Raw genomic sequence first — 57,671 nt, 5'->3', positions numbered from 1 at the left:
GTGTGCTTGGCAATACCTACAGCCAGTGGCATTGCTGCTTACCCAAGCAATCATACGTTTTAAGGCCGATGTTACCCGACCTTCGTTAGCCATCACCGCTTTATTTAAATTGATAAATGCTTTTGAAATGGCAGGGCGACGTTGCATGGTGAGGACCGAATTTGGGCAAAACCCAAGGGTTTCATTAAAGAATTCGGCCAGCTTTTTGGTTTCTAAATCATGGTCGGCAGATAATGGTGTTACTAATGGCATAATTATATTTTTTAGTGCTATTTTTGAACTTACAAGAAATATCCCTAATACTAAATTTGATTGAAGGCAGCATATTAAATGGATATTACTTGTGTTCGAATTATTAAAAATTTTATTACACAAGAAACAAAAAATAGTTTAGAAATGGCAGATAAAATCACAACACAATGGAAAGGGAATATGGTCTTTGAATCTGATAATCCGAGATGGCCTTCGATAATGATGGATGCTTCAAAAGATTTTGGAGGCACAAATTCAGGTATGGCGCCTAAAGCTATGATGCTGTCTTCATTGGCTGGTTGTTCGGGTTTGGATGTGATTATGGTTTTAAATAAAATGAAGGTGAAAATTGACGATTTTAAAATGATCGTTGAAGGAGAATTAACCGATGAGCATCCAAAATATTACCATACCGTAACGGTCGAATATCATTTTTATGGGGATAATTTAAAAGAAGATAAAATCAAAAAAGCCGTTGATCTCTCCGTAGAAAAATATTGTGGTGTTATGGAAATGTTTCGCAAGTTTGCCAACGTAAAAACATCTATTCATTATCATAATAAGTAATAATGCGCTGGACGCTCAAACCCAACCCAGAAACCCATCGCATTGCGGCTTTAAAAAAGGCGCTTCAAGTTGACGATCTTGTTGCCAAACTGTTGCTCCAACGCGACATAGTCACCTATGATGAAGCCAAAACATTTTTCAGGCCAAATCTAGATGATTTGCATGATCCTTTCTTGATGAAAGATATGGATAAGGCTGTTGAGCGAATTGAATCGGCTCTATCCAATAAAGAAAACATTCTCGTCTTTGGAGATTATGATGTTGATGGTACCACTTCAGTGGCACTGATGTCGTCCTACCTAAAATCACGAACTGATTTAGTGGCAACTTATATTCCAGACCGCTATGATGAAGGTTATGGAGTTTCATATAAAGGCATTGATTTTGCAGAGGATAATGGATTTTCATTAATCATTGCTTTAGATTGTGGTGTAAAGGCTGTTGAAAAAGTAAAATACGCCAAAGAAAAAGGGATAGATTTTATTATATGCGATCACCACAGACCGGGCTCACAATTACCTGATGCGATCGCAGTTTTAGACCCCAAACGCGATGATTGCGAATACCCTTATAAAGAGCTATGCGGTTGTGGCGTTGGGTTTAAATTAATTCAAGCTTTAGCATCGAGAGAAGGGAAGACCATAGAAGATTTAGTAGACTATTTAGATTTGGTAGCCACCGCATTAGGGGCCGATATTGTTCCTATAACTGGTGAAAATAGAACCTTGGCCTATTTTGGACTTCAAGTGATAAATACTAATCCTAGACCAGGCATAAAAGCTATTTTGGCTCAAATAAAAAAAGAAGAATTTACCATTACCGATGTGGTTTTCATTGTAGCACCAAGGATAAACGCAGCAGGGCGAATGAAACATGGAAATCATGCCGTCACTTTATTAACAGAAGCCGACTATAATTTAGCGGCGGCTTATGCACTAGATATTGATCAATTTAATACTGAACGACGTGATGCAGACCAACGAATTACTGAAGAAGCTTTACAGCAAATTGAAGAACAAAAGGAACAGGAACGTTTTACTACTGTTGTTTACAATGAAACTTGGCATAAAGGTGTTATTGGTATTGTGGCTTCTCGATTGACGGAAACCTATTATCGACCTACCATTGTGTTTACAAAAAGTGGTGATAAATTAGCCGCTTCGGCCAGATCGGTAAGTGGCTTTGATGTTTATAATGCGCTGGAAGCCTGCAGTTCCTATATTGAACAATTTGGAGGACATAAATACGCTGCCGGGCTTACTTTGAAAGAAGAAAATTATGAAGCCTTTAAACAAGCTTTTGAAGATGAAGTATCCAATACAATAGATAAATCATTGCTAGTGCCAGAAATCAAAATAGATGCTGAAATAGATTTAAGAGATATTACTCCAAAGTTTTACAGAATTTTAAAGCAGTTTGCGCCATTTGGCCCTGGCAATATGACACCTATTTTTATGTCCCAAAATTTAAAGGATACCGGATACGGAAAATGTGTTGGTGAAGAAGATAAGCATTTGCGAATAACAGTGTCACAAACAGGAACTGACAAATTGGTGTGTATAGGTTTTGGCCTTGGAGACAAATTGAATATTGTTTCTAACCAAAAACCTTTCAAGGCGGTATATTCAATTGATGAAAATGAGTGGAATGGTAATGTTTCACTTCAATTAAAATTACGAGATATTAAAGAATAATCACATGGCAAAAAAAGACCCCTATGCTGCGCTTCGAATAAAAGAATTCAACATTTTTTTAGTATTACGTTTTGCTTTGGTATTGGCTTGGTCCATGCAATTTGTTGTTATAGAATGGCAAGTATATGCTTTAACTAGTGACCCTTTGTCGCTTGGCATTATTGGTCTTTGTGAATTTTTACCAGCGTTCTTATTGGCCCCATTTGCGGGCCATATTGTTGATAAAAAAGAAAAGCGAAACTTGTTTATGCTCTGTATCGCATTGTTTTCATTAATAAGTTTTGGCTTGTTTTGGTTAACATCAGAAACCATTGAATCGTCATGGGATACCAAAACTATTTTATTTAGTATTTACAGCTTGGTGTTTTTTGGGGGTGTATTAAGATCCTTTTTTGGACCAACTATTTTTTCGCTTATTGCCTTATTGGTTCCTAAAAGAGTGTATCCAAACGCTGCAACATGGAGTAGTAGTACATGGAAAGGTGCTAGTGTTTTTGGTGCGTTATTGGGAGGTTTTTTAATTGCTTGGATAGGTGTTCATATTACATTGGGCATCATATTTTTATTGGTACTGTTAGCCTTGTTTTTGGTTTTTCAAATAAAAATGAAGCCAATTTTAAACAAAGAAACGCATGAGTCGGTAAAAGACAGTTTAAAAGCAGGAATACAATTTGTGTTTAACGACAAAGTCATTTTAGGAGCACTAACTTTAGATATGATTGCCGTATTATTTGGTGGTGCTGTTGCCATTTTTGCGGTATTTGCAAAAGATATTTTAGATGCTGGACCTAAAGGATTTGGAATACTGAATGCTGCACTTTCTTCAGGAAGCATCATTACCATGTTGGCTACAACATATATTCCTATTACTAAGAATACAGGAAAAAAATTGCTTACTTCGGTTTTTGGGTTTGGCGTTTGCATGATAATTTTTGGTGCCTCAAAACTCATGTGGTTAAGTGTTTTAGCCTTGTTCTTTTCAGGTGTTTTTGATGGTATTTCTATGGTGGTTCGTCAAACTATTCTGCAACTGAAAACACCTGACAACATGAGAGGCCGCGTAGGAGCTGTTAATTCTATGTTTGTTGGATCGTCTAACGAACTTGGTGCACTAGAAAGTGGTATAGCAGCGAGATTGTTTGGTGCGCCTTTAGCAGTTATGTTAGGAGGCACTGTGACGTTGGTGGTTGTGGCTATAATGGGTTCTAAAAACAAACCATTAAGAGAACTAGACTTGACTAAAGATATTGATGAGCATGAAAAAGAAGATTAATAGCATTAGTTTGAATGTTATTCCATTAAATTGGTCTTCCTTTTAAATTACACAAATCAGAGCTTAATTTCTTTTCAAATAGGATAATTGCAATCAAAATTATCCCAAGAAATATTAAAAATGGGTCTTTTTACTAATATTCCTTCAGCTCAAAATTATCACCATCAAAAACGCCATAGGTATAATGACTTATCCAATCACCTAAATTGATATATCTAGCGTTGTTACCTAAATCGATATCTAATGGGAGATGGCGATGTCCAAACACAAAATAATCGTGGTGTTTTTCTTCGAGTTTTCGTTTAGAATATTGAACAAGCCACTCATTTTCTTCTCCTAGAAATTTAGCATCATCATCACCAGAAATCATTTTGTTTTTAACCGAAAGGTAGTGACCTAATCGCATTCCAAAATCAGGATGAATCAAGCGTTTGAACAACCACTTACAAACAGGATTGGTAAACACTTTTTTCATGCGTTTGTAGCCTTTGTCTCCAGGACCAAGGCCGTCACCATGGCCAATAAAAAAACGAGTGTTATTGAAGGTAAATTCTTGAGGTTTATGATAAACTGGGATATTGAGTTCTTCTTCAAAATAACCATTCATCCAAAGGTCATGATTACCTACAAAATAAAAAATAGGAATACCAGAATCACTAATTTCAGCCAATTTGCCCAATGTTCGAGTAAACCCTTTTGGAATCACTTTCCTGTATTCCATCCAAAAATCAAATAGGTCACCTAAAAGAAAAATGGCAGCCGCATCCTGCTTAATGTGATCCAACCAAGCCACAAATTTTTTCTCCCTAGGCAATGATGCTTCACTTGACGGAGCACCTAAATGATTGTCTGAAGCAAAATAGATTTTTTTTCCTTTTTGGAAGTTTATTTGGTGAGTATTATTCATTATCGCTGGCGTACCATTCGGCAAAACTAGTTTCAGTTTCTTGTAATTTTAGAGAATGCAATTGTATGTTTTCGGGTAAATGTTTTTTAATTTTTCGAGCAAAATCAATAACCATCATTTCACTAGTGGGTTGATAATTAACCAAAAGCACATTATGACCTCTGGTTTCTAATTCCTTGGCAAGTTCAACATGAGGTGTGTTTTTGTTAAATACTGTTGCGTGATCAAAAACATCAACAATTTCACTTTTCACTATTTTTTTAAGATCACTAAAGTCTATGACCATGCCAAATTTAACATTGGAAGTATCCTCTATAGGTTTACCAATGACGGTGACCGAAAGTTTATAACTATGCCCATGTACATTTTTACATTTACCATCGTAGCCATAAAGCGCATGTCCAGTCTCAAAAGAGAATTGTTTTGTAATTCTAATCGTACTCATTACCTATAAATTTCTTCGCAAAGATATTGAATTTGTAAAAGCAATTGGTTTTTAGATTACTTTTGCTCGCTTTTGTTGAAATTGAGCATCAATTTTTAAGTAAATGAATCAACTTTTTGAATCTTTATCTTTCGTTGAAAATCCTTTGTATGAGAGGATTATAGAGGATATTTTGGCTAAGCAGTATAGCGTGGTTGAAGATTTCTTTTTATTAGATGAAGTTGCTGTTTTAAGACAATCATTGCTCGACAAACATGAAGAAGATCGCTTCAAAAAAGCCGCTATTGGCAATCATCTCAACGAAACTATTGTTAAATCTATTAGAGGCGATGTGATTTTGTGGATTGACGAAAACAAGGCAAATTCTTCTGAAATGCTGTTTTTCAGCAAGATTAACAATTTGGTCGACTACCTTAACAAAACCTGTTTTTTAGGAATAATGCATAAAGAATTTCATTATGCGGTTTACCCGACAGGGACATTTTATAAGCGGCATATTGACACGTTTCAAAATGATGATAGACGTAAACTTTCGTTCGTCTGTTATTTAAATGATGAAGATTGGCAAGTTGAGAATGGCGGAGAATTGGTACTTTATTTGAATACTAATGGCCAATACGAAGAAAAAGTAATCTATCCATTTCCTGGTCGTGTGGTGATTTTTGAAAGCCAAATTATTGAACACGAAGTTAAGCCAGTAAATACTGAACGCTTAAGTATTACAGGTTGGCTAAAAACCAGATAATTTAACGCTTTTTATACTTATTATAAAAGTAGATGATTATTAATACTATCGCTAAAATTAGAAACAGCCTATTCATAATTATTGAATTTTAGTACTATAAAGTTACTCTTTTTGAGAAAGAGGAATGAATTTTTTTCTGAAAATTATAATTAAGGGGAAGCCTCTAGCGATTATCCAAAAGGTTAATGCAATAAAAATGGCATATAATTTATAATTTAAGTGATCTAGCCATAAAAGCAAAGGTATGAAAACTAGAAATGTAGAAACTAGAAGAAGATTTCTTAAGGTTTTCATTTTTCCTAATCCTTTAAAAACACCATCAAAAATAAAGGCTAAAGCGCACAATGGTTGCATGGCCAAAATCACCCAAAACACCTTGTAGAATTGGTTTAAGACTTCCTCATCTTGAGAAAACAACCTTCCGAGAGGGTAATAAATTAAGCCACCTAATAGCCCTAAACAGAAACCTATTACAATGCCGTAAGTGATTAGCTTATTGCTTAATTCAATTAATGATTTGTAGTCTTTTGCTCCAAACAATTTTCCGGACAAAATATTCCCAGCACTGGCATAGCCGTCGATAAAAAAAGCTCCAAAAAACCAAAGGTTGATTCCAATAGTATAAGCAGCTATATAGGCTGCCCCATAACTAGTAGCATAACTAGTAGCAAAGTACAGTGTAATATTTAGAGCTAATGTTCGTACAAATAAGTTAAGAATCATTACCGTGAATTTGCCAATTTCTTTATTAAATGGAAGCTGAAATTTTAAAGAGATGTCGGTTTTACTTAAAAGATAATAGGCAGATAAAATGGCCATTAAAAATTGTGCAATAACACTCGCATAAGCCGCGCCCTGGATATGCATTGCTGGGATGTAATTCTCTATTCCATAAACCAGAACTACATCCAAAACAATATTTGAAAGCGCCCCAACAATAGCAATAATCATCGGGTAATAAGTGTTTTGCAAACCTCTAAATGTTCCAAAAATTGCGATAGTAAATAAGGTAAATGGAAAGCCAAACACCCGTATTTTGTAGTAATCAACGCTGTAATCAAGTATGAGTTCTGATGCGTTGTAAAGTTTAAAAATGGATTCAGCAAAAGGGTAGGTTGCCAAAATTATTAGCAAGCTTAAAGAAGTAATCAAAAAAATAGCTTGAGCAGGTAAATTTTTAACTTCTTCAAGTTTATTTGCCCCTAGATATTGTGAAACGATGGAAGAAATTGCACTGCGGGTTTGACCTAGAATCCAGATGAGCATCGATAAAAATGTGGTTACAATCCCCACAGCAGCTAAAGACTCAGTTGGATTCAATTCAACATTTCCAACAATTGCAGCATCGGTTAAAGACAAAATAGGCTCTGATACCCCAGAAATTAATGCTGGGATGGCAAGTTTATTAATATGTTTAAAGCTTAGACTTGGATTCACAATACGAGTTCGTAGCAGTAAAAAGGATGTTCACTTTGTTTTGGGAAATAGATGTCTTCCAAACGTTGATAGCCTCTACATTCATAAAATTTTTGATTTCTTGGGTTTTTAGAAAAAGTATCTAAACGAATTGAAACAAACTTGTTTTTTCGTCCAAATTCTTCAGAAAAACTAATTAATTGTTGTGCGTAGCCTCGACCTTGAACGTCAGGATGAACCGCCAATCGATGTATATAAAGATTATTTTTATTAGGAGTTAACCAAGCAACTGGTTTATAAATATCATCCATATAGGTTGAAACTACTATACAAGCAACTACTTTGGATTTTTCCTCAAGAACAAATAATTCGCCACGTTTAATATCGGTTTCAAAGGCTGCGGCATTTGGGTAGTGTTCATTCCATTGGAATATATTTTGATTAATCATATGCCTTGCGCAGGCCCTTGTAATCTCTAAAACAGCAGCTACGTCTATAATTGTTGCTTTACGTATCATTAATAATCCTTATTTTTGCCGTAAATTTAGTTTAAAATATTAAACATGAAGAATATATTAGTTCCTGTAGGGTCTTCAAAAAATGCCGAAAGTCACTTGCAATACGCTGTTGACTTTGCAAGGAGTTTTGGCGCTAGATTATATGTTGTACAAATCTATAATGTGTATACCAAGGCAGGAACCATGGTTAAAGTAGATCATATTTTAGAACGTGAGAGTTTGGCCTTTTTAAAATCACATGTTGAGAAGGTAGACACTACTGGTGTTGATGTTGTTGTGAAAACTTTTAAAGGGAAATTGGTTGATACGATAGAGCTCGTTTGTCGAAGCCTAGATATAGATTTAATTGTATTAGAACCTAGAACAAATTCTATAAGAGACGAAGTGTATTTGGGTAAAACTTCTGGTAAGATTGTAAAGCAAACCAATATTCCTGCCCTAATAGTACCTGAAGGGTATGCCTATAGACCAATTAAAGGAATTTTGGTAGCCTTAAAATCGGCCATTATTAAGAAGGATAATGTGCTTAATCCATTAAAGGATATTAAGTCTCATTTTAATGCAGCCGTAAATTTATTATTGGTGAAAACACCGTTTTATAAGGAAGGTGATTTTAATGTTAATGAAGAACTTTCTCAATTGATAAAAAACACTATTTTTGCTGAAAGTGCAACTACCTTTCAAGGTGTTTTGGAGCATTACAAAGAAAACAATCCTGACCTATTGTGTGTGGTCAGACGCAAGAGAGGTTTCTTTACCAAACTTTGGGAAAAGAACACCATTCTTAAAAAAGATTTTAATAGCTCTAAATTACCTGTTTTGGTATTGAGTGAACTTAAATAAAATATTGGGGATGTAGCTCAGTTGGCTAGAGCGTTTGGCTGGCAGCCAAAAGGTCGTCGGTTCGAGCCCGATCTTCTCCACTCAAAAGCAATGCGAAAGCGTTGCTTTTTGTTTTTTGAAAAGGGCGAAAAGTTTATCCTGAGCGTAGTCGAAGGGAGCCCGATCTTCTCCACTTAAAAGCAACGTTTTCACGTTGCTTTTTTTATTGGCTAAATCTTTTGAGACAATTGTTGCTTTAAGTCTTCAAAATTCTTCACAGGAACAAGGTCTCGAATATCAATTTCGTAAAGGTCAGCAAAGGTTACAAATGTACTTTGGTCAGACCGAGTTCTGGTGCTTCCTTTGGGATAATATCGGCGTTTTAAGATAAATTCGGGTTTTGAAATCCATCCACAAACTGTCAATTCATTTTTGATTTTATGATAGCTGCAAAAAATGTAGATATCAGTTTTAAAATGATCTTGTAATTTAAGGAAGTTGTTCGTATAACTACGTTTCACATCGGTAGTTCTACCCATTGTTTTAACGTCTATGGCCTTGTTTTTATAAATTATATCAATACCCTTATCACAACCAGTAGCGCCATTTACATAACCAAGACCAAAAAGAGTTGAAATTACTGATTGACCAATCACGCCAGTTAACTGTTGCTCTTTGGTACCGTTTGCCGTGTGGCGTTGTCCAAAATTATACGATTCAATCAATGCCTCACAATGTTTTATGAGATCATTTTCAACAGGAACTGTAAACATATAATAAAAATGAAAAGATAATGATTTTTCATTTTCAATTTTAAACTACTCTAAAAATTACTTATCTGTAAAATTTATAATGGCTTTTCCACAAATGGAATATTAGGATTACAAAGCTCTAGTATTAGAGTTTTTAGCTGAATAAAAAAGGCGTCCAAAGTGTCCTGATTTATCAATTGATCTTTAGTTCGGCCACGAATAGATTCTTTTTTACCAAATTTTAAAAAGTATTCACCCTGTAGGTTTTTAAATGAAATGATTCCGCCTTCAACAGGAAGACAATTTGGATTTTGTTGATGAAGCATATATGCATAACTTAATACCTGAAAACTTTTGCTGTATTTAGTGTAATCCGTAAGTATGTCTTCCCAATTCACTATTTCAATTTGCCCTTGAATGACTTTACCAGATTTGTAATCAATAATTCGCGTTACACCATTAAATTCATCAACGCGATCAACGGTTCCATTTAAACGAACAGGAAAGCCTAATTCAGGAAGATTGAGATCAGTAGAGTATGAGGCTTCTAGATCAATAATTTTTATAGTATTGCCGGCATTTATAGATTCTAATTCTTTCTCTAAAAAATTGAACACATAGCGTTTGGCGATTTCAAAAACGATAAGGTTTTTGCCTTTGGAAAAATCACCATCTTTAAATAGATTCTTAAAATGTTCCTTTACGGTAGATGAAATTAAAGGCTTTAGGGATGTAATATAGTCTTTGGTTAAAAATTGGTTTTTAATTGGCGTATAAAGTGTTTCCAAAGAATGATGAATAACGCTACCTAATGTATTCGCTGCAATAGTTTCTTCAAGTTCTTCAAAAGGTTTTATACCGAGTATTTTCTCGTAATAAAAATCAATAGGATTTCTTATATAATTGGTTAATGATGAAGGCGAAAACCCTTCTGAAGCGACTGTTTTTAGACGTTCCATTATGGCATCAGTTTTTTCAATTTGCTTTAAGGAGCTTACTGTTGCCTTAACATTTGGGCCAATCACCACTGACTTTATATCATGGATGTTTTCGATTTCTAGCTGACTAATAAATCTGCTTTTTTCTCCTCCTTTTAATACATCAGGCTCTGTATTGTAAAGTATATAAACTCGTTTGGCCCGTTGCAATAATCTGTAAAAATGATTGGTATAAACCGCATCCTTTTCTTTGTAAGTGGGTAATCCATGCTCAAGTTTAACATCAAAAGGGATAAATGAATTTATACTTTTTCCAGCGGGCAAAATGCCTTCGTTTACCGAAGAAATAATTATGGTTTCAAAATCTAGAACTCTAGTTTCTAACATCCCCATAATTTGTAAACCTTGTAAAGGTTCGCCTTTAAAGTCTAAAGTTTCATTAGCGATAATTTCTTTATAAAGCCCAAAAAGCGCGTTAATAGAGTTAATATGTGGATAGGTTGTGTTTAAATTTTGAAGTTCTGTGAATACGACATTAAATCGATATAAATATTCCATGTCGATTACGCTCTTTGTCGCTTGCTTTTGTAGATGCTCCTTAATTAATAAAATAAGCTGGGTACAGTTGTGAATTGCAGTTTGGGCAGTGTTATTCCAACTCCCAAATAGTATAGTAAATAATTCTGAATGAGATGGGCTAAATAAATTTAATGTTGACAAACTCAAATAAGCAATATTGTTTTCTTGAATATGGCTTATTAAGGCATCGGCATAATTTTTAGAGCCTTCAGAAAACAAAGGTTTTATATATGAATTGGACAGGATAGCTGTAACATCTTTGTAGTAGATATTTGGCTTTGCATTTTTATGGATTTTAAAAAGAGATTCAAACAAGAACGCCATTGGGATAGAACGTAAAGGCAATCCCATGGTAACATTTACTGTGTCAATTTGTTCGGGAATAGAGTTTAACAATGGAATTAAAAGGTGCTCATTGCCCAAGATTACCGCTGTATTAGAAAGGCTTTTCTTGCTCTCCTGTAATTGATTGAGCAATGCTCCAATTTGCTTTACTTGACCAACTTGTTTAGGAACACCTATAACTTCTATGGTTTTTGGTGTTGCATAGTTTTTAGTTATCCAAGTAAAAGGTTGTTTTTTAAAGTAAGGCCAATTATTTTTATAGTGTCTAGTGAATAACCCGGCGTCATGTTGGAGGTTATTTATAAAAGTTTCGTCAATGTCCCAATATATTTTAGCCAAGTCTTGTTGTAGCAACTCTTGAATTATGATTTCTTCAGCCTTATTTAAGGCATTAAAACCAACAAAAACATATCGAACTTTAGGTTTTGTTGCAATATATTGCTCAAGGTTTGTAGCGGCTTCTCTATAGACGAGTCCTTGATAGCCTTTTCTTTTCTCTAATAGCATATTTTTAAACGTGCTATAAAGAATTGGAAGCCTTTTCCAGAATGAAATATAATTTTTTACATAAGAGGTTTGTTCCTGATTTAAGGACCAATGGTTAATCTCTTTGATGGCTCCTAAATAATTAAAAATTGAGTCAGGGGAAATTAAAAACCGATCTATTTCATTAAAATCCTGAAGTAAGAGTTGTGCCCATTTAGTGAAGGCCTCAAAGGGCTCTATATTATCTTTCTCTGTTATAGATAAATAGGCTTCATAAAACTCAAATAATAATTCAGTGTTGGTAGCATAGGTAATATCGGCAACAGTTTCAACAAAGGATTCTATTGATAAAATTTCTGGAGCAAAGTTGGTTTTGGTCGTACGTTGAGCAATATGATTTTTTAAAAAAAAGCCAGCACGCTTGCTCGGTAAAATGAAGGTTATTTCAGAAATATCAAGGGCTTGATTCTGTAGGTCTACTATAACATCTTCTAAAAAACTTGTCATAGTATAAAAATAAAAAACGCCCCGATATACGGGGCGTTTTTAAAATTATATTTTAATAACTTTTTATTTAAGAGTTACTTCAACTCGTCTGTTATTTTTTCTGCCAAATGCAGTTGCATTAGTATCAATTGGTTTTTCTTCACCATGACCAACAGCAGTTAATCTCTCTCCATCTATACCGTTTGCAATTAACCAATCTCTTACAGCGTTAGCTCTTCTTTCAGATAATAATTGGTTAGAAGATTTTGATCCAACACTATCAGTATGACCTGCGATAGTAAAATCAGCACGTGGGTATTCTTTGAAGATAGCTTGCATAGAAGCTAAAGTTTGTAAAGACTCTTGTTTGAAAGATGATTTACCAGTATCAAATAAGATAGTTCTAGCATACTCATTTAAAGTTTTCATAACTTCTGGAGTTGGCTGAATTTCTGGACAACCATTGTTAGCTACAGTACCTGCCTCGTTAGGACACTTATCGTCTTTATCTAAAACACCATCGCCATCAGTATCTGGCCAAGGGCAACCATTGTTAGCAGCAGGACCAGCAACATTAGGACAGTTGTCTTTGTTGTCAGCAACACCATCACCGTCAGCATCTGGGCAACCGTTTAAAGCTTTAAGACCAGCAACTGTTGGACAATCATCATTTTTGTCAGCAACACCGTCACCGTCAGTATCAGGACATCCGTTGAATTCAGCTAAACCAGCTTCGTTAGGACAATCATCTTTAGAATCTTCAATACCATCACCATCAGTGTCAGGACAACCGTTGAATGCTTCTAAACCAGGAACATCTGGACAAGCGTCATCTTTGTCATAAATACCATCACCATCGGTATCTTTTCCGCCGAATTTAATAACTAAACCAGCAGTATGTTGAAAGTGTGAAGATAAGTAATCTTCAAAAGCATGTTTGTAGCTAGTTTGAATGTTTAAGCCAATATTTTCAGAAAACCATAGGTTGAATCCTAAAGTACCATTTAAAGTACCAGCACCTATGTCATCAACCCAAGTGTATCCACCACCAACACCTAAATAAGGGTCAAATGTTGAAGCTTTAAGAAAGTTGTATTTAATGGTTCCATCTAATCCGTAGTAAGAAAGATCACTTACAGATGCATCACCGAAATTTTCTATTTTGTTAATCGTTCCTGCAGCTGTTAATGTAAATCCGTCACTTAAGTATCTCGATACTGAAATAGACGATAAAGATGGTAATACATTATAGTGATCACCAAAGTTAAAAAATTCGTCAAAATACTCTCCAAGCGGAGCATTCTCCCCGGTAGGATAAAAGTCAACTGCGTTTACGCCAATTCCAATAGCCCAAGGATTGTTACTATCTTGTGCATTAGCGTTGAAGCTCAATAAAAGCAACATAGCGAAAAATAATCTGCTAAGATTTTTCATATTCTAAAATTTAATTTTTAAGTGTTAATTGTAAGCAAAAGTAAGTTGTTAAATTTTATTAACAAAGACAAATATATAAAAATATTGAATAATTCTACTAAAATAGGGGACTTTGGAATGATTTTAAATAATATTCAAAGTACGACCAACACTTATAAAAGCATCAATTGCTTTATCCAAATGTTCTTTTTCGTGTGCAGCAGAAAGTTGAACCCTAATTCTTGCTTTTTCTTTAGGAACCACCGGGAAAAAGAATCCAATAACATAAATCCCTTTTTCAAGCAACATATTGGCCATCGTTTGGGATAATTTAGCATCATAAAGCATGACAGGCACAATTGCAGAATCACCATCAATAATATCAAAACCAGCTTTTTTCATGCCGTTTTTAAAGTATTGTGTATTCCATTCTAGTTTATCACGTAGAGACGTGTCATTGGCTAACATATCAAATACTTTTATCGAAGCTCCAACAATGGTAGGTGCTAAAGAATTTGAAAATAAATAAGGTCTTGATCGTTGACGTAAAATTTCTATGATTTCCTTTTTGCCTGTAGTGTAACCTCCCATAGCACCTCCTAAAGCTTTACCAAGAGTACCTGTAATAATATCGATACGTCCAAGTACGCCTTTTTCTTCAAGTGTTCCACGGCCAGTTTCTCCAATAAAACCTGCGGCATGGCATTCATCAATCATAACCAGCGCATCATATTTATCTGCTAAATTACATATTCTATCAAGTGGAGCAACAAGTCCATCCATCGAGAATACACCATCTGTAACAATTATTTTAAAGCGCGCCTCATTTTTGTTTGCCGCAATGAGTTGTTGCTCTAAATCGGCCATGTCATTATTCTTGTAGCGATAACGTGCAGCTTTACATAAGCGCACACCGTCAATAATTGAAGCATGGTTAAGAGAATCGGATATAATCGCGTCTTCTGCTCCTAATAATGGTTCAAACACACCGCCATTGGCGTCAAAGGCTGCAGCATACAAAATAGTGTCTTCGGTGCCATAGAAGGATGCAATTTTAGCTTCAAGTTGTTTGTGGATATCTTGAGTCCCACAAATAAAGCGTACGGATGACATTCCAAAGCCATGAGTGTCCAAGGCGTCTTTGGCCGCTTGAACAACTTCAGGATGCGATGATAAACCTAAATAGTTATTGGCGCAAAAATTTAATACCGTTTGCCCTGTATTTAAAGTAATTTCAGCACCTTGAGGTGAAGTAATCACACGTTCGCTTTTAAATAAGCCAGCTTCTTTAATTTCTTTTAGTTCTTTTTGAAGATGTTGTTGTATTGCTCCGTACATAATCATTTTTTAATTTGACACAAATTTAAAATTCTTTTACTTGAATTTCATCATCAATATACACAAGTATTTTTTTTAAGACTTTAAAGCCCATATTTTCAACTACTTCTTTATAATTATCTAGTTGCTTTTCATGCTTTGGATCTAGATGTCCTGTCTTGTAATCAATAATGACAGCTTCTTTTTTCTTATTAAGCACTATCCTATCAGGCCTTATAATTTTTCCGTCTTCAGAAATGATATCTCTTTCGTTATAAATAGTAAGTTCTGAATCAAAATAGGCTTTTAGTTGTTTGTGTTGAATGATGTTCTTTATAAATGGACGTAGTATTTCAGATTGAGAAGAATTTATTTGGCCAGAACTTATAAGTACATCAAATACGAAATCAGCATCGCTGCTCACTTTTATATGGGACATGATAAGATGAATCAGGTTTCCTCTTTCTATAGCTTTTTCCTGCGTGGTATCCCATAAATAGCCTGCACTAGTCACAATATTTAAATTGTGTTGTTGTCTTGAAACTGAAATAAAAGGTGTAAAATGGCTGTTTCCTTCTTTTTCGAATTTTGGATAAAGTTGATTTGGATTTCCAAAACTATAGGTATTCTGATTATTATCCCATAATTCCTGACTTTTTAAATAATGAATTAATAAGCCCGAATAAAGGTTTAGCTTTTCATCTCCTTTGCTAGATAAATCAAGTTCGGAAATTATATACAATTGTTCAGCAGCTCTGGTTAGGGCTACGTACATTAAATTAATACTGTCTAGCTCCAATTGCGCCCGATAGCTTTGATACAAATGGGCGCCTAATTCGCTGTAATTTTCAAGGTCCTTGTTTAAATTTACATAGAGATAATTAAATCCATTAAACTGATGTTCGTTTACGGGAAACCAAACTTTAGGACTCTTATCAAAGTACAAATCTTGATTTGCAAAAGGAAAAATGACTATTGGATATTCTAATCCTTTAGATTTATGAATAGTCATTATGGTTACGGCTCCATTGTTTTCTGGAGAAACCACACTTAATTTTTCTTTTTTGCGTTCCCAAAATTCAAGAAACCCTGCCAAATCAGCATCATTTTTAAGGCTGTAATCTAAAACTTCATCTAAAAAATATTGAATATATGCGTTTGATTCTTGATCGAGATGGAAAGACCTAATAATAACTTCAATGCCTTCATATATGGGAAATGTTATAAATACATCAAGATTAAAATGAAACCCAAATGACTCTAATGTTCTGAAGAATTGCAAACCCTCTAACTCCACTAATTTTTTATAAAAAGAATGGCTATCATCAACATTTAAGTGATGTCTATCTAAATAAGTAAGAAGTTCCATTTTAACCTGCTTGTTAGATGGTTGAGTCACTAATGTCATCAGGTTGACAATGAATGTTACTTCTGGCGAATTTTTCAAGAGTAGTGTTTCTGAAGAGACAATAGCAATGTTTTGAGAACTTAAAAACTCTGCTATTGCAACACCTTCTTTAGCTTTTCTTGTGACTATGCAAATGTCATCCAAGCTAAATCCATTTTTTTGGACACGCTGTATAGTTTCAAATACTTTTTCACAATATAAAAGTTCTACGTCTTCGTTTTTAGTGTCTAAAAAATGAAGTTCCACATAGCCATCTTCATCTTTAGATTGGTTTTGAGTACTTGTCTCAAAGATTTCTTGATGTTCTGGGTTTGAAAACACAAATCCAGAAATATGCTTGAAAAATGAATTGTTGAATAGCACAACTTGTTTTGTGCTTCTATAGTTTTTTGGCAAGTTTTCAACAACTTGATCAATAACCAAGGGGCGGTTTGTTTCATTATATAGGCTAATAAATTGCTCGGCTCTCCCACCACGCCAGCGATAAATAGCTTGCTTGGCATCACCTACCAACATCACTGAACCTCGTTCACCTTTTAAAGACTCACTCGCCAAAGCATTATCAATTAAGGGGACTAAATTTTGCCACTGCAAGACAGAAGTATCTTGAAATTCGTCAATAAAGTAATGTTTAAATTTTTCTCCTATCCTTTCATAAATAAAGGGTGCGGGCTGTTGATTTATCTCACCTGAAATGATAGAATTAAATTCTGAAATGAGAATTTTATTTTCCTCTTCTTTAATCAGCTTAAGCGTTTTGTTAATTTCGTTTAATACTGAAACAGGGGTCAGGTGTTTATAGATATTTTTTAAAAATTTATGCTGAATAATCTCGACTTTGGTTGAAGTGAAGTTTGAAGCAATTTGAGGCTGAATACTATCAATTATAGATTTGATATGCTCTGGGGTGGAGGTTTTTGGATATAATGGGTCTGTTTCTATTTTCTCCATCCAAACTTTATCAAAAGCAACAGAGAAATCGTTCTTAGTTAGTTTTACAAAGTAGCTGGGTATGTAGCCATTTTGGCCAGAAAAATCATTATGCTCTAAACCACATTCTTCAATTAAGGTTAGTGTATTTTGAGCGGTATGTAAAACCTTGGATTCGATGGTTTTCAATCTTTCATTGATGCTAATTTTAAGATGTTTAAAATCTTCAAGCGTTTTATCGGTGATGAGATCAACAAATGGAATTTCGTTCTCATCTACTAAAAGTTTAGCAATAGCATTGAAATCATAAGCCACGTCCCAGCTTCTATCATCATCGGCTTTTTCGAGGGCAAAATCAACCAATACTTTTGTAAGTTCTTTATCTGTTCCTGCTTTATCAATAAGTGAGTCAACAGCCTTGGCAAGCATCTCCTGTGTGTCGAGTTCTACTTCAAAATTCAACGGTAATTTTAGGTCATAAGCAAAAGTTCGTATTAGTCTGTGGTTAAATTTGTCAATAGTTGAAATGTCAAAGGCTGCATAATTGTGTACAATGGAGAGCAATAAGTGTTGTGATTTTTTGTGTAATAAAACAGCATCCATTTCCAACTCTTTAGCTAACTCATGGAACATTGAGTTATCTGAATCTAAAATGGATTCATTTGAAAACGATTTTAATGTCTCAATGATACGTTCTTTCATTTCACCAACAGCTTTATTGGTAAAGGTTAAGGCCAAAATAGTTTTAAAAGGCAGAGCGAGTTTTGATTGAAACAGAATTTTTAAATAATTCTTTACCACGGTATGGGTTTTTCCACTCCCAGCAGAAGCATTATAAATGGTAAAGGCACTAATTTTTGGCATAAATAAAAATTTAATACAAGATAGAAACAATCAATGATTTCATAGCAATTTATTATTTTTAATTGCCGTGTATTATCCGTAAATTTGAAGGAAATAAATATTAACATCAAAACACAAAAAATATGGCTTTCGAATTACCGAAATTAAAATATGCGTATGATGCTTTAGAACCTCATATTGATGCACGCACAATGGAAATACATCATTCTAAACACCATCAAGGTTATACTAATAATCTTAATGCTGCAATTGAAGGCACCGATTTAGAAGGAAAAACCATAGAGAATATTCTTATAAATTTAGATATGGATAATGGTGCCGTTAGAAATAATGGTGGTGGCTTTTATAACCACTCTTTGTTTTGGGACGTGATGAATCCAGATGACAAAGGCAGATTGTCAGGAGAATTAAAAGATGCTATTGAAGCTGCTTATGGAAATTTTGATGCGTTTAAGGATGCGTTTAGTAAGGCAGCGGCAACCCGATTTGGATCTGGTTGGGCATGGCTTTGTGTACACAAAGGTGGAAAAGTAGAAGTGTGTTCATCACCAAATCAGGACAATCCATTAATGCCAGGAGTTGGTTGTGGAGGAACTCCAATTTTAGGGCTTGATGTTTGGGAACATGCTTATTATTTAAATTACCAAAATCGCAGACCAGATTATATAAGTGCATTTTTTAATGTGATAAACTGGAATGAAGTTGAAAGACGATATGCTTTAGCAAAATAGTAAGAAGATAATTAAATTAGAAAGCGAACCTTTAAGGTTCGCTTTTTTTGTTTTTAGGCCCTTCAACATTATATTACATTTGCTAAAAGGCTGAAAATGAAAAAAGGTGAACGAGTGTTCACCTTTTTTGCCCCAAATCTACCATAAACTTAACCTACTTATGTTATGGTGAAACAAATATAAAAGGACTTGTATTTAATTGTTTAATTTTTTAGACAAACGACTTATAAATTGGCTTAAAAGGATAATTAAGTAGATTTTAGTTAAATTCCTTACAAATATTATGAGTGCTGACGACAGTTGTATCGATAATATTAATTAAAATACTATAAATGATTTCAATAAAAAAAGGTGAACGAGTGTTCACCTTTTTTTGCCCCAAATCTACCATGAACTTAACCTACTTATGTTATGGTAGCGCTAATGTATGTGTAATTTAATTATCGATTTATATATATTAGATGAAATGCATTTTTTTCAGATAAAAAGTGTATTTTTATGGATTAACTGTAATAAAATCTGAAAAAGTATTAATAGGCGCGTTCCTTATTACCTTCGAAAAAATTAATAAAAGCCCTGTTAACCACGCGGTTACCTCCATCGGTTGGGTAGTTTCCAGTAAAATACCAATCTCCTAAATTTTTAGGGCATGCCTTATGTAAATTTTCAACTGGTTGGAAAATAGTTTCAACTTTAGCTTTTATACTTTCATCACAGATTAACTCCGAAATTTTAGTTTCAATGTCTTCATCAGTAAAATGATCGTACAATTCTTTAACAAAATTCTTTACATTTTTATCCTCAATGTCAACTTGAGCTTTGCATTTGTGGTAAACTTCTTCAATTAAATGATACTTGTTATTTTCTTTTAATAATTCTAGCATTGCCCTAAATGCTATGAGATCTTCAAGTCTTGCCATGTCAATACCATAACAATCTGGATATCTAATTTGTGGCGCCGACGACACAACGACAATTTTTTTAGGATGTAAACGATCCATCATTTTAATGATACTCTTTTTTAAAGTGGTTCCTCTTACAATACTATCATCAATAATAACAAGATTGTCTTCGGGTTTAATTATTCCATAAGTAACATCATACACATGCGCAACTAAATCATCCCTGCTACTGTCTTCAGTAATAAAGGTTCTTAATTTTACATCCTTAATTGCAACTTTTTCAATTCGTGGACGTTCAGACAATATTTGCTTTACATTATCGGCAGATAATTTACCATTACCATTCAATATGGCTTGTGTTTTTTTCTCATTCAAGTGTTTTTCAACCATTTCAATCATGCCATAAAACGACGTTTCGGCTGTATTAGGGATGTATGAAAAAACTGTGTTTTTAGTGTCATTATCAATTGCTTTTAGAACACGAGGCATTAAAAGTTTTCCCAGTTCTTTACGTTCTTGGTAAATTTCAGCATCACTACCACGAGAAAAATAAATGCGTTCGAATGAACAGGCTTTACGTTCTAAAGGCTCAATGATTTGAGTGATTGAGGTTTTTCCAGATTTTTTTGTAATAATAGCGTGTCCAGGGGCTAGTTCTTTGACATCTTCAAAGTTGACATTAAATACGGTTTGAATCACTGGGCGTTCTGAAGCGACCACTACAATTTCATCATCTTTGTAATAATATGCAGGTCTAATCCCAGCAGGATCTCTAAGTACGAAGGAGTCGCCATGTCCTAATAGTCCCGCCATGGCATAACCGCCATCCCAGTTTTTAGAAGCACGCTTAAGTATTTTAGCTACGTTTAAGCGCTCGGCAATTAGAGGGCTACATTCATTTTTATTGTAACCTTCTTTTTTAAGCTGCTTGTATTTTTTTGCGACCGCATCATCTAAAAAGTGACCAATTTTTTCCATGATAGTAATGGTATCAGCTTTTTCTTTTGGGTGCTGTCCAAGCCTTACTAAGCCATCAAACAATTCATTAACATTGGTCATATTAAAATTTCCTGCCACGATGAGGTTTCTATGCATCCAATTGTTCTGTCTTAAAAATGGATGAACACTTTCAACACTGTTTTTACCAAAGGTACCATAGCGAACATGACCTAAAAGCAATTCACCAACGTAAGGAATATAACGTTTCTGTAATCCAACATCATCAACATACTCGGGGTGTTCTGCAAATTCTTTATTAACACGTTCATTGATTTGAGCAAATATATCCTGAATAGGTTGTTGAGCTATAGAACGTACTCTGCTTATATAGCGTTCACCAGGTCTAGTGTCTAATTTAATACTTGCAAAACCAGCACCGTCTTGCCCTCGATTGTGCTGTTTTTCCATCATGAGATACATTTTGTTAACGCCGTAAAAGGCACTTCCATATTTCTCTTTATAATATTCAAGAGGTTTTAAAAGTCGTATGAGTGCAATTCCGCATTCATGTTTTAAAGCATCGCTCATTGTTGCTAAAGGATATTTAAATTAAAAACGCGCTCTATTTGAGCGCGCTGGTTTATGTTAATTCAATTTCAAATTGGGTTAATTGTCTAAATTGTAATAAGCGTTTGTGTACTTCTGCTTTTGAAAGATTAATCATGCGCTCGGTTCCAAACTTTTCTACACAAAACGAGGCCAAAGTTGAACCAAAAATGATGGCGTTCTTCATATTTTCAAATGAAGTGTCTCCTGTTTTGGCAAGATAACCAACAAAGCCTCCTGCAAAGGTATCTCCTGCTCCAGTTGGATCGAACACTTCTTCTAAAGGTAAAGCGGGAGCATAAAACACATTATCATTATGAAACAATAATGCTCCATGTTCTCCTTTTTTAATCACAACATATTTGGGGCCCATTTCATGAATTTTTCTCGCAGCAACTACCAATGAATACTCCCCGGTTAATTGCCTTGCTTCTTCGTCATTTATGGTGATAACATCAACTCTTTTAATAACTTTATGTAAATCGTCTAATGCAGAATTCATCCAAAAATTCATGGTATCAAGAACTGCTAATTTTGGTTTTTTGTCCATTTGATCTAACACACTTAATTGTGTTAAAGGGTGCAAATTACCGAGCATCACTATTTCTGCGTCTCTATAATTTTGTGGAACAACGGGATTAAAATCGGCAAGCACATTGAGTTCTGTTACCAAAGTGTCGCGAGAATTCATATCGTTGTGATAACGACCACTCCAAAAGAAGGTCTTACCATTTTTAACAATTTCAATGCCTGAAACATCAATACCTTTATTTGAAAGTAAGTCAAGATAGTCACTTGGAAAATCGTTTCCCACAATTGAAACCAATGCTGTATCAATTTCAAATTGCGCTGCCGCTAATCCTATAAATGTTGCTGCGCCCCCAAGTATTTTATCTGTTTTTCCAAAAGGAGTTTCAATGGCATCAAAGGCTACGGTCCCTACAGCAACTAGTTTGTTCATAGACGTGTTTCAATTTTGCTGCAAATATAAGGTTTTTAAGTCCTAAAAAACGAATTTATTTTCTGCCAAAATCGGCAGGAATTTCTCCCCAAGCTTTGGTTTCCCATTTTACAATTGGTGTGCTATATTGGTTTGTTTTTAACCAATGAACAGCACGTTCAATCAATTCAAAAAGTTTTTCGGTTTTTTGGTTACGTTCTAATTTAGTGTTACATGTTTTTTTCTTTACCCAACTTATCGCCGTTTTGGAATCGGTATAAATAATTCGGTCACTTTTATTTTTTTTAAGCAAGGCTAAACCATGAACAATCGCTAAAAATTCGCCAATATTATTAGTGCCTTCTTCAAAAGGGCCCTGAATGAACAATTGTTTCTTGGTTTTGGTATCAACACCTCGATATTCCATTTTTCCTGGATTTCCACTTGATGCTGCATCTACGGCAATTGAATTGAAATTGGGCTGACCAATTTTTTTTAGTTGCAATTCTGAAAGTTCACTTTTAAACTTGCCTTTTGTGATATAATCCTTATAATTTCCTTTTAAGGCCTGTTTAGCAGCATCAAAAGTTCCAAATGATTTGTATTGAGCACCCTGAAAATCTTTAATTTGCGCTTTACAATCGTCCCAAGATTCGAAAACTCCTGTATGATGGCCTTTCCAGACTGTATAGTATTTTTTTTTCTTTTTGCTCATCTTCAGTTTCTGTGAAAACAGAAATTTATTAGTTTGTATTTAACAGAAGCTTTTCAACGACTTTGGGGAAGTGTTCCATTTCTAATTGATGGATTTTGGTGGCAACATCTTCAGCCGAATCTTTAGGACTCACCTCGCATTTCGCTTGAAAAATGATAGCGCCTTCATCGTAATGTTCATTTACATAATGTATAGTGATGCCTGTTTCGGTTTCATTATTGGCAACAACGGCTTCATGTACATGCATGCCATACATACCTTTCCCTCCAAATTTTGGTAATAATGCAGGATGTACATTTATAACTTTGTTTGGAAATTGGTTCAAAATAAATTCAGGGAATTTCCATAAAAAACCGGCAAGGATAATTAAGTCTGGTTGCGTGGCTTTCAAAATATTAAGCACATCATTAGTTTTTGTAAAAGCTGTTTTATTAAAAGATAAAGCGCTAATTTGTAGTTGCTTGCATCGGTCTAAAACCATGGCATGAGGATTGTTAGTCAATACCAGAACAACAGACGCATGATCTTTGTCTCGAAAAAATTTGATTAAATTTTCGGCATTTGTACCACTTCCGGAAGCAAAAATCACTATACGTTTCATTTGTTAATAGCTTTAAACATTAATATTTAATCAATTGGCCATCTCTATCTGTCATTGGTGTTTTACGGATTTTTCAAGCTAATTTTATTTTACAGAATATAATGTTAAATTGTTCGAACAAAAAAAAGAATAAATATTAACAATTAGAAGGCAAAATAGAAATACTTCGCAGTAATTTTAGTAAATTACAAACACATTTTTATAGTAAAGGTGTGTTTTAAAAATAAAGTTTTTTATTTTTGCCAACTAATTAAAACTTAAAATTAAAGATTATGTCAGACATTGCATCAAGAGTAAAAGCGATTATCGTAGACAAATTAGGTGTTGATGAAAACGAAGTTGTTACTGAAGCTAGCTTCACAAACGATTTAGGCGCAGATTCATTAGACACTGTGGAATTAATCATGGAATTCGAAAAAGAATTTGATATCCAAATTCCTGATGATCAAGCTGAAAACATTGCAACAGTTGGTCAAGCTATATCATATATAGAAGCTGCAAAATAAGCAAACAAATTTATGGAATTAAAGCGAGTTGTAGTAACCGGTTTAGGCGCACTTACACCTATTGGTAACACTAAAGATGAGTACTGGAATGGTCTCATAAGTGGTAAAAGTGGTGCGGCACCTATAACGTATTTTGATACTGAAAAGTTCAAGACAAAATTCGCTTGTGAATTGAAAAACTTTGATGCGACACAATTTCTAGATAGAAAGGAAGCGCGTAAAATGGATAGATTTACACAGTATGCTATGGTGGCCTCTGATGAGGCCATCATTGATGCTAAATTGGATCTTAACAAAGTCAACAAATTAAGAGTGGGCGTTGTTTGGGGTGCTGGTATAGGCGGCCTTGAAACTTTTCAAGATGAAGTATTGAATTTTGCAGCGGGTGATGGTACACCAAGATTTAACCCATTCTTTATCCCTAAAATGATTGCAGATATTGCTCCCGGTAACATTTCTATTAAGAATGGATTTATGGGGCCCAACTATACAACGGTATCCGCTTGTGCATCCTCTGCTAATGCAATGATTGACGCCTTAAATTATATACGTCTTGGTCATTGTGATGTTATTGTAACTGGCGGAAGCGAGGCAGCGGTAACTATTGCAGGAATGGGCGGTTTTAATGCAATGCATGCACTATCTACGAGAAATGAGACCCCAGAAACGGCATCGAGACCTTTTGATGCCACCCGTGATGGTTTTGTACTTGGAGAAGGTGCCGGTGCTATTATTCTTGAAGACTATGAGCATGCAAAAGCAAGAGGCGCAAAAATTTATGCCGAAGTATTAGGCGGCGGGTTATCTTCTGATGCTTATCATATGACAGCTCCACATCCTGATGGGATTGGGGTGATTGCAGTGATGAAAAATTGCTTGGAAAATGCTGGAATTGGACCAGAAGAGGTAGACCATATTAATACTCATGGAACCTCGACTCCACTTGGAGATGTTGCCGAACTTAAGGCTATTAAGGAAGTTTTTGGTGATCATGCCAAAAATATTAATATCAATTCAACAAAGTCCATGACAGGACATTTATTAGGTGCAGCCGGTGCTATTGAAGCTATTGCAGCCATTTTGGCTATGGAACACGGAATTGTACCACCAACCATTAATCATGAAGTTGTTGATGAGAATATTGATTCCAATTTAAACTTAACTTTAAACAAAGCACAAAAACGAGACGTAAAAGTAGCCATGAGTAATACCTTTGGGTTTGGTGGTCACAATGCTTGTGTCTTATTTAAAAAAATTGATTAATCTTCGAATGAATTACATTCGCAACATATTTAATTCCCGTTCAATTCCTAACGGGGATTTTTTTTTGCAATTAAGAAAGATTTTAAATTTTAAGCCCAGAGATAAGGAGCTCTATCTTAAGGCGTTTACCCATAGATCTATGAACATCAAAGATAAAAAGGGAAATGCCATTAATTATGAGCGCTTAGAGTTTGTTGGTGACGCTATGTTAAGTGCAGTTATCGCGTCATATTTATTTAGCAAAGTACCTCATGGCGATGAAGGCTATTTAACTAAAATGCGTTCGAAAGTAGTGAGTAGAGAACATCTTAATGAATTAGGAAGAGAGTTAAAACTCATAGATTTAGTAGAAAGTAAAATTCCTAAAAATAATTTTGGCAGCAATATTCACGGTAATCTCTTTGAAGCCCTTGTTGGGGCAATCTATTTAGATAGAGGTTATAAATATTGCGAAAAATTTATTTATAATCGAGTCATTAATCCACACGTAGATATTGAAAAATTAGAAGGGAAGGTCATTAGTTATAAAAGCTTACTAATAGAATGGTGTCAGAAGGAAAAGAAAACCTTTGATTACCAAGTTTACGAAGACACAGGAATTGATGAGTTAAAACATTTTTCAGTCAAACTTTCAATCAATGAAAAAGTTGTGGCAAAAGCCAGAGCCACATCGAAAAAAAAGGCAGAAGAAAAAGCTTCAAAACGCGCCTTTTTCGCATTTCAATCCAAAATTACAAGATCATTTAACGATTAAATTATAAGGCCTTTTAATTTTTGTAAACTATAACGTTTTCGTAGAAATCTAGGCCTAGAATAGTTAAAACTTCACTTTCAAATAGCAATAATATAGTATATTTACACCTCATTGTGGTATTATGGCATTGCACAAATTAGTTGTTGACGATTTTTATGATACTTCGTTTTCCCTTTTAGCTATTCATTGTGAGTTAGAAGATTACAGGTTGGCCTATTTGCTTAATAAACATTTAGATTTAAACCTTTCTAGAATGGATAGAGATTTGGATTATAAATATTTTGCTGCATCGTACTCGATATACGAATGGCAAGACATTGAAAATGAAACCACTTGGAATTTGGTCTCAAATGTGTGCAAAAGAGAAGAAGATAGCTTACAAAGTTCGGGGTCATTATTTACAAATCAAAACAAGGTTTTGAAAACCTTTTATTTGCTTCCCGAATTTAAAAATGTAGACTACCTATTAAAGATTTCAGACGAAACCTTAAGGTTTAAAGAGAAAAAAGTGTTGAACAAGATTCAATCTATACCGCAAGTAATTACCTCTTACAGCATAGATGTAGAGGATTTAAAGTCTAAAGACAATTTAATTTTTTGATTAATGTTAAAAAGAAAGAAAACAAAAATAGTGGCTACTTTGGGTCCAGCAACAAGCACCAAAGAAGTTTTAAAAGGAATGTTAGATGAAGGCGTAAATGTGTTTCGTATTAACTTTTCGCATGCCGATTATGATGCCGTAGCGCAACGTATAAAAATGATACGTGAACTCAACGAAGAATTTGGGTATAACGCTGCTATTTTAGGTGATTTACAAGGCCCTAAATTAAGAGTAGGGGTCATGAAAGAGGAAGTGGTGGTTAATGAAGGAGACGAAATCGTGTTTGTAACTGGCAAACGTTTTGAAGGTACCAAAGAGCGTGTTTACATGACCTACGATAATTTTCCACAAGATGCTAAACCAGGCGAGCGCATCCTTTTAGATGATGGTAAGTTGATTTTTGAAGTGGTTTCTACAGATAAAAAATCTGAAGTGAAAGCTAGAGTCATTCAAGGGGGGGCATTAAAATCAAAAAAAGGGGTAAACCTTCCAAATACAAATATTTCACAACCTGCACTTACCGAGAAAGATATTGAAGACGCTATTTTTGCCATTGGTCAAAAAGTGGATTGGATGGCACTTTCATTTGTACGACATGCTGAAGATTTAATTCAACTTCAAGATTTAATTAAGGAGCACAGTGATCATAAAATTCCTATTATAGCTAAAATAGAAAAGCCTGAAGCGGTTGAAAATATCGATAAAATTGTAGCCTATTGTGACGGCTTAATGGTAGCGAGAGGAGATTTGGGAGTTGAAATCCCAGCTGAAGAAGTGCCATTAATTCAAAAGCAACTGGTATTAAGAGCCAAACGTGCGAGAATCCCTGTAATTATTGCTACACAAATGATGGAGACCATGATTTCTAGCCTTACACCAACACGTGCCGAAGTTAATGATGTTGCCAATTCGGTTATGGATGGAGCAGATGCAGTTATGTTGTCTGGAGAGACTTCTGTTGGGCAATATCCAATTCAGGTGATTAGACAAATGGCCAATATTATTAGAAGTGTTGAAGACTCTACGTTAATACAAGTCCCACATTCACCGCCTCATATTAAAACTAAACGGTATATTACCAAAGCAATTTGCTTTCATGCGGCTCATATGGCGAATGAAATTAATGCCAAAGCAATTTCTACCTTAACCAATAGTGGTTATACGGCGTTTCAAATTTCGGCATGGCGACCATCGGCTCATATTTTAGTGTTTACCTCCAACAAACGCATTTTAACCCAGTTGAGTTTGCTTTGGGGTGTTGAATCATTTTTTTATGACAAGTTTGTTAGTACTGATGAAACTATTGAGGATGTTAACACCATGGCTTGCAAAAAAGGGTATTTAGATGTTGGTGATATGTTAATTAGCCTTGCCGCAATGCCTATTCAGGATAAAGGTATGGTTAATACCTTAAGAGTAACAGAGATTACGAGCTGTAGTTTTTAGGAGTTTGTTTAACGGCTTTATGACTAGGATTTATAATTTTGAATTAACAATTGCTCTACCGATTGCTTCTGCATATTTTGGTGGCACAGCATTTCCTATCATTCTTGCGGTTTTTGCTATACTTGTAGTTTTAAAAATATAATTTTTTGGGAAAGATTGCAAAGTGGCTCCTTCTCTTATGGACAAAGCTCTGTCTTCTTCAGGATGTACAAACCTTCCATTCGAAATACTAAAAAACTTGGTTGTTATTGTAGGAGAAGGTCTGTTCCACCACAAGCGGCCGAAAGTGTCTTTAAATGAATCATCTCTACCGACAAAGCAATCTAATTGTAGCTCAGGGTCTTCGGCAAAACCAAACCTGTTTCCTCCATTTTTCCCTACTTTTTTCAGACGTTTTTTATTTATTTCGCTAATGCTTGGAACACTGTGATAAAATGCGGTTTCATCTTTGTGTCCCGCCTCAATTTTCGGGAATCCGTTTATTTCTCCCAATACATCTTTTACGGCAAGTTTCTTTCCTTCAATTTCAAGGGGTTTAATTTCGTCTTCAGATAGACGGGTAGCTATTAAAGTAAATCGCTTTCTGCTTTGCGGAACTCCGTAGTTGTTTACGTTGTGTACTTTAAAATGAGGATTTTTATAACCATTTGCTTTTAGCCACTCGATAAATTCATTTAATCCACTTTCTTCTTTTTTTCTCAAAACGCCTGGAACATTTTCAACCACAACATAACCAGGTCTAAAATACTTGACAAAGCGAGAGAATTCAACTAAAAGATTTTTGGAGTTAGCCGATTTTGTTTTATCAGTATTTATAATGCTCCAAAATTGGCAGGGGCTGCACCCGATAAGGATGAGTTTATCATCATTTTTTTTGAGGGAAAGTTTATTTTCTAAATCTTCTTCTTTTAATTCAAAGACATCTGCGTGTATAAATTCCGCTCCTTTTATGTTCGATTCGTAGGTTTCTTTACAACTTTCGTCAAAATCAATTCCAGCAATAACTTGTATTCCTGCTTGCTGCATTCCGTAGCTCATACCACCGCCGGAACAAAAAAAATCTACTGCTTTGATAGTTTTATTTTGCATTTAACAATTTCCTCAAATTATTCAACGCAAATTAATAAATTTTCCCGAATATTCTTGCTCTAATATGAGCCATGTATATACTAACATATATACACTATAATATAAAAATATATTAAAAATATTTGTATATAATTATAATGTATGATATATTCGTAATTATAAATCACATATAATGTTAATGAAATGGCTTCAAAACGTAGAGAAAGATTTGAAAAAGTGGCATCTAATAGGGTACAAAAAGTTATAGATTATTTAAACTTACTTGGTAATTGTGCTAACAAAAATAATTACGAATACTCTCAAAAAGATGTCGATTTGATGTTTAAAGAAATCAGCCGAACATTAAAAGAGACAAGAATATTATATGATAAAGAATTAAACAAAACCAATAAAGGGGGATTTAGATTTGAAAAATAACAACACAATGGAGGAAAATTGTAAATGGCATTTTAAACCAGAAGGAGGTAGTGAAATTGGACCGAATGATCCATTGCATATAACTTTCAAGGGAAATCCGTATTATTCTATTGTTAGAGAAGCTATTCAGAACTCTTTAGATGCTATTGCTGATAACAATAATCCAGTTGTCGTCTCTTTTCAATATTTTGATTTAAACAGATTGGAATTTCCTGCTTTTTTTGAAATTGAAAACCACATTAATCAGTGTTTGGAATACTACAATGAGAACGCTGATGCGAAACGACTTTTTGGTGACATGTTGAAATATCTCAATGGCACGGAAGAAGGAAAAAAGAGGTTAAAAATATCTTGTTTGAAAATTTCAGATGCGAATACAAAAGGAATGCATTTTGATGAAGGGACAAATTCACCTTTTTATGCTTTCCTTCGTGCTTCAGGTGTGAGCTCGAAAAATTTAGGCGCAGGTGGTTCTTTCGGTTTTGGAAAAGGGGCATATTTTGCTTTGTCTCCAATAAAAACACTTATTGTTTCCTCAAAAGATACGGAAGGAAATGTGTTTTTTGAAGGAGCAACTAGATTAACTACCCACAAAAATGAAAATGGTGTAAAAACTTCTGCTTTTGGCTTTTACGATAATAACAGCGGTTGCCCTACAACTATTGAAAATGAAATCCCTGAAGTTTTGAAGAGGGAAGAATCGGGAACCGATGTAAATATCATTGGTCTTTGGGAAGAAAAGGACAGGAAAAAATTGATGATAAAATCAGTTTTGAACAACTTTTGGTTGGCAATTCACGACAACAAATTGATTGTGCAAATAGATGATGTTGAAATCAGCAAAAGTAATTTGGAGCAAACTATTGATGAATATTTTGAAGGTCAAGCAGAAAGTGGTACACCTACAGAAATAGAATCCTGGAATCCAAAATCATATTTAAAAGCTGTTAAGTATGCTGAAAACAATGAACAATTTAAAGTATTTAAAGAAACTTTACCCACTATTGGAAAAGTAAAAATGTATGTCTATATGGATAAAGGTTTGCCTAACAGGACTTCATATTTCAGAACTCCAAGAATGGTAGTTTTTAAAAGAACTAATCGAAAAGTAAAAGGGTATTCGGCTGTTTTTATTTGCGATAACGAAAAGGGTAATGAAATGTTGCGTTTAATGGAAAATCCTGCTCATAATGAGTGGAACCTAGACAATTATCCAAAAAATGAAGGTCAGATAGATACAGATGCCCGAAGAGGATATGGCGAAATCAGTAAATTTATCAATGATTCGTTAGAGTCATTATCAAAAGTCAAAACAGGGAAGAAGTTAGCATTTCAGGGTTTAGAGGAATATTTGTCCATACCCGAAGATTTATTGGAAAAAGAGGAAGAGTTTGATTATGAAGGAGATTTAACCAATATGTTTTCGGGCAATATGAGCAATAAAGTAACTGATGAAGAAACCCCATTACAAACTACCGAGTTTGAAAATGTAAAGATTAAGCCGACAATTACACCCAAACAAGAAGTAAAAGAAAGCGATTTTGTTGGGCAAGATGAAAACAATGATGAGTTTGCAACAACTGGAGGCGACAACGAATCTTCGGGAGGAGATATGCCTGGACAAGGTGATTCTGACGCAACAGAGGTACAGCCCCAAGAAGAAAGTACAACTAAAAGTAAAGTTTTGATAAAAGTCGGTTTGAGAATAGCCGCCCAAAGACAAAACGGACACTTATTTCACAATCTGATAATCTATGCCGATGATAATATCCCTAATGCTGAATTGGAACTCCTGGTCGGGGCTGATAACGATAGGGATGACAGTCTTGAAATTATTGAAACGGACAATGGTAATATTGCCCATAACGCCCTCAAAAATGTCAATCTGAATTATGGCAAAAACTTGATTAAAGTTCGATTTGCAGACAATTTAAAACACACCGTAAAAATTAAAGCCTATGAACTTCAATAATATTTCCTTTCCTCATCCTGTTTTAGGTGTAACCAATGATTTTTCGAGTGAAATTAAGATGGTTGAAGCCAATGATATTTCAATCAATCCTAAAACCCACAGTTATGAAATAAAGGTTAAATATATTTTTGGGGATGAGGAATTAAAACAAATAGTTCAACAGGGACAAGCAGAGTTTATTTGTGAAGCTACTTGTTCTAGTACACTTTATCGGGAAATTATAAGAAGTGATAAGCCGAAAATAAAGTTTGAAATCCCGAGAAAAAAAGTAAAAGGAAAGGTTGAATTTATTTGTTTGCTTGTTGCAAAGCAAAATTTTGAATCTTATTCAAATGAAAACTTTCATTCCGATTATAATGATTTTACATTTGATATTGAACAAGGCGAAGTTTTAGCATATTTTGGTGATTTTTATTTTAACGCTGATATAAAATACGAAAAACTGAAAGCCGTTTCTTCGTTTATGGAAATAGTTCCGAATGAAGAATTGACCTATACTTACGTTGATTTAAAGAAAAACAAAATTGAAATTCAATTACCTTTAGAAACCTATGAACTCTACCAAAGTGATTTTATTTGCCAAGAAGTAAAATTTACCCCTATTTTTCATTCGTCAATCGTTTTAAACGCACTTTTAACAGCATTGTACAATTTTAATGAGCACAAAGATTATTTATGGGCAAAAGTGATAGACTACCGATTGAAAAACGAAAAGCAATTTAAGGATGTAAATTTTGATGAGAAAGAAAACATTCCCGAAATTGCTCAAATGCTTCTCGGTAACCCGTTCAAACGTTTGTTGGAAGGCCTAAATGTAATTGTTGAATCAGAAAACGAGGAATAATATGGCAAAGCAACCAATATTCAAAACCAAATACGTTCAAAAGCTGAAAACCGACCTAAACGAGGAGCTTTACAAAAATAATGAATTTATTTACGATAAAAACCAAGTTTATGTGTTCCCTAATATTGAACAAACTGAAGGATTAGTTAATAAGTTAGACATAAGCGATGATTGTAAAACGGCAATTGCTATTTATGAAGCTTTTGAAAAATTAGAACCGATTCAAGCATCAGACGAGCGTTTGTGGGTATATTTGGCGCACGCAGATTTATTCCCTTATATGATCAGGCGTTGGAGTGATGTCTATACAGGTAAATCCATTAATCCGTCAAAATACATTTCAGACCATTGGTTTTTAGATTCTTCAGCTCAAAGCAGCCTTTTAAGACACGCTATAGCAGGATTATGGTGGTCTGTTTATCTGTCGGTTGATGAAACGAAGAACGATAAATACGAATTAACTAAAATTTTGTTTCGTCAGTTAGATTTTCCAACACGTACTTTGGGGACATACAAACTCGGACGCCATAAAGAAGCTGTTCTCGGTATTTTGGAATTTATTCAGGAACACGAAGATTTGTTTAAAAACAAATTTGAAACAAAAACCCGTTTCGTTACAAAGCATTTAAATGTTGTCGGAGGAGTAAAACCAATTTCGTATTACGATCGTCATTTTTTTAAGTTAGAGTTGGAAAAAGTTACTGGGGATATCTTGGCAATTTAGTTTGATCTTTTTAGTTTTTTTAAGGCATTAAAACTCAAATTTTAACTGTACACTTACGCTTTTTTCTTTGGTGTCTTTAGCCTTAACTTTTTCAGATTCAGTGTTTAGATTAGATAGTGAAATACCTAATAAACGCACCGAGTTATTCAGTTTTTCCTGAAACAGCAAATTTTTAGCAACTTCTAATAAGAGCGGTTTATCACTTAAAAAATAGGGCATGGTTTTGCTGCGAGTTTGTAGCGTGAAATCACTATATTTTATTTTAAGGGTTACTGTTTTTCCGGCGACCTTTCCTTTTTTTAAGCGTTTTGAAACCTCTTCGGCAATTTGATCTAATTTTTGAAGCATGAAAATCTCTGAAGATAAATTCTCGTTAAACGTTCGTTCAGCTGCTAAACTTTTTCTAGTACGGTTGGGCTTTACTTCACTATTATGAATGCCTCTAACCACATGGTAATAGTAACTTCCAGACTTTCCAAAGGCATCATTTAAATAGTCTAGTGATTTTGATTTAAGATCTTTTCCTGTGAAAATCCCAAGTTGATACATTTTTTCAGCCGTTACTTTACCAACACCATAAAACTTTCTAATATCTAATTGTTCCAAAAAGTCTAAAACGTCTTCAGGATTTACAGTTTTTTGCCCGTTTGGTTTGTTATAGTCACTAGCTACCTTGGCGACAAATTTATTTATGGATATTCCAGCAGAAGCAGTCAACCCTAGTTCATTAAAGATACGTTCCCTAATCTCCTTCGCAATTAGGGTAGCACTTGGATTTCCTTTTTTATTTTCGGTAACATCCAAATAGGCCTCGTCTAAAGAAAGTGGTTCCACCAAATCGGTATAATCATGAAAAATTCGTCTTATTTTTTTAGAGATTTCATGATAGCGATCAAATCGAGGTCGCACAAAAATAAGATCTGGACAATTGCGTTTTGCCTGCGTGCCACTCATGGCACTTCGAACACCAAATTTTCGGGCTTCGTAACTAGCAGCACTTACTACACCGCGTTTGCTACTTCCACCAACAGCAATTGGTTTTCCCTTGAGTTCAGGATTGTCCAGCTGTTCAACAGAGGCATAAAATGCATCCATATCCACATGAATAATTTTTCGTATTGGTAAATCGATTGACATACTGTAAATTTAGACATTAAATGTCAGTTCGAGCATTTTTCATTATGATGAAAATTGTATCGAGAACTTGTAAGTTATGATAGAAATAGAACGTAAATTTTTAGTGAATTCAACAGATTTTAAGAAGGAAGCTTTCAGGCAAACAAGAATAGTCCAGGGTTTTTTAAATTCACACAAAGAGCGTACCATTAGAGTTAGGTTGCGAGAAAACACGGGTTATTTAACTGTAAAAGGTCTGTCTGATCAAAAAGGGTTAACACGTTTTGAGTGGGAAACAGAAATTTCGAAACAAGATGCCGAAAACCTTTTAAAATTGTGTGAAAAAGGATATATTGATAAAGTACGATATGAGATCAAGGTTGGCGATCATATCTTTGAAGTAGATGAGTTTTTTGGAGATAATGAAGGGCTAATTTTGGCTGAAGTCGAATTGAAGAATACGACTGAAACACATAAAAAACCCGATTGGTTAGGAGAAGAAGTCACAGGAGATTTAAAGTATTACAATTCACAGCTAAGTAAACAACCATTTAACACTTGGAATCAATGAGAACTTTATTAAGCATTATTATTTTAATAGGTTTATGGTCTTGTAAGGAAGAAGCTAAAAGGACTGAAAGTGATCTGAACACTTCTGCAGGAACACCAACTGAAACAATTTTAGATTCAACAAAAACTGAAACACCAATTCTAAAAGCACCAGCAAAATCAATTTCAGATCTAAAAAAAGAGCTTACCAAAAAAGGCTTTCAGACTTTTGATTATGTCGATGAGAAAACAAAGGATACTATTTTAATGCAGCAATATTTCATCGCATTTTTAAAAAGAGGCACTGTTCGAAATCAAAACGAGGAAGAAGCCGCAAGGCTTCAAAAGGAACATTTGGCACATTTAGGGAAAATGTACGAGCTGGGTTATGCTGATATTTCTGGTCCATTTGGAGACGACGGTGATATTAGGGGCATTACGATTTATAATGTACCTACATTAGAAATGGCAGATAGCTTGGCCAATGCAGATCCAATGGTAAAAGCAGGACGATTGAATATTGAAATTCACCCGTGGTGGGCAGCTAAAGGTTTTCATTTAAGATAATAAAAAAAGCCACTCATAAAGGGAGTGGCTTTTTTTAGTCAATCGCGACCTAATTATTTATTCTTTTGAAAAAACATCAACCGTTTTCATGTTTTTTACTTTATACACTTCTCCAGCTTTAGAAACAGTAGCAGTTAAAGTGGCAGGTGTAATTTTAGCCTGGTCATATTCAACCATTGCTAATTCTTTACTAAAGTCTACTTTAACAGACTTTACACCGTCTAATTTAGCGAGTTTTTTCTCAATGGTTTTTGCACAGCCAATAGCACACGACATACCTTCAATACCAAACTCTGCTTTGGCATAAACAGCATCATGGTCAACAGTATTTGCTACCATGCTGGTTTCGTTAGTCTCAATGGTCTTAATTTCTGGTTTTGCTTCATTTTTGCAAGCAACCACTAGGGTGAAAGTAACGACAATTAGCAGTATATTTTTAAATGTATTCATTGAATTAGTAGTTTAGTTTTGAACAAATCTAACAAATATTGAGCTTATGAACTGGATATTTAACGAATTTTATGATTTTCAATCGCTTGCATAAAAAAGCCTGAAATGTTAGTTTCAGGCTTTATAATACTTGTAAAATTATGAACATTTAGTCAAAATCGGCATCACTAACGCCTTCATTGATTTTTACTTCCTTTACAATAAAATCCATTTTTCTAGGTCCAAAAGTTTGTCCTATTTTAAAAGGAAACTTAATTCCGGAAACCTCTTTATATTCTGTAAAGTAAGTTGAACTTTCTCCCATTTGGGTAGATTTAACCTCCTTAATCTTTAAACCAGTTGAAACACTGTAGTAATTGGAAGTTTCTTCATCTATTTTAATTTTATAAGCTTTTTCCCCATCTACATCTTCAATTTTCTCTAGTGATACACCACTATTTAGATAATTGATTTCAGGGAAAGGTGAAGTTTCAGATAACGATTTTTTCAAGTCATCAGGACTCATGTCATTTTTTTGACCTTGCATTACCATATAGCCAGTTTCGCCATCAATAACTGTTTTCATGATAGACTGTCCCATAGCAGTGATTTCTTGTGCCAATTGATTTTTAATTGTTTTTTTCAACTCTAAATTCATCATAACACCTGGTTGCAATTCAGCTTCAGCGGTCATGGAAACCGAGTTAACATTATCTAATGCGGCACGCCCACCAATGGCTTTAATATATGCCTGTAAAACTTTGTTGGCATCCATATCTGCAGGCATAGCAATGTCATAATTCGGTTTTTCGGTAGGATTGGCATAAGGATCAAAATATTTTATAGGAATTCCTGTTTTTTCTAAGTTCTCTAGAACTTCACTACCCTTACCTACTACAACAATACGTGCATTTTCAGGCTTAAAATATTTGTTGGCGACTCTATTAACGTCGTCTGCAGTTACCGCATTGATTTTTTCTAAATAAGTCGAATAAAAATCTTGAGGTAAATTGTTAAGTTTTATACTTAAAGCATATCGGGCAATGGTTTGTGGTCGCTCTAAAGCTAAAACAAAATCACCTACATATTTAGCTTTGGCATTTTTTAGGGCCTCTGCATCAACAGGTTCTGTTTTAATACGTTTAATTTCTTTTAATGTTTCAACTACAGCACTATCAGTAACTGCATTTCTAACAGCGGCTCCAGCTGTAAATCGCCCAACGTATTTGTCACTGTCAATACTTGATCTTGCACCGTAGGTATAGCCATGTGCTTCACGAAGATTCATGTTTAAATAACTATTAAACCCACCACCTAATATTTTGTTGGCAATTAAAACGGAGTGATAATCTGGGTCACTCATTTTTAAATCAATATTGTTGGTAAGTGATATATTAGATTGCACAGCATTTGGCATATCGACAAAATTTACTTGCGTATACTGGGCGTTAGGTGTTGCATCAGGAACCGTTGTGCCAATTTCTACGGATTTTTTCCAAGCACCAAAATGGTTTTCAATTTGTTCCTTAACGCTAGCAAATTTTACATCTCCAACTACAACTAAATAAGCATTATTCGGGTTGAAATATTTGTCGTAGAATGCTAAAACATCAGCATAGCTAACATTTTTTACTGTTGCTTCTGTGGTAAATTCTCCGTAAGGGTGGTTGGTTCCGTATGATAAGGCTCTTCCTACGCGTCCTGCAACGGCTTCAACACTTTTTTCTTCTGCTTTTAAACTTTCAATAAGCTTGGCCTTTTCCTTTTCAAATTCTTCTTCAGTAAGTAAAGGATTAATGGCAGCATCAGCCATTAACTCTAAAATTCGATTTGAATATTTTGAAAGTGAACTCGCAAATCCACCACTAAAACTAAAGCCTAGACTTGCACCAAGAAAATCAACTTCTTCATTAAAATCGCTTTTAGGAATATTGGTAGTACCGTTTCCTAACATACTTCCTAAAAGGCTCTCAACTCCAGCCTTATCTCCTACGGTCATTGGTTTGTTATCAATGGTTAACGAATAAGAAACTCTTGGCAGTTTATGATTTTCAACTACCAATACTTTTAAACCATTTTCTAGTTCAAATTCTTGTGGAACATCTAAAGCTATTTTTGGAGCTGGACCTGGTTTAGGCTGCTTTGAACGATCAATTTGTGCATGTACTCCAACTGCCATTAGAAACAATAGGGTCAATGTGATTATTTTTGTTTTCATAGAAGTGGATTTCATATTAATTATCATCTTTTTTTGGTAAATATTCTAAAACAACTCGTTGGTTTGGATTCAAGTATTTTTTGGCAACTGCTTGAATGTCTTCTCGTGATATCGATCTGTAAATATCTATTTCGGTATTTATTAAATTGACATTGTCATAAAGCATATAATATCTTGCCAAAGAATTGGCGATGCCCTCAATACTTGAGTTGGAACTTACAAATTGATTTTCAAACTGGTTTTGAAGTTTTTGATAATCGCGTTCTGATATGAGTTCATTTTGAATTTTAACAACCTCTTCGTCCATTTCAGCTAATAAATCGGTTAAAGGCACATCGCCTAAAGGCAAGCCAAATAAGGCATATATGCCATAGTCTTCCTGACTGATGTTAACAGCTTGAACAGCTAAAGCCTGCTTTTGTTCATCTACCAATTTTTTATAAAGGACAGAACTTTTGCCGCCACTTAAATAGCTTGAGATCATATCAAGTACATATGCATCTCTGTCTTTAAACGAAGGTGTTCTGTAGGCGGCTATAATTGCAGGAATTTGAATATTAGCATCATATGCAGTGCCTTTTATGGTTTGAGTAATTGGAGCTTCTTTTGGAAGATTTCTTACTACATCTGCACCTCGAGGGATTGGTCCAAAATAGTCTTGAATCATTTTCTTCACCTTCGATTTGTCTATATCGCCGGCAACTACAAGTACGGCATTGTTAGGGACATAATATTTTTTGTTGAATGCCTGAAACTCTTCTAGTGTGGCAGCATCTAAATGTGCCATTTCACCAATAGTAGTTCCTTTGTAAGGATGTACTTTAAACATCAGCTTTTTTATTTCGGCAAGTATATTACCGTAAGGCTGATTGTCTACTCTTAAACGTTTTTCTTCCTTTACTACTTCATTCTGGGTGTCAACCCCAATTTGATTAATGATGGGATGCAGCAGGCGTTCAGACTCCATCCAAAGCCCTAACTCAACACTATTAGAAGGAAATACTTCATAATAGTAAGTTCTATCATCTGTAGTGTTGGCATTATTGCTTCCGCCATTTGAGGTAACAATTGTGAACCATTCTCCTCTAGGAATATTTTTTGTGCCTTCAAACAAAAGATGTTCAAAAAAGTGAGCGAATCCAGTACGTTCTGGATGTTCATCTTTAGCGCCTACATGGTACATAACTGAAGTTGTAACCACAGGAGCGGTGTTATCTTGATGCAAAATAACGTGCATACCATTGTCGAGATCATACTCCTCAAATTCAACTTGTTGAGCGTTTACGAAAGGCATAAGTAATACCAATGCACTTAAAGTAAATAAGCATTTTTTAATCATGAGTTTAAGTTTATTATGTTGTTACTAATGTTGTAAGTCTAAATTAATTAGGATATGTTACAATACTCACAAAAATAAGGAATGAAAAGGATGAGGTGCTGAATTAAATGTAAAAAAAACCAACTAAAATTATATAAATAGACAATTTTTCACGAAATTTAAAACACAAATTTTCAAAAACCATAACTTATGAATACCTCATTTTCAGTCGCTATAAAATATGGTCTTTTCATATCTGGGGCTTTAATTGCTTATTTTTTAATCTTAAGAGTATTTGGTTTACATGAGAACCCTTGGCTACGTGTGCTTAATGGATTAGCAATGGCAGCTGGAATCTATTATGCAATTAAGAACTTTAAGGAGGGCGCTGTAGATGCATTTACTTATGTTGATGGATTTAAAACAGGCTTGCTGACAGGATTTATGGCCACTATAATTTTTACAGGATTTATGGCTGTATATATGTTTCATTTGGATCCAGAATTCACAAAAATGCTGTTAGGAAAATGGCTTGATAATTATGGAGAGGGTGCCGGTATTCTTGTTTTTATTATACTTATAGAAGGACTTGCTTCTACAGTTGTACTTACCCTTACATTTATGCAAATTTTCAAAAAGAGCCACAATATTTCTCAAAATACATAAATCGTTTGCAGTTTAATTATTTAGGCGTATATTTGCACTCATTTTTTAAAGAAATTAAACTAATTTAAACGTTACGCTATGTACGCAATTGTAGAGATAGCAGGGCAACAATTTAAAGTTGTAAAAGACCAAAAAGTGTTTGTTCACCGTTTAGCTACTGAAGAAGGTAAAGCAATATCATTTGATAATGTACTTCTAATTGGCGATGGGAACAACATCACTGTAGGCGCCCCAGCTATAGACGGAGCACAAGTAAGTGCAAAAGTCTTAAAGCACCTTAAGGGTGATAAAGTTATCGTTTTCAAGAAGAAAAGACGTAAAGGTTACCAAAAGAAAAATGGTCACCGTCAAGCCCTTTCTGAAATCGTAATTGAAAGTATTGTAGCTTCTGGAGCAAAAAAAGCGACCAAAGCTAAAACAGAAGCTCCTAAAGCTAAAGCAGAACCAAAAGTAGAAGCGCCAAAAGCCGAAACTAAACCTGCTGCTAAAAAAGAAGAAGCAACACAGGATTTAAGTAAATTAACTGTTGCTGAATTAAGAGATATGGCAAAAGCAAAAGAAATTTCAGGATATTCTTCAATGAAGAAAGCTGAATTAATTGAAGTTTTAAGTTAATTAAACATCTAAAATCGAAATAAAATGGCACATAAAAAAGGAGTCGGAAGTTCGAAGAACGGTAGAGAATCAGAATCGAAACGTTTAGGCGTTAAAATTTTTGGTGGTCAAGCTGCTATTGCAGGGAACATTATCGTAAGACAAAGAGGAAATACACACCATCCAGGTGAAAACGTGTACGGAGGGAAAGACCATACCTTACATGCTAAAGTTGATGGTATCGTAAAATTTGAAAAGAAAAAAGGAGGAAAATCTTTTGTTTCTGTTGAGCCTTTTGACGCTTAAGAAACATATTCTTTTTGAATAAGAGATAAAAAAACCCTTTCTGGAAACAGAAAGGGTTTTTATTTTATAAATGGTTTAATTATTTAGCCTTTTAAACTAGCACTTAAATATTCGCGATTCATACGCGCAATATTTTCTAAAGAAATACCTTTTGGACATTCTATTTCACAAGCCCCAGTATTAGTGCAATTTCCAAAACCTTCTTCGTCCATTTGTTTCACCATGTTTAACACACGATCTGTGGCTTCAACTTTTCCTTGAGGCAACAATGCAAATTGAGACACTTTTGCGCCTACAAACAACATTGCCGATGAGTTTTTACAACTCGCAACACAAGCTCCGCATCCAATACAGGTCGCCGCTTCAAAAGCTTCATCTGCGTCATGTTTGTTAACAGGAATTGCATTAGCATCAATCGTATTTCCTGATGTGTTTACCGAAATAAATCCTCCTGCATGTTGAATACGATCAAAAGCACTACGATCAACCACTAAGTCTTTGATAACAGGAAATGCGGTTGCTCTAAATGGTTCAATATAAATAGTATCACCATCTTTAAACATACGCATATGTAGTTGACAAGTAGTTACACCTCGGTCAGGACCATGTGCTTCACCATTTATATATAAAGAACACATACCGCAAATTCCTTCACGACAATCATGGTCAAATGCAACTGGGTCTTCCCCTTTGTTTATTAATTGTTCGTTTAAAACGTCTAACATTTCAAGGAAAGACATATCTGGAGAGACCTCATTAATTTTATAATCAACTAGTTTTCCTTTATCGTTAGCGCTTTTTTGACGCCATATTTTTAACGTTAAATTCATAGTCTTCCTTATTATTTGTAACTTCTTTGTTTTAATTCTATATCCACAAACTCTAATTCTTCTTTATGCAATACGGCGTCACTTGGCTCACCTTTATATTCCCAAGCGGCTACGTATGCAAAATTATCGTCGTCACGTTTTGCTTCACCTTTTTGTTCGCCACTTTCTTCAACAGATTCTTCTCTAAAATGCCCACCGCAAGATTCTTCTCTATGTAAGGCATCTTTTGCAAATAGTTCACCTAATTCTAAAAAGTCTGCTACACGACCTGCTTTTGCCAATTCTTCATTAAATTCTTCATTAGTTCCTGGAACTTTTACATCTTTCCAGAATTCTTCGCGAAGTGCTTTTATTTCTGAAATTGCTTCTTTTAAGCCTTGAGCATTTCGGGACATACCAACTTTGTTCCACATAATTTTTCCTAATTTTTTATGGAAGTGGTCTACAGAATGTGTTCCGTTGTTATTGATTAAGTGATTAATACGATCTCTAACATTTTTTTCAGCTTCATCAAACTCTGGAGTATTAGTAGGAATTTTTCCGGTACGAATATCTTTTGAAAGGTAATCGCCAATGGTATAAGGCAATACGAAGTACCCATCAGCCAACCCTTGCATAAGTGCCGAAGCTCCAAGACGGTTTGCACCATGATCAGAGAAGTTGGCTTCACCAATACAATACAATCCAGGAACCGTTGTCATCAAATTGTAATCAACCCAAACGCCTCCCATAGTATAATGCACTGCTGGGTAAATCATCATTGGGGTTTCGTATGGATCTTGATCAACAATCTTCTCATACATTTGGAATAAGTTTCCGTATTTATTTTTAACGACTTCTTGTCCTAATTTCTTCACTAAAGCAGCGTCATTAACGTCTAAGTGTCTAACTGTAGCTTGTTCTTTTCCGTAACGTGTAATGGCAGATGCAAAATCTAAAAATACTGCCTCGCCAGTTGCATTAACGCCATAGCCAGCGTCACAACGTTCTTTAGCAGCACGAGAGGCCACATCACGAGGCACTAAATTACCAAAGGCAGGATAACGACGCTCTAAATAGTAATCTCTATCTTCTTCAGCAATATCTTTAGGTTTTAATGTTTTATTTCTAATAGCTAAAACATCTTCCATTTTTTTAGGCACCCAAATACGTCCATCGTTACGAAGCGATTCAGACATTAAGGTAAGTTTAGACTGATGATCTCCAGACACCGGAATACATGTTGGGTGAATTTGAGTGTAACACGGGTTGGCAAAATAAGCTCCACGCTTGTGCGCTTTCCAAGCTGCTGTTACATTACTTCCCATGGCATTGGTTGACAAGAAGAATACGTTGCCATAACCACCAGTTCCTAAAACCACAGCATGTGCTGAATGTCTTTCAATTTCACCAGTAATTAAGTTTCGTGTTATAATACCACGCGCTTTTCCATCCACAACAACAACATCTAACATTTCATGTCGGTTGTACATTTTAATTTTACCACGCCCAATTTGACGGTTCATTGCAGAGTAAGCGCCTAATAATAATTGCTGTCCTGTTTGTCCAGCAGCATAAAAGGTTCTTGATACCAACACACCACCAAACGAACGGTTGTCTAATAACCCACCATATTCACGGGCAAAAGGCACACCTTGCGCCACACATTGGTCAATAATATTAGCGGACACCTCGGCCAAACGATATACGTTGGCTTCACGTGAACGGTAATCACCACCTTTTACAGTATCATAAAATAATCTGTATGTAGAGTCGCCATCACCTTGATAGTTTTTTGCTGCATTAATCCCACCTTGAGCCGCAATAGAGTGTGCACGTCTTGGAGAATCTTGAAAGCAAAATGCTTTAACATTATATCCCAATTCCGCCAAAGTTGCCGCAGCAGAACCACCAGCCAATCCTGTACCCACAACAATAACATCAATGTTACGCTTATTCGCTGGGTTTACAAGATCAATATGATTTTTATAATTAGTCCATTTATCTGCAATTGGACCTTTTGGTATTTTTGAATCTAAAGCCATAGTTTATTAAGTCTTAAGAAATATGATTGAAATGGTGATATAATGCAATAATTACAAATCCTATGGGAATTAAAATAGCATAAGCTTTCCCAAAGCCTTTCAATCCTTTTGTATATTTATTATTAGCGCCAACCGACTGAAATGCCGAGTTAAAACCATGTAATAAGTGTAATGCTAAAAAAACGAATGCAACCACATAAATCCCAACTCTTGCCGGGCTCAAAAATTTATGTTGCAACTCTTCAAAATAGCGATAGCCACTTCCATCCGCTAACAAGCCAGACATATCGCCTTGAATATATTTGGTATTGATTTCTGGGAACCAAAAATCATAAAAATGAAGACCCATAAATGCCAATATAGCTAAGCCACTCCAAATCATGTTTCTGCTCATCCAAGAAGAATTTGCAGCCCCATTGTTTTTGGCGTAAGAAACCTGACGTGCCTTCTTGTTTTTAATTTCCAAAACAAATCCCATAACAAAATGGAAAACAACCCCAAATAATAAAATAGGTTGAAACACATATTGAACCAACGCGTTTGTTCCCATAAAATGAGATGTTTCGTTAAAAACAGCTGCGCTAAATACCGATGTAACGTTAATAGCAAAATGTTGTAGTAAGAAAATCATTAGGAAGAATGCCGAAAGAGCCATGGCAAACTTTCTTCCAATCGAAGAATTTAAAATTCCGCTCATTTTTTCAAAGTTAGTTAAGAATCATACAAAAGTACGCCACAATACGATTATAGACAAAATCTTAAGAAACTAAATTTGTATTTAGAATGATTTTAATTAGAAACTTGAAATTGATTCACAAAAGTAAGCCTTCCGATGATTAATTTGCAATGGGTATTAATCCGCGCAAGCCCATATCAACAACTTGCTCGCCTGCACCAGGTTCAAATTTACCATCTACATTGACTTCGGTCCATTCAAAACTATTGTTGATAGAGAAGGATAAAGTGATAACAACATCTTCAGTTTCGTTTCCTGTAATAGTTAAGCCGTTTGCAAATTGCCCAGTGACCACACATGAACCTTGAGGCACAGGTGAGGTATCGAATAGTGGGTTAGGAACTGTAGTTGCTCCCTCTGGAGCCTGACCTTGAGAAGTAAAGCCAAGAGCTTCGAACGCCCAAAACCCTTGTAGTTTATTCGCATTAACCTCAATAGAGCTACCGTTTAAATTAAAAGTAGTGATATAATTGTTAAACCCCACAAAACTACCTAGAGTTCCAGAAATGTCAGTGCCATTTACAAGTAAATTTATGGTGCCTTCTTGATATGCCAAGGACACACGTACCCATTGATAATTGCCAGAAGCAATATTACTTAAGGGGACAGTTAAAAAGGTTTCGTTGTTGCCAGCGAAAACCGCATTTTGAAAATCAATGGCGTTACTCCCGCCAGCTGTTGTTTCGGGACCTTTAAAAATAATCGCCCCCTGACCTAATAGTGTTGTGGCTGTTGGTGCAAATTCTATATAGTTTGCGCTCATGCGATTTACAATTGGAGATTGTGCAGCATTGCCATTGGCAACTGTCGACGGTTGACCAAGGTTATTGAGTCGCTCTTGAGAGGTATCAAATTTTAACTTAATCACTAAATTGGGTTGAGGATTATCATCTTTATCCTCTGAACATGACACAACTATTAGTGTAAAAACAGCAATTACAAATCTTATTGTTTTCATAGATTTCGGGGTTAGAAACATTAAAACAAACGCTATTTATAGTCAATTATTTTATTTCTAGAGTTGTTTTATCATTTCCTATTGATATAGTATACTTTCCTTTAGGTAAATAATACTTTCCATTTTCTGCTTTATTAACTTCAATACTTGTGTTAGCTTTTAAAAGCGCTTTTCTACCCGATTCAGTCATGGTTAAATCGTAATCTACATAATTAAAGCCTTTATCTGCATTTACTTTAATACTATTTAATTCGATATTGTCTTCAGAAAGAATTTTTATGGATCTTTCTGCGGAAGCGTTAGCGTAAAATGATATTGAAGTTGAAGGTTGGTAAGCTTGAGACCAAGATCCAGATGCTCTTCCCCAACGACCAGAATGACGTACACTTTCAATTTTGAAAAGCACTACGGATTGGTTCATTTTTGAAGCAGTCATTTGTTGCAACGGACCAATATCAGCTTTGTAAATGCTTCTTCCGTGAGTACCTAAAAGTAAATGTTTGGCTTCTGGTTGTATCACCATATCATGAATAGCTACATCAGGAAATCCATTATCAAAGGCTTCCCAAGTTTCACCTTGATTAAAGCTAACATAAGCGCCATTATCTGTACCTAAATATAGTATTTGCTCATTTTTTGGGTCTTCTTTAATAACATTTACAGGGGAGGCAGGAATATTTGAACTAATATTCTTCCAGGTTTTACCATAATCATCGCTCATATAAGCATACACCGAAAAATCATCCCAGCGGTAGCCGTTTAAAGTCACATAAACACGTTCCTTTTTATGCTGTGAAGCAATTACTCGTGAAACCCATAAATCTTTCGGGAGGCTGCTCGATATATTCTCCCAACTACCACCAGAATTCTTGGTGACATAAACTAAACCATCATCGCTACCAGTATATATCAATCCAAATTGAAAAGGAGATTCACTTATAGTTGTCAATGTTCCATAAGCGACATTTCCTTTTTTGCCGCCATTGGTTAAGTCGTCGCTAATTGCGGTCCAATCGGAGCCTTGGTTCATTGAGCGCATTAACTTATTGCCTCCTAAATACAGAATGTCCTGATTGTGAGGAGATAGTAAAATAGGAGTTTGCCAATTAAAGCGATAAGGGGTTTCTCCTAATTGATGTTTTGGTTGTATAAAGGCGCGTTCTTGGGTTTCTAAATTAAGTCTAAAATAGATTCCAAATTGAAATCCGGTGTATACAATGTTTGAATTTCGGCTATCAATTTGCACCTGCATACCATCTCCTCCCATAATACTCTTCCATGGGTATTGACCATTGGACTCCCATCGTTTATTTTCTCTTGAGTTGTGTGCACCAACCCAAACGCCATTATCTTGTAAACCACCATAAACGTTGTACGGCTTTTCATTGTCTACATTTATGGCATAGAATTGTCCGACCGAAGGGGAGTTGTTTTTAATCCAATTTTCGCCGTCATCATAAGTAATATTAACACCGCCGTCATTACCATTGATTAGATGGTTGGGATTTTTGGGATTGATCCATAAAGCATGATGATCGGCATGAACATTTTCAGCATCTATGGACGTAAATGTTTTACCGCCGTCTTTAGATTTTAAAATGGGAACCCCATAGGTGTATATATGATCTTCATTATTAGGAGCCACATAAATATGTCCGAAGTAATAACCGTAACTATAATAGAGATCATCTAAATAGCCTTCATGAGTTTTGCTCCAGGTTAAGCCACCATCTTTACTTTTATAAATTTCGGCCCCAATTACTGGAGTGTCAAATAATAGTGAGTTGGCATCTTCAAGATATTTGGCGAGATCAATTGGTTTTACATTTCCGCTTCTCACCATTTGCTTAACACTTTCGGAGCGATATTTTTCCTGAAATCCATTCGTTTTTAAATATTCATTTAGATTTTTGTCTTCTAGTTTTAAAAACGCATCAACACTCATGGTTTTAAAATCTTCCTTTGTTAGTCCTGGTGATGTATATGATTTAGCCTCATCAGGACGTCTAAATTGACTATCGTGAATGGCATAGACGGTTGCATCATCATAAATGGCCAACCCAATTCTACCTACGCCAACTCCTGTTGGAAATCCGCTTTTTTCAGTAGAAACTTTTGTCCATGTTTGTCCAGCATCTGTACTTTTATAGATGGCAGAATTATTACCGCTACCGTCAAAATTCCAGGCTTTTCGGTCTTTTGTCCATGATGCGGCAAACATGATATCGTAATTATTGGGGGCATGTTGTAAGTCGATAATTCCACTCATATCATCAACAAATAGTGTTTGAGTCCATGTTTTTCCACCATCAAGAGTTTTGTAAACGCCACGCTCGTTATTAGGTGAGTACAGATGGCCTGTAACACCAACAGTTACCTCGTCTGGATTATTTGGATTGATTAAAATTCTACCAATGTGATGCGAATCTTTAAGGCCGACATTCTGCCAGGTTTTTCCATTATCTGAAGATTTCAAAATCCCGATACCTGCATAGCTTGACCGTGAAGCATTATTTTCACCAGTACCTACCCAAATGGTTCTTGTTTTCCAATCCACGGCAATGTCACCTACGTTTTGAGTTTGAGAATTGTCCAAAATTGGAGAAAAAGTTGTTCCATTATTTACTGTATGCCAAACGCCACCAGAAGCATAGGCTGCGTAGAATTCATTTGGATGTTCAGGATTCACGGCCAAATCAACTACACGACCACTCATAATACTTGGACCAATATTTTCAAAAGGGACATTTTTTACTAAGGATGTCTTTTCAAGTTGGGCTTTTTGTTGTAACGCGGCTTCTACCGTAGAAGATGAGGTTGCTGGCTGTTGGCCAAAACTTATAAAAGAAACGAAAGAAAAAGCAAGGAAGAGTAGTTTTGTAAACTTCATAATTGATGGATTTTATTTAGCGAAAATTAATTATTAAATCATAAGCCACAAAATATTCCCAGAAAGTTTAACAGAAAGAGAAAAGTTGAGGTCTTTTTCGTTACCACAAACGAAATATGTACTTTTGAAATCATTAAATAAATCAACATGAAATACCACCCTATAAACAATCAACTTTTTGTAAAAAATCGTAAAAATTTTTGTGCTCAAATGAAGCCAAACAGTTTAGCGGTTTTTAATTCTAATGATATTTACCCCATTAGCGCAGATAGTACTATGCCATTTCAACAACACCGTGATATTTTTTATTTAAGTGGTGTTGATCAGGAAGAAAGTATTTTGGTTTTGTTTCCAGATTGCCCAAAAGAGAAACACCGCGAACTATTGTTTCTAAAGGAGACCAATGACCATATTGCAGTTTGGGAAGGTGAAAAGTTAACAAAGGAAGCTGCATTTGAAACATCCGGAATAAAAACAGTGTATTGGTTGAAGGATATGGAGAAGATTATGTTCGAACTGATGACGCAATGCGATACCGTTTATATAAATACCAACGAACATTATCGTGCATCTGTAGAAACTGAAACTCGTGAAGATCGTTTTACAAAATGGCTAAAAGATAAATATCCAGCACATAATGTTGCCAAAAGTAATCCTATTTTACAGAGACTGCGTTCAGTTAAGGATCCAATTGAAATAGCACTCATGCAAGAGGCTTGTAATATTACAGAAAAAGGATTCAGACGACTTTTAAATTTTGTGAAACCAGGGGTTTGGGAATATGAAATAGAGGCTGAATTGATGCACGAGTTTTTGAGAAACCGATCTAAAGGGTTTGCTTATACACCAATTATTGCTTCTGGGAATAACGCCAATGTACTTCATTATGTTCAAAACAATCAGCAGTGCCAAGCCAGTGATTTGATTTTATTGGATGTTGCCGCCGAGTATGCAAATTACTCTAGTGATTTGACGAGAACGATTCCGGTATCTGGGCGATATACCGATAGACAAAAACAAGTTTACAATGCTGTAAATCGTGTAAAAAATGAAGCCACAAAAATGCTTGTTCCAGGAACACTTTGGGAAGCCTATCATGTTGAGGTAGGGAAGCTTATGACATCGGAGTTATTAGGACTTGGATTATTGGATAAGGCCGATGTTCAAAACGAGAATAAAGACTGGCCAGCGTATAAAAAATACTTTATGCACGGTACTTCACATCACATAGGTTTAGATACTCACGACTATGGAATTTTAACAGAACCAATGCAGCCCAATATGGTGTTTACTGTCGAACCGGGAATTTATATTCCAGACGAAGGGTTCGGAATTCGTTTAGAAGATGATGTGGTTATTCAGGAAAAAGGAGAACCTTTTAATTTAATGAAAAACATCCCAATTGAAGTAGAAGAGATTGAGGATTTAATGAATTAAGGGCAGTTTGTAAATTACCTTTTAACAACTAATTTTTCAACTACATTACTTAAAATAAAAACGAGTAAAGCAGGTAAAACCCATCCAAGGCTTTGATTAGCAAAAGGTATTGTGTCTATTAAAAACTGAAGATGTTCGACTGGAATTAGAAATTTTAAAAAATCTGGAATACTAAAGATAAAAGTGGTTAAAACTACCATTCTAAATACCAGTTGAGTTGCGAACTTATCAGGAAGTACGTTGAGTAAAATTAAGGTGATGGTTAGAGGATAAATAAACATCAAGGCAGGTAATGCCACATTGATGATATATCCAACATTGAATTGTCCTATTAAAACTCCGAGAACACAACAGACTATGGCAGTAATTAAATAGGCCGTTTTAGACTTAAAAAGTCCTTGGAAAAAGTCTGCTGTTCCAACAATGATTCCTACGGCAGTTGTAAAACATGCCAAAGAAACTAAAACACTTAAACCTGTTGTACCCAAACTCCCCAAGGTTTTGGTTGATAATCCAGTAAGGAGGGCTGTCCTTGAAATGTCAGCAGGAAATTGAGTATTAAACATGGCACCGGTAGCGATTAACCCTACGTAAATTATAAATAGTCCAAACATGGCAATAAAACCTGATTTCGCAATCATTTGTTTCCTTTCGGTAAAGGACAGATCAAGGTTTAAATTCTTCACTGAAATCACTAGAATTCCTCCAGTTAAAAGCCCGGCAAGAGCATCATAAGTTTGATAGCCTTCTAGAAAACCACCTACTAAAGGAGTTTTAATAATCGATTGGTTCATGACATCTATTGGGGGAAAAACAAATGCTATAAAAATGATATACAATAAAATGAGAACAATTATTGGGGTTAAATACTTGCCTAAAATATCTAAAACTTTATTTCTATTAATAACAAAAATAAAGGCTAATCCAAAGTAAATACTACTAGTCTCCAATGAACTTAAATTAAAAAAGGGAGCAATAGCCATCTCATGGGTTACAGCTGCTGTTCTTGGACAAGGGAGTGCAATGGCAATAATATATACACATAGAGAAAATAGGAAACTAAATAATGGGGATACTTTGTTGCCAAAATCTAACATGGTGCCTTGCAATTTTGCATGACCGAAGAGCGCAAGTAAGGGAATGACCGCAGCAGAAATTAAAAAACCAAGGGCAACTAGCCACCAATCAGGCCCGGAATTAAATCCTAATTGAGGAGGTAAAATAAGATTGCCAGCACCAAAAAAAGCAGCAAATATGGCAAACCCATAAATAAAGACGTGTTTGGTAAATTTCATGAATTAAATATAATCGTGATCATATGGTTTGCCCATTGTGATTAATATCTTTGTCCAAGATAAACTAAAAAATGGTTCTACATTACAAAAACATCCCTGTTTTTTATACAGAAAGTGGTCAAGGTCAGCCAGTGGTCCTTTTACATGGGTTTTTAGAACACAGCGGTATTTGGGCTGAGTTAGTATTAAATTTAGCCAAAAAGCACAAGGTGGTTTGTATTGATTTGTTAGGTCATGGACAAACAGGCTGCCTAGGCTATATTCACACCATGGAAGATATGGCAGAGCAGGTTCATTATGTTTTAAATCACTTGAAATTAAAACAGAGTATCATAATAGGCCATTCTATGGGTGGCTATGTGGCACTCGCTTTTGCGGAGCTTTTTCCAAATAGTTTAAATGGTTTGTGCCTTATGAACTCAACTGCTTTAAATGATACTCTTGAAAAACAAAAAAGTAGGGATAGAGCCATAGCTGCAGTGAAACAAAACCACAAAAGTTTTATTCGAATTGCTATTTCAAATTTATTTAGACCTAAAAATCGAATACTATTTTCTGAACAGATTAAAGAATTAAAGGAAGAAGCACTAAAAATGTCTGTGCAAGGAATTGTTGCTGCCCTCGAAGGGATGAAAATCAGAAAAAACAGAGTGGAGCTTTTTCAAAAATTGCCGTTAAAAAAAATGTTAATACTTGGACGTAAAGATCCTGTTTTAGAATATGATTCACTAATAAAACAAACTAAAGACACAACTATCGAATTAGTAGAATTTGAAGATGGGCACATGAGTTTTATAGAAAACAAAGAAGAAATAACTTACACAATTATGCATTTCATCGAAAAATAGTGCTTATAAACGTTTATTTGTGTAATTTTTAGTAAGTTAGAAGTCCCAAATCTACCGAATATGAAAAACTCTACTAATCAGCAAAATTCACTGAAAATTATCTGTGATATTATTGGACACAAGTATGAAGTGTCAAAGAAAGTGACTTCTCATGTTAAGGAGTATACCTGTAAATGCTGTAGAAAACAACTTACAACAAACAGTAATGGGCATTTAACCGAGTTAACTCCCAAGTTTAAAGAGATTAATTCAATCTTGGAAGAAATTTATACCAGACGCATGTTACGTTTAAAGGAGAAAACCTTCAGTTCATCGATATATTAATCTTAAAGTATATTAGGTTCGCGCCATTTTCATATATTTAAATCCCCCTTTTATAATTAAATAAATTAATAGCGTGAAAAAAATGTATTGTTCAATGTTTGGACATGAGCTTGTAGTCTCTAAAGAAGTTACACGTCATGTAAAAGAGTATAAGTGCCAGCATTGTGATTTCCAAATGACTACAAATGGAAAAGGAAAACTGACCCCGTTAACTCCAAAATATAAGGAGATTAATTCAGTTTTAGAACAGATTTATACAAAACGACGACTTAGAAAAGCATCAAATATTATTCTTGATCGTTAAGAGCATTCCAACCTTTAGCTATTAATGGAATTAGTGTTTCTCCACGGGTTACCAAATGCATTCCTTTTTCTTTTTCAGTCATATATCCAATAACTGTCAAGTTAGGGTTGCCTTTTATTTTTGGGAAGTCTTCTTGAGAAATAGTCATTAACAATTCATAGTCTTCACCACCATTAAGAGCAATAGTTGTGCTGTCAATGTTAAATTCTTCACAGGTTGAAATCACTTGAGGGTCTAAAGGTATTTTATTTTCATAGAGCTCAACACCTACATTACTTTGTTTACAAATATGAATGATTTCTGATGATAGTCCGTCACTAATATCAATCATTGACGTTGGCTTAACATTCAAATCTTTTAAAAGTTTAACAATGTCTTTACGGGCTTCAGGCTTTAATTGCCGTTCAATAATATATGTGTAGGCATCTAAATCTGGTTGATTATTAGGATTTACTTTAAACACTTCTTTTTCCCGTTCTAAAACTTGTAAACCCATATAAGCTGCCCCTAAATCACCAGTGACCACCAAAAGATCATTAGGTTTGGCGCCATTTCTATAAACAATATCATTAGAGTCAATTTCTCCAATAGCCGTAACCGATATAATTAATCCTTTAGTTGACGATGTAGTATCGCCTCCAACAATATCTACATTATAAATTTGTGATGCAGTTTCAATGCCAGCATACAATTCTTCAATTGCTTCCAGTGGAAACCTATTAGACAATGCAATAGATACTGTTACCTGGGTGGCGGTTGCGTTCATGGCGTAAACATCAGAAAGGTTAACCATAATAGCTTTGTAGCCTAGGTGTTTAAGTGGCATATAGCTTAAATCAAAATGAACATTTTCCACCAGTAAATCGGTGGTGACAACAATGTGTTTTGATTTAAAATTTAAGATGGCGGCATCATCTCCAACCCCTTTAATTGTTGAAGATTGCTTGATTGTAAAATTCTTGGTTAAATGTTCAATGAGTCCAAACTCGCCTAAATCACTTAATGATGTACGCGACTGATTTTTATCTTCTATCATTTGGCAAAAATAAGGAAGCTTTTTATAAGTGATGGAATTTGTGCTTATAATTTATACTTAATGAAAAGGCAAATTGTGCAGTTTATCGAAAAAACAAGCATTTCAGCGCAAATGTCAAGCAAAATGACTATGTTTAAAGCCCCTAAATCTTTAACTTATGAAACCTAACTTAACCGGTCAGATGTCATGCTCTGTCTTTGGACACAATTTGTATCATGACAAGTATCTCAACAGAAACAGCTCAGAATTAACTTGTGTTACATGTAATGCTAAAGTAAATACCAATATCATTGGCGAATTCCAGGAATATCCACATTCAAATTTAGAGTTACATAAAGCATTTCGGCGATTGTTCTTATTAAATATTAGAAAGAGGCCTATAGCTACTTATTCTTAAACACAACTAGGAAATTGAACAAGATTAGCATTTGTTTTTGAGGAATTCTCAATAAGAAACTCCTATAGAGGAATATCCTAATTTAATGTTAGGTTGTATTGAAAAACACTACTTATATTGTATATTTGCAGTCTATTTAGAAGCAATCTAATTTAATTATGATAAAAGTTTCAGAAACAGCTAAAAAGAAAGTCATCGAATTAATGACGGATGATGGTTTCGACGCTGCTCAACATTTTGTGCGCGTTGGTGTTAAAAGTGGCGGTTGTTCAGGGCTATCATACGATTTGAAATTTGATAAAGAAGAACTTGAAGGCGATAAGGTATTTGAAGACAATGGAGTGAAAATCATTGTTGACAAAAAGAGTTTTTTATATCTTATTGGGACTACCCTTGAATATTCAGGAGGCTTAAACGGCTCCGGTTTTGTGTTTAACAACCCAAACGCTAATCGTACTTGTGGTTGCGGAGAGAGTTTTTCATTATAAAACACAATATGAGTAAATATACAGAAGACGATTTAAGAGAAGAGCTTAAAACCAAAGAATATGAATATGGTTTTTATACTGATATAAAATCAGACACATTCCCTATTGGATTAAATGAAGATATAGTTCGGGCGATTTCCAAAAAGAAAGAAGAACCAGAATGGATGACTAACTGGCGATTAGAATCTTTTCGCCAATGGGAACAAATGCTTGAACCAGAATGGGCCAATGTAAACTATGCCAAGCCAGATTTTCAAGCTATTTCATATTATTCGGCGCCAAACAGCAAGCCTAAATACGATAGTTTAGATGAAGTAGATCCAGAGCTTTTAGAAACGTTTAAAAAGCTAGGGATTTCACTAGATGAACAAAAAAAATTAGCAGGAGTAGCTATGGATGTCGTTGTGGATTCGGTTTCTGTGGCAACTACATTTAAAAAGACTTTATCTGAAAAGGGAATTATTTTCTGTTCAATTTCTGAAGCCATTAGAGAATATCCAGATTTAGTTAGAAAATATATTGGTACCGTGGTGCCACAAAAAGACAACTTTTATGCTGCCTTAAATTCGGCGGTGTTTAGCGACGGAAGTTTCTGTTATATTCCTAAAGGGGTACGTTGCCCAATGGAATTATCAACATACTTTAGAATTAACCAAGCCGGAACAGGACAATTTGAGCGTACTTTAGTAATTGCAGACCAAGGAAGTTATGTGAGTTATTTAGAAGGCTGTACCGCCCCAAGTAGGGACGAAAACCAGTTACATGCTGCAGTTGTGGAACTAATTGCTTTAGATGATGCTGAAATAAAATATTCAACAGTTCAAAATTGGTATCCAGGAAATTCAGAAGGAAAAGGTGGCGTATATAACTTTGTTACCAAACGTGGTTTGTGTGAAACTAACGCCAAAATATCTTGGACTCAAGTTGAGACAGGAAGTGCGGTTACTTGGAAATACCCTAGTTGCATATTAAAAGGAGATAATTCGGTTGGAGAGTTTTATTCTATTGCAGTGACTAATAACTATCAGCAAGCAGATACTGGTACCAAAATGATTCATTTAGGAAAAAACACCAAATCTACAATTATATCCAAAGGAATTTCAGCGGGTAAATCACAAAACTCCTATAGAGGATTGGTGCAAATTCATTCTAGAGCAGATAATGCGCGAAACTTTTCACAATGTGATAGCTTATTAATGGGAAATGAATGTGGAGCACATACGTTTCCGTATATTGAAGTTAAAAATAAATCTGCTCAAATTGAGCACGAGGCTACCACAAGTAAAATTGGTGAAGATCAAATTTTTTATTGCAATCAACGAGGTATTGATACCGAAAAAGCAATAGCGCTTATTGTTAATGGCTTTAGTAAAGAAGTCTTGAACAAATTACCAATGGAATTTGCCGTAGAAGCTCAAAAATTATTAGAAATAAGTTTAGAAGGTTCAGTTGGTTAAAAATTGTACTATGAAAAAAGGTATTCTTTTAATTATGGTTTTAGTGGCTTTTTTAGCCTGTAAAAATGATTCAAAGTCTAAAGAAAGTTCTGAATCGGTTGAAAATCAAGAAGAAAAAACCGAAAAACAAAGTGACGGTTTAGTTTTGATGAAAGGAGAATTTGTTTATTTCGCTGATGCTGCAGTGTTACAAACTAATTCAAATTCTATTTATGGTGTTGTGATTGATGATAAAATGCATGAGCTAGATAAAATGGCTCAACACTACAAAAAAGAACCAACAGACTATGTTAATGTAGAAATTAGAGTGAAAATTATTCCTAAACCAGAAAACGAAGAAGGTTGGCCGTTTAGGGTAGAAATAAAAGAAATATTAAAAGTTGATAAATCTCAAATTGAAGATGAGGTTATAAAATTAGGATCAGAATAAATACGTATGTTAAAAATAAACAATTTACACGCTAGTGTTGAAGACAAAGCCATTTTAAGAGGCGTAAATTTAGAAGTAAAAGCTGGAGAAGTGCATGCTATCATGGGACCAAATGGGTCAGGAAAAAGCACATTAGCTTCAGTTATAGCTGGTAAAGAAGAATATGATGTTGAAGAAGGTGAAATCCTTTTTGAAAATGAAAACATAGATGAGTTAGCTGCCGAAGAACGCGCACATAAAGGCATTTTTATGTCATTTCAATATCCGGTTGAAATTCCAGGAGTTTCGGTAACTAATTTCATGAAAACTGCAATCAACGAAACTCGAAAAGCTAAAGGTCTTGAAGATATGCCTGCTAATGAAATGCTAAAGCTTATTAGAGAAAAGTCTGAACTTTTAGAAATAGATCGAAAGTTTTTATCACGCTCGCTTAACGAAGGGTTTTCTGGAGGAGAAAAGAAACGTAATGAGATTTTTCAAATGGCAATTTTGGAACCTAAATTAGCAATACTCGATGAGACCGATTCTGGTTTAGATATTGATGCCTTAAGAATTGTTGCGAATGGAGTTAACAAGTTAAAAAGTAAAGACAATGCGGTAATTGTTATTACCCATTACCAAAGGTTGTTAGATTATATCGTTCCAGATTTTGTGCACGTATTACATAATGGAAAAATTGTAAAATCTGGCACAAAAGAACTAGCTCATGAGCTAGAAGAAAAAGGGTATGATTGGATTAAAGAAGAAGTGAACGCTTAAATAGTAACCATTCCACGGTAGAGTTTATGATCTTAAAATAGACTGTTAACTGAAGACTGGTAACTGACGACTTATTAAAATGGATTTAAAAGAAAAATTAGTATCATCATTTTTAGCATTTGAAAATCAAGTGGATATTGATTCACCTATTCACGATGTTAGAAGTGAAGCCATAAAAACATTTGAAGAGAAAGGGTTTCCTTCGAAAAAAGAAGAAGCCTGGAAATACACCTCTTTAAATACGATTCTAAAACATGATTATAGCGTATTTCCAAATCAGGAAAATGCGTTGGAGTTTAGTGACGTAAAAAAGTATTTTATCCATGATATCGATAGCTATAAAATAGTTTTCATCGATGGTAAATACTCCTCTCACCTGTCTCAAACTACTCATGATAGCATGGATGTTTGTTTAATGTCTGCAGCGCTTGCAAAGCCAAAGTATCGATTAGTAATTGAAAATTATTTTAATAAAATCGCCGCTAAAG

At 34.9% G+C, this 57,671-nt stretch carries 55 protein-coding genes and 1 tRNA gene (2 of these 56 running past the window's edge); 30 read left to right on the top strand and 26 right to left on the bottom strand.

Annotated elements, in window-relative coordinates:
- Positions 1–252, bottom strand: partial view of a carboxymuconolactone decarboxylase family protein gene (locus ACFO5O_RS10545; protein ID WP_387963550.1) — the beginning only. Its footprint begins 339 nt before the window's first position; 252 of the gene's 591 nt are visible here — the first part of the coding sequence; it begins with the start codon at positions 250–252; its stop codon lies beyond the left edge, outside the window.
- Between the two features lie 144 nt (positions 253–396).
- Here ACFO5O_RS10545 and ACFO5O_RS10540 point away from each other — a divergent pair, with 144 nt between their 5' ends.
- The 3 genes from ACFO5O_RS10540 to ACFO5O_RS10530 are packed head-to-tail and all read left to right on the top strand — an operon-like array spanning position 397 to position 3,786.
- Complete coding sequence (locus ACFO5O_RS10540; RefSeq protein WP_387963548.1) at positions 397–819, top strand: OsmC family protein; 423 nt, start codon at positions 397–399, stop codon at positions 817–819.
- Positions 820–821: 2 nt separating this feature from the next.
- Positions 822–2,513 (top strand): single-stranded-DNA-specific exonuclease RecJ, encoded by a 1,692-nt coding sequence (recJ, locus tag ACFO5O_RS10535; RefSeq protein WP_387963546.1) that lies wholly within the window; start codon positions 822–824, stop codon positions 2,511–2,513.
- A 4-nt stretch (positions 2,514–2,517) separates the two neighbouring features.
- Complete coding sequence (locus ACFO5O_RS10530; protein ID WP_387963544.1) at positions 2,518–3,786, top strand: MFS transporter; 1,269 nt, start codon at positions 2,518–2,520, stop codon at positions 3,784–3,786.
- Positions 3,787–3,919: 133 nt separating this feature from the next.
- On the opposite strand, the gene ACFO5O_RS10525 is transcribed toward ACFO5O_RS10530, so the two are convergent.
- Positions 3,920–4,675 carry a UDP-2,3-diacylglucosamine diphosphatase gene (locus ACFO5O_RS10525; RefSeq protein ID WP_387965117.1) on the bottom strand — a complete coding sequence of 252 codons (756 nt, stop codon included), beginning with the start codon at positions 4,673–4,675 and terminating at the stop codon, positions 3,920–3,922.
- Between the two features lie 10 nt (positions 4,676–4,685).
- Positions 4,686–5,138, bottom strand: a complete 453-nt coding sequence (locus ACFO5O_RS10520; RefSeq protein ID WP_387963542.1) for a 6-pyruvoyl trahydropterin synthase family protein — start codon at positions 5,136–5,138, stop codon at positions 4,686–4,688.
- Positions 5,139–5,241: 103 nt separating this feature from the next.
- On the opposite strand from ACFO5O_RS10520, the gene ACFO5O_RS10515 reads away from it, so the two are divergent.
- Entirely contained in the window at positions 5,242–5,883 is a 642-nt protein-coding gene (locus ACFO5O_RS10515) for a 2OG-Fe(II) oxygenase (RefSeq protein WP_387963540.1), read from the top strand.
- Between the two features lie 102 nt (positions 5,884–5,985).
- Here the strand turns inward: ACFO5O_RS10515 and ACFO5O_RS10510 are convergent, their stop codons facing one another.
- On the bottom strand, positions 5,986–7,320 hold the full coding sequence (locus ACFO5O_RS10510; RefSeq protein ID WP_387963538.1) for an MATE family efflux transporter: 1,335 nt from the start codon (positions 7,318–7,320) through the stop codon (positions 5,986–5,988).
- A complete protein-coding gene (locus ACFO5O_RS10505) occupies positions 7,317–7,817 on the bottom strand; it encodes a GNAT family N-acetyltransferase (protein WP_387963536.1) in 501 nt (166 codons plus the stop codon). Before ACFO5O_RS10505 ends, ACFO5O_RS10510 begins: the two co-directional genes overlap by 4 nt.
- Before the next feature lie 45 nt (positions 7,818–7,862).
- On the opposite strand from ACFO5O_RS10505, the gene ACFO5O_RS10500 reads away from it, so the two are divergent.
- Positions 7,863–8,660, top strand: a complete 798-nt coding sequence (locus tag ACFO5O_RS10500) for a universal stress protein (protein WP_387963534.1) — start codon at positions 7,863–7,865, stop codon at positions 8,658–8,660.
- 6 nt (positions 8,661–8,666) lie between these two features.
- Positions 8,667–8,740 (top strand) — tRNA-Ala (locus ACFO5O_RS10495).
- 129 nt (positions 8,741–8,869) lie between these two features.
- Here the strand turns inward: ACFO5O_RS10495 and ACFO5O_RS10490 are convergent.
- The 5 genes from ACFO5O_RS10490 to ACFO5O_RS10470 form a co-directional block, all read right to left on the bottom strand.
- The gene (locus ACFO5O_RS10490; RefSeq protein ID WP_387963532.1) at positions 8,870–9,412 is read right to left on the bottom strand and encodes a hypothetical protein; all 543 of its coding nucleotides are present in this window, start codon (positions 9,410–9,412) and stop codon (positions 8,870–8,872) included.
- A 74-nt stretch (positions 9,413–9,486) separates the two neighbouring features.
- Positions 9,487–12,246 carry a PD-(D/E)XK nuclease family protein gene (locus ACFO5O_RS10485; protein ID WP_387963530.1) on the bottom strand — a complete coding sequence of 920 codons (2,760 nt, stop codon included), beginning with the start codon at positions 12,244–12,246 and terminating at the stop codon, positions 9,487–9,489.
- 63 nt (positions 12,247–12,309) lie between these two features.
- Entirely contained in the window at positions 12,310–13,659 is a 1,350-nt protein-coding gene (locus ACFO5O_RS10480; protein ID WP_387963528.1) for an OmpA family protein, read from the bottom strand.
- A 123-nt stretch (positions 13,660–13,782) separates the two neighbouring features.
- Positions 13,783–14,976: a glycine C-acetyltransferase gene (gene kbl, locus ACFO5O_RS10475; protein WP_387963526.1), complete on the bottom strand. Its 1,194-nt coding sequence runs from the start codon at positions 14,974–14,976 to the stop codon at positions 13,783–13,785.
- Positions 14,977–15,001: 25 nt separating this feature from the next.
- Entirely contained in the window at positions 15,002–18,157 is a 3,156-nt protein-coding gene (locus tag ACFO5O_RS10470; RefSeq protein WP_387963525.1) for a UvrD-helicase domain-containing protein, read from the bottom strand.
- A gap of 122 nt (positions 18,158–18,279) precedes the next feature.
- Between ACFO5O_RS10470 and ACFO5O_RS10465 the strand changes: the two genes are divergently transcribed.
- The gene (locus ACFO5O_RS10465; RefSeq protein WP_387963523.1) at positions 18,280–18,888 is read left to right on the top strand and encodes a superoxide dismutase; all 609 of its coding nucleotides are present in this window, start codon (positions 18,280–18,282) and stop codon (positions 18,886–18,888) included.
- Positions 18,889–19,418: 530 nt separating this feature from the next.
- On the opposite strand, the gene ACFO5O_RS10460 is transcribed toward ACFO5O_RS10465, so the two are convergent.
- Genes ACFO5O_RS10460 through purN form a run of 4 tightly spaced genes read right to left on the bottom strand, consistent with a single transcriptional unit; the run spans position 19,419 to position 23,591 of the window.
- The gene (locus ACFO5O_RS10460; RefSeq protein ID WP_387963521.1) at positions 19,419–21,317 is read right to left on the bottom strand and encodes an amidophosphoribosyltransferase; all 1,899 of its coding nucleotides are present in this window, start codon (positions 21,315–21,317) and stop codon (positions 19,419–19,421) included.
- A gap of 52 nt (positions 21,318–21,369) precedes the next feature.
- Positions 21,370–22,296 (bottom strand): PfkB family carbohydrate kinase, encoded by a 927-nt coding sequence (locus ACFO5O_RS10455; protein WP_387963519.1) that lies wholly within the window; start codon positions 22,294–22,296, stop codon positions 21,370–21,372.
- A gap of 55 nt (positions 22,297–22,351) precedes the next feature.
- Complete coding sequence (locus tag ACFO5O_RS10450) at positions 22,352–22,990, bottom strand: ribonuclease H1 domain-containing protein (protein WP_387963518.1); 639 nt, start codon at positions 22,988–22,990, stop codon at positions 22,352–22,354.
- Positions 22,991–23,018: 28 nt separating this feature from the next.
- On the bottom strand, positions 23,019–23,591 hold the full coding sequence (gene purN / locus ACFO5O_RS10445) for a phosphoribosylglycinamide formyltransferase (protein ID WP_387963516.1): 573 nt from the start codon (positions 23,589–23,591) through the stop codon (positions 23,019–23,021).
- 272 nt (positions 23,592–23,863) lie between these two features.
- Here purN and ACFO5O_RS10440 point away from each other — a divergent pair, with 272 nt between their 5' ends.
- From ACFO5O_RS10440 to pyk, 5 genes are all read left to right on the top strand, one after another.
- On the top strand, positions 23,864–24,097 hold the full coding sequence (locus tag ACFO5O_RS10440; RefSeq protein ID WP_007647141.1) for an acyl carrier protein: 234 nt from the start codon (positions 23,864–23,866) through the stop codon (positions 24,095–24,097).
- A gap of 12 nt (positions 24,098–24,109) precedes the next feature.
- Positions 24,110–25,360 carry a beta-ketoacyl-ACP synthase II gene (fabF, locus tag ACFO5O_RS10435; protein WP_387963513.1) on the top strand — a complete coding sequence of 417 codons (1,251 nt, stop codon included), beginning with the start codon at positions 24,110–24,112 and terminating at the stop codon, positions 25,358–25,360.
- A 7-nt stretch (positions 25,361–25,367) separates the two neighbouring features.
- Positions 25,368–26,114, top strand: a complete 747-nt coding sequence (gene rnc / locus ACFO5O_RS10430; RefSeq protein ID WP_387963511.1) for a ribonuclease III — start codon at positions 25,368–25,370, stop codon at positions 26,112–26,114.
- Between the two features lie 121 nt (positions 26,115–26,235).
- Positions 26,236–26,715 (top strand): IPExxxVDY family protein, encoded by a 480-nt coding sequence (locus tag ACFO5O_RS10425; RefSeq protein WP_387963508.1) that lies wholly within the window; start codon positions 26,236–26,238, stop codon positions 26,713–26,715.
- Between the two features lie 3 nt (positions 26,716–26,718).
- The gene (gene pyk, locus ACFO5O_RS10420; protein ID WP_387963506.1) at positions 26,719–28,161 is read left to right on the top strand and encodes a pyruvate kinase; all 1,443 of its coding nucleotides are present in this window, start codon (positions 26,719–26,721) and stop codon (positions 28,159–28,161) included.
- A gap of 30 nt (positions 28,162–28,191) precedes the next feature.
- Here the strand turns inward: pyk and ACFO5O_RS10415 are convergent, their stop codons facing one another.
- Positions 28,192–29,250, bottom strand: coding sequence for a DNA cytosine methyltransferase (locus tag ACFO5O_RS10415; RefSeq protein ID WP_387963504.1), 1,059 nt, complete (start codon positions 29,248–29,250; stop codon positions 28,192–28,194).
- A 183-nt stretch (positions 29,251–29,433) separates the two neighbouring features.
- On the opposite strand from ACFO5O_RS10415, the gene ACFO5O_RS10410 reads away from it, so the two are divergent.
- From ACFO5O_RS10410 to ACFO5O_RS10395, 4 genes are read left to right on the top strand one after another with little or no spacing between them, the layout of a single operon-like run.
- On the top strand, positions 29,434–29,667 hold the full coding sequence (locus tag ACFO5O_RS10410) for a hypothetical protein (protein WP_387963502.1): 234 nt from the start codon (positions 29,434–29,436) through the stop codon (positions 29,665–29,667).
- A gap of 7 nt (positions 29,668–29,674) precedes the next feature.
- Positions 29,675–31,639, top strand: coding sequence for a hypothetical protein (locus ACFO5O_RS10405; protein ID WP_387963500.1), 1,965 nt, complete (start codon positions 29,675–29,677; stop codon positions 31,637–31,639).
- The gene (locus ACFO5O_RS10400; RefSeq protein ID WP_387963498.1) at positions 31,626–32,483 is read left to right on the top strand and encodes a hypothetical protein; all 858 of its coding nucleotides are present in this window, start codon (positions 31,626–31,628) and stop codon (positions 32,481–32,483) included. Before ACFO5O_RS10405 ends, ACFO5O_RS10400 begins: the two co-directional genes overlap by 14 nt.
- 1 nt (position 32,484) lies before the next feature.
- The gene (locus ACFO5O_RS10395; RefSeq protein ID WP_387963496.1) at positions 32,485–33,207 is read left to right on the top strand and encodes a DUF6339 family protein; all 723 of its coding nucleotides are present in this window, start codon (positions 32,485–32,487) and stop codon (positions 33,205–33,207) included.
- Positions 33,208–33,234: 27 nt separating this feature from the next.
- On the opposite strand, the gene dinB is transcribed toward ACFO5O_RS10395, so the two are convergent.
- A complete protein-coding gene (gene dinB, locus ACFO5O_RS10390; protein ID WP_387963494.1) occupies positions 33,235–34,344 on the bottom strand; it encodes a DNA polymerase IV in 1,110 nt (369 codons plus the stop codon).
- A 76-nt stretch (positions 34,345–34,420) separates the two neighbouring features.
- Between dinB and ACFO5O_RS10385 the strand changes: the two genes are divergently transcribed.
- Together ACFO5O_RS10385 and ACFO5O_RS10380 are read left to right on the top strand one after the other, a co-directional pair.
- Positions 34,421–34,894: a CYTH domain-containing protein gene (locus ACFO5O_RS10385; protein ID WP_387963492.1), complete on the top strand. Its 474-nt coding sequence runs from the start codon at positions 34,421–34,423 to the stop codon at positions 34,892–34,894.
- The gene (locus tag ACFO5O_RS10380; protein ID WP_387963490.1) at positions 34,891–35,439 is read left to right on the top strand and encodes a YciI family protein; all 549 of its coding nucleotides are present in this window, start codon (positions 34,891–34,893) and stop codon (positions 35,437–35,439) included. Before ACFO5O_RS10385 ends, ACFO5O_RS10380 begins: the two co-directional genes overlap by 4 nt.
- Before the next feature lie 57 nt (positions 35,440–35,496).
- On the opposite strand, the gene ACFO5O_RS10375 is transcribed toward ACFO5O_RS10380, so the two are convergent.
- The 3 genes from ACFO5O_RS10375 to ACFO5O_RS10365 all read right to left on the bottom strand — a co-directional run bounded on the left by ACFO5O_RS10375 (position 35,497) and on the right by ACFO5O_RS10365 (position 39,422).
- A complete protein-coding gene (locus tag ACFO5O_RS10375; RefSeq protein WP_387963488.1) occupies positions 35,497–35,889 on the bottom strand; it encodes a heavy-metal-associated domain-containing protein in 393 nt (130 codons plus the stop codon).
- Between the two features lie 148 nt (positions 35,890–36,037).
- Positions 36,038–38,086: a M16 family metallopeptidase gene (locus tag ACFO5O_RS10370; protein WP_387963486.1), complete on the bottom strand. Its 2,049-nt coding sequence runs from the start codon at positions 38,084–38,086 to the stop codon at positions 36,038–36,040.
- A gap of 16 nt (positions 38,087–38,102) precedes the next feature.
- Positions 38,103–39,422 carry a M16 family metallopeptidase gene (locus ACFO5O_RS10365; protein ID WP_387965115.1) on the bottom strand — a complete coding sequence of 440 codons (1,320 nt, stop codon included), beginning with the start codon at positions 39,420–39,422 and terminating at the stop codon, positions 38,103–38,105.
- A 192-nt stretch (positions 39,423–39,614) separates the two neighbouring features.
- On the opposite strand from ACFO5O_RS10365, the gene ACFO5O_RS10360 reads away from it, so the two are divergent.
- From ACFO5O_RS10360 to rpmA, 3 genes are all read left to right on the top strand, one after another.
- Positions 39,615–40,070, top strand: a complete 456-nt coding sequence (locus ACFO5O_RS10360; RefSeq protein WP_387963484.1) for a DUF4199 domain-containing protein — start codon at positions 39,615–39,617, stop codon at positions 40,068–40,070.
- A 78-nt stretch (positions 40,071–40,148) separates the two neighbouring features.
- Complete coding sequence (gene rplU, locus ACFO5O_RS10355; RefSeq protein ID WP_387963482.1) at positions 40,149–40,685, top strand: 50S ribosomal protein L21; 537 nt, start codon at positions 40,149–40,151, stop codon at positions 40,683–40,685.
- A 24-nt stretch (positions 40,686–40,709) separates the two neighbouring features.
- A complete protein-coding gene (gene rpmA / locus ACFO5O_RS10350; protein WP_387963480.1) occupies positions 40,710–40,970 on the top strand; it encodes a 50S ribosomal protein L27 in 261 nt (86 codons plus the stop codon).
- A gap of 83 nt (positions 40,971–41,053) precedes the next feature.
- On the opposite strand, the gene ACFO5O_RS10345 is transcribed toward rpmA, so the two are convergent.
- The 5 genes from ACFO5O_RS10345 to ACFO5O_RS10325 all read right to left on the bottom strand — a co-directional run bounded on the left by ACFO5O_RS10345 (position 41,054) and on the right by ACFO5O_RS10325 (position 48,408).
- On the bottom strand, positions 41,054–41,800 hold the full coding sequence (locus tag ACFO5O_RS10345) for a succinate dehydrogenase/fumarate reductase iron-sulfur subunit (protein ID WP_387963478.1): 747 nt from the start codon (positions 41,798–41,800) through the stop codon (positions 41,054–41,056).
- 11 nt (positions 41,801–41,811) lie between these two features.
- Positions 41,812–43,824 carry a fumarate reductase/succinate dehydrogenase flavoprotein subunit gene (locus ACFO5O_RS10340; RefSeq protein ID WP_387963476.1) on the bottom strand — a complete coding sequence of 671 codons (2,013 nt, stop codon included), beginning with the start codon at positions 43,822–43,824 and terminating at the stop codon, positions 41,812–41,814.
- 13 nt (positions 43,825–43,837) lie between these two features.
- Positions 43,838–44,521 carry a succinate dehydrogenase cytochrome b subunit gene (locus ACFO5O_RS10335; RefSeq protein ID WP_387963474.1) on the bottom strand — a complete coding sequence of 228 codons (684 nt, stop codon included), beginning with the start codon at positions 44,519–44,521 and terminating at the stop codon, positions 43,838–43,840.
- 139 nt (positions 44,522–44,660) lie between these two features.
- Positions 44,661–45,518: a hypothetical protein gene (locus ACFO5O_RS10330; protein WP_387963473.1), complete on the bottom strand. Its 858-nt coding sequence runs from the start codon at positions 45,516–45,518 to the stop codon at positions 44,661–44,663.
- 46 nt (positions 45,519–45,564) lie between these two features.
- Positions 45,565–48,408 (bottom strand): WD40/YVTN/BNR-like repeat-containing protein, encoded by a 2,844-nt coding sequence (locus ACFO5O_RS10325; protein ID WP_387963471.1) that lies wholly within the window; start codon positions 48,406–48,408, stop codon positions 45,565–45,567.
- 147 nt (positions 48,409–48,555) lie between these two features.
- Here ACFO5O_RS10325 and ACFO5O_RS10320 point away from each other — a divergent pair, with 147 nt between their 5' ends.
- Positions 48,556–49,845 (top strand): aminopeptidase P N-terminal domain-containing protein, encoded by a 1,290-nt coding sequence (locus ACFO5O_RS10320; RefSeq protein ID WP_387963469.1) that lies wholly within the window; start codon positions 48,556–48,558, stop codon positions 49,843–49,845.
- 14 nt (positions 49,846–49,859) lie between these two features.
- Here ACFO5O_RS10320 and brnQ read toward each other — a convergent pair whose 3' ends face one another.
- Positions 49,860–51,140, bottom strand: a complete 1,281-nt coding sequence (gene brnQ, locus ACFO5O_RS10315; RefSeq protein WP_387963467.1) for a branched-chain amino acid transport system II carrier protein — start codon at positions 51,138–51,140, stop codon at positions 49,860–49,862.
- Positions 51,141–51,211: 71 nt separating this feature from the next.
- On the opposite strand from brnQ, the gene ACFO5O_RS10310 reads away from it, so the two are divergent.
- From ACFO5O_RS10310 to ACFO5O_RS10300, 3 genes are all read left to right on the top strand, one after another.
- Positions 51,212–51,988 carry an alpha/beta fold hydrolase gene (locus ACFO5O_RS10310; protein ID WP_387963464.1) on the top strand — a complete coding sequence of 259 codons (777 nt, stop codon included), beginning with the start codon at positions 51,212–51,214 and terminating at the stop codon, positions 51,986–51,988.
- Between the two features lie 60 nt (positions 51,989–52,048).
- Positions 52,049–52,312, top strand: coding sequence for a hypothetical protein (locus ACFO5O_RS10305; protein WP_387963463.1), 264 nt, complete (start codon positions 52,049–52,051; stop codon positions 52,310–52,312).
- Between the two features lie 94 nt (positions 52,313–52,406).
- Positions 52,407–52,616, top strand: a complete 210-nt coding sequence (locus ACFO5O_RS10300) for a hypothetical protein (protein WP_387963462.1) — start codon at positions 52,407–52,409, stop codon at positions 52,614–52,616.
- On the opposite strand, the gene thiL is transcribed toward ACFO5O_RS10300, so the two are convergent.
- Positions 52,600–53,652 (bottom strand): thiamine-phosphate kinase, encoded by a 1,053-nt coding sequence (thiL, locus tag ACFO5O_RS10295; protein ID WP_387963461.1) that lies wholly within the window; start codon positions 53,650–53,652, stop codon positions 52,600–52,602. The two genes, ACFO5O_RS10300 and thiL, sit on opposite strands and share 17 nt — an antisense overlap.
- 555 nt (positions 53,653–54,207) lie before the next feature.
- On the opposite strand from thiL, the gene ACFO5O_RS10290 reads away from it, so the two are divergent.
- The 5 genes from ACFO5O_RS10290 to sufD all read left to right on the top strand — a co-directional run.
- Complete coding sequence (locus tag ACFO5O_RS10290; RefSeq protein ID WP_387963459.1) at positions 54,208–54,537, top strand: HesB/IscA family protein; 330 nt, start codon at positions 54,208–54,210, stop codon at positions 54,535–54,537.
- Between the two features lie 8 nt (positions 54,538–54,545).
- Positions 54,546–55,994, top strand: coding sequence for a Fe-S cluster assembly protein SufB (gene sufB, locus ACFO5O_RS10285; protein WP_387963457.1), 1,449 nt, complete (start codon positions 54,546–54,548; stop codon positions 55,992–55,994).
- A 10-nt stretch (positions 55,995–56,004) separates the two neighbouring features.
- Entirely contained in the window at positions 56,005–56,424 is a 420-nt protein-coding gene (locus ACFO5O_RS10280; RefSeq protein ID WP_387963455.1) for a hypothetical protein, read from the top strand.
- A 6-nt stretch (positions 56,425–56,430) separates the two neighbouring features.
- Positions 56,431–57,183 carry a Fe-S cluster assembly ATPase SufC gene (gene sufC, locus ACFO5O_RS10275; RefSeq protein ID WP_387963453.1) on the top strand — a complete coding sequence of 251 codons (753 nt, stop codon included), beginning with the start codon at positions 56,431–56,433 and terminating at the stop codon, positions 57,181–57,183.
- 79 nt (positions 57,184–57,262) lie between these two features.
- A protein-coding gene (gene sufD / locus ACFO5O_RS10270; protein WP_387963451.1) for a Fe-S cluster assembly protein SufD crosses the window boundary here: on the top strand, positions 57,263–57,671 show its start. Its footprint extends 905 nt past the window's final position; the window shows 409 of its 1,314 coding nt (coding positions 1–409); the start codon lies at positions 57,263–57,265; its stop codon lies off the right edge, out of view.

The sequence above is a fragment of the Geojedonia litorea genome, from assembly GCF_042654525.1.
GTDB lineage: Bacteria > Bacteroidota > Bacteroidia > Flavobacteriales > Flavobacteriaceae > Geojedonia > Geojedonia litorea.
This window is presented reverse-complemented; position numbering and strand designations above follow the sequence as displayed.

What these genes read in the sequence shown, in the direction of transcription:
- ACFO5O_RS10540 (WP_387963548.1), top strand. Translation starts at nt 397, where the DNA reads ATGGCAGATAAAATCACAACACAATGGAAAGGGAATATGGTCTTTGAA.
- recJ (WP_387963546.1), top strand. Translation starts at nt 822, where the DNA reads ATGCGCTGGACGCTCAAACCCAACCCAGAAACCCATCGCATTGCGGCT.
- ACFO5O_RS10530 (WP_387963544.1), top strand. Translation starts at nt 2,518, where the DNA reads ATGGCAAAAAAAGACCCCTATGCTGCGCTTCGAATAAAAGAATTCAAC.
- ACFO5O_RS10520 (WP_387963542.1), bottom strand. Translation starts at nt 5,138, where the DNA reads ATGAGTACGATTAGAATTACAAAACAATTCTCTTTTGAGACTGGACAT.
- ACFO5O_RS10515 (WP_387963540.1), top strand. Translation starts at nt 5,242, where the DNA reads ATGAATCAACTTTTTGAATCTTTATCTTTCGTTGAAAATCCTTTGTAT.
- ACFO5O_RS10505 (WP_387963536.1), bottom strand. Translation starts at nt 7,817, where the DNA reads ATGATACGTAAAGCAACAATTATAGACGTAGCTGCTGTTTTAGAGATT.
- ACFO5O_RS10500 (WP_387963534.1), top strand. Translation starts at nt 7,863, where the DNA reads ATGAAGAATATATTAGTTCCTGTAGGGTCTTCAAAAAATGCCGAAAGT.
- ACFO5O_RS10490 (WP_387963532.1), bottom strand. Translation starts at nt 9,412, where the DNA reads ATGTTTACAGTTCCTGTTGAAAATGATCTCATAAAACATTGTGAGGCA.
- ACFO5O_RS10485 (WP_387963530.1), bottom strand. Translation starts at nt 12,246, where the DNA reads ATGACAAGTTTTTTAGAAGATGTTATAGTAGACCTACAGAATCAAGCC.
- ACFO5O_RS10480 (WP_387963528.1), bottom strand. Translation starts at nt 13,659, where the DNA reads ATGAAAAATCTTAGCAGATTATTTTTCGCTATGTTGCTTTTATTGAGC.
- kbl (WP_387963526.1), bottom strand. Translation starts at nt 14,976, where the DNA reads ATGTACGGAGCAATACAACAACATCTTCAAAAAGAACTAAAAGAAATT.
- ACFO5O_RS10470 (WP_387963525.1), bottom strand. Translation starts at nt 18,157, where the DNA reads ATGCCAAAAATTAGTGCCTTTACCATTTATAATGCTTCTGCTGGGAGT.
- ACFO5O_RS10465 (WP_387963523.1), top strand. Translation starts at nt 18,280, where the DNA reads ATGGCTTTCGAATTACCGAAATTAAAATATGCGTATGATGCTTTAGAA.
- ACFO5O_RS10460 (WP_387963521.1), bottom strand. Translation starts at nt 21,317, where the DNA reads ATGAGCGATGCTTTAAAACATGAATGCGGAATTGCACTCATACGACTT.
- ACFO5O_RS10455 (WP_387963519.1), bottom strand. Translation starts at nt 22,296, where the DNA reads ATGAACAAACTAGTTGCTGTAGGGACCGTAGCCTTTGATGCCATTGAA.
- ACFO5O_RS10450 (WP_387963518.1), bottom strand. Translation starts at nt 22,990, where the DNA reads ATGAGCAAAAAGAAAAAAAAATACTATACAGTCTGGAAAGGCCATCAT.
- purN (WP_387963516.1), bottom strand. Translation starts at nt 23,591, where the DNA reads ATGAAACGTATAGTGATTTTTGCTTCCGGAAGTGGTACAAATGCCGAA.
- ACFO5O_RS10440 (WP_007647141.1), top strand. Translation starts at nt 23,864, where the DNA reads ATGTCAGACATTGCATCAAGAGTAAAAGCGATTATCGTAGACAAATTA.
- fabF (WP_387963513.1), top strand. Translation starts at nt 24,110, where the DNA reads ATGGAATTAAAGCGAGTTGTAGTAACCGGTTTAGGCGCACTTACACCT.
- rnc (WP_387963511.1), top strand. Translation starts at nt 25,368, where the DNA reads ATGAATTACATTCGCAACATATTTAATTCCCGTTCAATTCCTAACGGG.
- ACFO5O_RS10425 (WP_387963508.1), top strand. Translation starts at nt 26,236, where the DNA reads ATGGCATTGCACAAATTAGTTGTTGACGATTTTTATGATACTTCGTTT.
- pyk (WP_387963506.1), top strand. Translation starts at nt 26,719, where the DNA reads ATGTTAAAAAGAAAGAAAACAAAAATAGTGGCTACTTTGGGTCCAGCA.
- ACFO5O_RS10415 (WP_387963504.1), bottom strand. Translation starts at nt 29,250, where the DNA reads ATGCAAAATAAAACTATCAAAGCAGTAGATTTTTTTTGTTCCGGCGGT.
- ACFO5O_RS10410 (WP_387963502.1), top strand. Translation starts at nt 29,434, where the DNA reads ATGGCTTCAAAACGTAGAGAAAGATTTGAAAAAGTGGCATCTAATAGG.
- ACFO5O_RS10405 (WP_387963500.1), top strand. Translation starts at nt 29,675, where the DNA reads ATGGAGGAAAATTGTAAATGGCATTTTAAACCAGAAGGAGGTAGTGAA.
- ACFO5O_RS10400 (WP_387963498.1), top strand. Translation starts at nt 31,626, where the DNA reads ATGAACTTCAATAATATTTCCTTTCCTCATCCTGTTTTAGGTGTAACC.
- ACFO5O_RS10395 (WP_387963496.1), top strand. Translation starts at nt 32,485, where the DNA reads ATGGCAAAGCAACCAATATTCAAAACCAAATACGTTCAAAAGCTGAAA.
- dinB (WP_387963494.1), bottom strand. Translation starts at nt 34,344, where the DNA reads ATGTCAATCGATTTACCAATACGAAAAATTATTCATGTGGATATGGAT.
- ACFO5O_RS10385 (WP_387963492.1), top strand. Translation starts at nt 34,421, where the DNA reads ATGATAGAAATAGAACGTAAATTTTTAGTGAATTCAACAGATTTTAAG.
- ACFO5O_RS10380 (WP_387963490.1), top strand. Translation starts at nt 34,891, where the DNA reads ATGAGAACTTTATTAAGCATTATTATTTTAATAGGTTTATGGTCTTGT.
- ACFO5O_RS10375 (WP_387963488.1), bottom strand. Translation starts at nt 35,889, where the DNA reads ATGAATACATTTAAAAATATACTGCTAATTGTCGTTACTTTCACCCTA.
- ACFO5O_RS10370 (WP_387963486.1), bottom strand. Translation starts at nt 38,086, where the DNA reads ATGAAAACAAAAATAATCACATTGACCCTATTGTTTCTAATGGCAGTT.
- ACFO5O_RS10360 (WP_387963484.1), top strand. Translation starts at nt 39,615, where the DNA reads ATGAATACCTCATTTTCAGTCGCTATAAAATATGGTCTTTTCATATCT.
- rplU (WP_387963482.1), top strand. Translation starts at nt 40,149, where the DNA reads ATGTACGCAATTGTAGAGATAGCAGGGCAACAATTTAAAGTTGTAAAA.
- rpmA (WP_387963480.1), top strand. Translation starts at nt 40,710, where the DNA reads ATGGCACATAAAAAAGGAGTCGGAAGTTCGAAGAACGGTAGAGAATCA.
- ACFO5O_RS10345 (WP_387963478.1), bottom strand. Translation starts at nt 41,800, where the DNA reads ATGAATTTAACGTTAAAAATATGGCGTCAAAAAAGCGCTAACGATAAA.
- ACFO5O_RS10340 (WP_387963476.1), bottom strand. Translation starts at nt 43,824, where the DNA reads ATGGCTTTAGATTCAAAAATACCAAAAGGTCCAATTGCAGATAAATGG.
- ACFO5O_RS10335 (WP_387963474.1), bottom strand. Translation starts at nt 44,521, where the DNA reads ATGAGCGGAATTTTAAATTCTTCGATTGGAAGAAAGTTTGCCATGGCT.
- ACFO5O_RS10330 (WP_387963473.1), bottom strand. Translation starts at nt 45,518, where the DNA reads ATGAAAACAATAAGATTTGTAATTGCTGTTTTTACACTAATAGTTGTG.
- ACFO5O_RS10325 (WP_387963471.1), bottom strand. Translation starts at nt 48,408, where the DNA reads ATGAAGTTTACAAAACTACTCTTCCTTGCTTTTTCTTTCGTTTCTTTT.
- ACFO5O_RS10320 (WP_387963469.1), top strand. Translation starts at nt 48,556, where the DNA reads ATGAAATACCACCCTATAAACAATCAACTTTTTGTAAAAAATCGTAAA.
- brnQ (WP_387963467.1), bottom strand. Translation starts at nt 51,140, where the DNA reads ATGAAATTTACCAAACACGTCTTTATTTATGGGTTTGCCATATTTGCT.
- ACFO5O_RS10310 (WP_387963464.1), top strand. Translation starts at nt 51,212, where the DNA reads ATGGTTCTACATTACAAAAACATCCCTGTTTTTTATACAGAAAGTGGT.
- ACFO5O_RS10305 (WP_387963463.1), top strand. Translation starts at nt 52,049, where the DNA reads ATGAAAAACTCTACTAATCAGCAAAATTCACTGAAAATTATCTGTGAT.
- ACFO5O_RS10300 (WP_387963462.1), top strand. Translation starts at nt 52,407, where the DNA reads ATGTTTGGACATGAGCTTGTAGTCTCTAAAGAAGTTACACGTCATGTA.
- thiL (WP_387963461.1), bottom strand. Translation starts at nt 53,652, where the DNA reads ATGATAGAAGATAAAAATCAGTCGCGTACATCATTAAGTGATTTAGGC.
- ACFO5O_RS10290 (WP_387963459.1), top strand. Translation starts at nt 54,208, where the DNA reads ATGATAAAAGTTTCAGAAACAGCTAAAAAGAAAGTCATCGAATTAATG.
- sufB (WP_387963457.1), top strand. Translation starts at nt 54,546, where the DNA reads ATGAGTAAATATACAGAAGACGATTTAAGAGAAGAGCTTAAAACCAAA.
- ACFO5O_RS10280 (WP_387963455.1), top strand. Translation starts at nt 56,005, where the DNA reads ATGAAAAAAGGTATTCTTTTAATTATGGTTTTAGTGGCTTTTTTAGCC.
- sufC (WP_387963453.1), top strand. Translation starts at nt 56,431, where the DNA reads ATGTTAAAAATAAACAATTTACACGCTAGTGTTGAAGACAAAGCCATT.